Genomic DNA, 50294 nt, shown 5'->3' with positions numbered 1-50294 from the left:
AACACCTACAGAACCAGAAACACCTACAGAACCAGAAACACCTACAGAACCAGAAACACCTACAGAACCAGAACCAACTCCAGAGCCAGCGCCAGAAGCAGAAACAACTTCAGAAGCAACAGATAGTGCTGATACTGTCACAAATATTGCTACTGGTGATATTAATCAGAATGCCGGTAATGAAATTGTGACAACAGCAACAAATGATGCCATAATAACTGCTAGTCAAGTAACAGGAACAGGCCGAATTGCTGGTACTAAATTTAGTGATATCAATGCTAACAATGCAATAGATCCTGATGAACCTGGTCTTCCTGGATTCACTATTTATCTCGACCTTAATGACAACAGAGTTCTAGACACGGGTGAACCAACATCTATTACTGATGCAGATGGTCGCTATAGCTTTGACGATTTACCATCTGATACTTATCCAGTCAGAGAAGTTCAGCAAGCAGGTTTCACCCAAATTACTCCTGATCCAATAATTAACTTAGCTGAGGGTGACAATATTGATTTCGTCAATATTGGAAACCAACCTAGTGATCCAGGAATACCTCCTGTAATTCCCCCTATAGATACAGATGCCCGAGGTACAATTACTGGCGTTAAATTTGATGATCGCAATGCAGACGGTTTAGCAGGTCCTGACGAACCAAGACTCATAGATGTCGAAATTTTTGTAGACCTTAATCGTAATGGTTTCCCAGAAGCTAATGAACCTGTTACCAGAACAGATCCTAATGGGGAATATCGGTTTACATTACCTCCAGGAAACTTCAGAGTATTAGAAACACCACCTCCTGGTTTTATTAATACTACTCCTACTCCTTTAGTTCCCGTTGTTCCTGGTCAGACTGTTGTCTATAACTTTGGTGATACCAGTATCTTTGACCCGAACACAAGTATTAGTGGTTTCATCTTCACTGATGAGAATAACAATGGAATTCGGGACTTTATCAATAGCGCTGAAGACCTAAATGGTGATGGGATATTAGATCCAGGTGAAGACCTCAACGGTAATGGTATACTTGATGGTTTAGTCTTCACTGAAGCAGGTATTCCTACAGCTCAAGTTTTCCTAGATATAGATGGCGATGGAGAACTGGATCGCAGCGAAGACCTCAACGGTGACGGGGTACTAAATGAAGGCGAAGACTTAGATGGCGATGGTATACTCGATCTAGACGAGCCTGAAACCTTCACAGATCCTGATGGTCGTTATACATTTAATGGTGTAACCCCTGGTAATTACACAGTTGATGTTGTTCTCCAAGAAAACTTATTCCTAACTGCGACTCACCCAATTATTACTGTTTTTGTTGGTGAGGTGCCACCACCAGAAGATCCCAATATCTCACCAAATCCAATTAACCTTCCATTTGGTCAAAGTTTATTTGATATTGATGTAGGTGTTAACGTTACATCACCAGAGGAAGATACTGTTAGTGGTATTGTATTTGCTGACAACAACGGTAACGGACTATTTGAACCTCTATTAGGGGAAGTTGGTTTACCTGGTGTTGAAGTCTTCCTAGACACAAAAGCAGATGGTCAGATACAAGGCTTTGAACCAAATCAAATTAGTGGTCCTGGTGGTACTTTTGGTCTAGATGTGTCTGATGTAGATTCAGGTTCTTATCAGCTTCTACAAATTATTGATCGCATAGGTTTCATTCAAACAACTCCAACAGCTTTGATAACTGTTGGTGATGGTCTCAGTACCGTTTATAACTTTGGGAATCAACCGCAAACTCTAATTACTGGAAATGTCTTTGAAGACTTTAACAGTAATGGTATCCAAGACTTTAACGATGCTAATGGTAATGGAATCCTTGACCCTGATGAATTTGTAGAAAGAGGTGTTCCTGGTTTCCGTATCTATGTCGATCTGAACGAAAATGGTGTTCTTGATAACTCATTTATTGAGCCTAATGCCTTCACAGATACTAACGGAGACTATGCAATTGTTGGTCTTCTACCAGGTACTTACACATTACGACTGATTCCACGAGATGTTATTACAGATCCAAACGATCCAACTGCAACTTCACAAGGCTTTATTGCTACAACTCCAACGGATCTGACAATTACTGTTGACCAGTTTGAGAATTCTAACCTCGTAATTGATTTTGGTCAGTCTCCGGTACTTCCTCCTGCTGGCCGTGCTAATATTTCTGGTATTGCATTTGTAGATGATAACGGCGATGGTCAAGCAGATCCAGGTGAACTTCAATTGCCTAATGCTACTATCTACATAGATGCTAACGAAAATGGGGAGCGAGATGATGACGAACGATTTGCTTTCACTGACCAATTTGGTCGCTATGAAATCCCTAATATCGATCCAGGAACTTATATTGTTCGTCAGGAACCACTACCTGGTTTCACGGACTCTACAGCTCCACAACCTGTAATAATCAGTCTGGCAGCAGGTGATAACGCTGACTTTATTAACTTTGCCAACGATCCAACAAATCTCCCACCTGCGGTGCTTCCTGTTGTAGATCTCGGTGGTATTGTTTTCAACGATATTAATGGTGATGGTCTAATAGATCCAGGAGAGAATGGTATTCCTGGTGTTACCGTATTCCTTGACCGCAACGGTAATTTAATCCTTGACAATCAGGAACGTGAGACGGTTACAGATTCCTTGGGAGTATACGACTTTACAGATTTACCACCTGGTACTTATACAGTTCGACAGGTGCCACCACCAGGTCTATTCCAAACTACTCAAGACCCAACTGTCACACTATTTGCAGGAGATGATGCTAACTTTGTCAACTTTGGTAATAGCACTACTCCAGGTATAACACCACCACCATCTACAGGTATTGGTAGTATTAGTGGGGTAACTTTTGAAGACCTCAATGGCAACGGTTTCATAGATGCAGGTGAACCGGGTATTGGTGGTATTGTTGTTTATTTCGATCAGAATAACAACTCTGTTCGAGATGCTGATGAAATATTTGTTGCTAGTGATGCCAATGGTAACTATGGCTTCTCAAACTTAGCAGATGCTAGTTATACAATTCGGCAAGACCTAAACCCAGAGCAGGCAGCAATATTTAATCAAACTGTTCCTTCTGATAATCCTGGTGGACCAATCTTCATCAGCACATTTGGTGGTGTTGATGTTCCTGGTGTGAACATTGGTAATATTCGTATATAATATCCAGATTTATTTAGTATTTGGATAATACCAGAACTCAGGATAAAAACTGAGGTTTAACTTAAAAATTAAATTTTTAGCGTAGTCAATCATTATTTGAGATTTGACTACGCTTTTTTTCAACCTTTCAGCTTTCAGCACTCAGTCATATCATGTCCGGTTGAATAGTTATAAATAAATGAGGGAGGAGTCAGGAGTCAGGAGTCAGGAGGGAAGAGAGCAGAAAGAAAGTATAAAAATAAGAAAGTTTTTTTGATCACTAATTATCCGGACATGATATAATCAGCAATTGTTCAGGTTTTCTCCTACTCCCTACGACGTATTTCCTGTTCCGTAAAATTTTTATTGTAGTGGATTGTTTCACCTAAAATAGTGCAAAGCGCTTTTCTCATAATCACCCCATCACCCCATCACCCCATCCCCTCATTTTCTAATGCAACATTTATAGCGGTTTTCACAAAGGTAGACTACAAAATTTCTTCCTTCTTCCTTCTTCCTTCTTCCTTCTTCCTTTCAACCCAAATCTCTGTACTCTATATTAATGAAAACTGCTATAAGATGAAACAGTCCAGTAGGTATTTAAAGAGACATAATATTAGTATTAAATTTAACAAATTGCCCCATGAGAAAGCTTTAAAATATATATGGAGAAACTAGACTAAATTTTTTTACTAAAACAATTGTCTATAGCAACTTCTAGTCCTAAATGTCCAGCTCATATAGTAAAGCTAGATAATGGTCTAACAGTTATTCATCAGTATGTTCCAGCCACTCCAGTAGTGGTTGTAGATGTGTGGGTAAGGGCAGGCGCTAGGCAAGAACCCGATCGCTGGTCAGGTATGGCTCATTTCCTAGAACACATGATTTTTAAGGGAACAGAAAAATTAGGTCCCGGTATATTTGATCGAATAATTGAAAACCGTGGTGGAATAACAAATGCAGCTACTAGCCATGACTATGCTCACTTTTTTATTACCACTGCAGCTAAATATATAGAAGAAATAGTACCCGCACTGGCAGAATTGTTATTGCGAGCTTCCATACCAGAATCAGAATTTGCCAGAGAACGAGAAGTTGTACTTGAAGAAATTCGCCAATCACAAGACACTCCAGATGACGTAGGTTTTCAAGCATTAATGGAAAATGTTTACCAAGATCATCCTTACGGACGTTCAGTGATGGGGAAGGAAGCACTGTTGAGAGAGCGAGAAGTGCATGAAATGCGTTGTTTCCACCGTTATCACTATCAACCAGAAAATATGGCAGTGGTAGTTGTTGGGGGAGTAGAGCAAACACAAGTCATAGAATTAGTTAGTACAGCCTTTGAAAAATTTTCGCCAAAATGTTCTGATTGTCCGCAAGTAGAAATAGAAGGAGAAGCATTAATAACTGAAGTTCGTCGTCAGGAAATACATTTACCAAGATTAGAACAAAGTCGCCTGACAATGGCTTGGATCGGACCAGGAGTAGAACAATTAGATGACGCTTATGGCTTAGATTTGCTGTCAGTGCTGTTGGCAGAGGGAAGAACTTCTAGATTAGTCAGAGAATTACGAGAAGATTTAGGTTTAGTACAAGGAATTGGTAGTAATTTCTCCTTACAGCAAGACTCAAGTTTGTTTACAATTAGCACTATGCTAGAACCAAAAGATATTCCAGAAGTAGAAGGGAGGATTTGCGATCGCCTCAATGAGTTATTTACTTTGAATATTTCTGAGGTAGAACTAGCTCGGTGTAAACGTTTATTATGTAATGATTATGCGTTTTCCACTGAAAGTCCAGGACAGTTAGCAGGTCTTTATGGCTATTATTTTACTATAGCTAACCCAGAGCTAGCAGTAACTTATCCACAAAAAATAGCCGAATTTCAGCCAAAAGAATTACTAAATTTAGCAGAAAAATACCTATCTCCAAATCGCTATGCAGCAACAGTATTAATACCTAACTATAACTAGGTAACGGCTAATTTTGCTATAAGATTGTATGACTATCAAACTTTGTTAAAATAAGTTTAATTTCTGTTCAAATCAAAATTTTATGTAATTTCAGATTAATTTAATAGACATATATCAATTCAGGTTGCTACTATTTTGATAATAGTACAAAAGACTAATTGTTCCTGACTAAAATTCTAGGTAGAAAGTATATGTCTGATAACAATTCATTACTGAAAAATAGAGACTACACATTTATTTTTGCCAGAAGCCCTGAAAGCTGGTCTTCTTCCTATCAGTATTATGAACATTGGGTAGCAGCGCAAATAAAAATAATTAATTTAGCAAAACATTGTCAATTATTAGATCATGATGGAATTACAGTTTACTTTGCATCTAGTCCTTTTATCAAGCATAGCAATACAGAAGTCATAAAATTAGCCCAACTATTTCAACTCAAAAATCCTCCCGAAAAAATGGATTTAGTAAGTAGTTTACAAGATGCTCTTGATGACTATTTTCAGCGCAGAGATGCAAAGCAAACTAAAAATGGAGATACTATCTTAGTATTAGTAGACAAAATATCTAACGAGCAAGAATTTCTGATCGATCTAATTATGAATGCCACTGAAAAAATTGATTTGATTCCAGGTACAGAAAATAGTTATGAATTAGGAATTAGTTTTTTACAGATAGGAGAAGACCCAACTACAAAAGAATATCTAACTTACCTTGATGATAATCTTGTTGATGCTGGTGCAAAATGTGATATTGTAGATACAAAATTATGGTATGAAATTAAGCAACAATCTCTTACAGATATTCTGATTCATGCCTTGGTTGATTAGCAAAACACTGGAATCAGAAATAAGGCAATAGAGAATGGGAAGGAGCTTACAAGAGTATGTTTTTTATAATTAGGGCTTGCTGATTAATCATGAAAGTATTGACAGATAAAGACTTGAGCATTTTTTAGTTGAAAAAAGTAACAGCTTTTTGGTGGATAGAGCTGCAAAAAGTTAGTATGCATGAGATGATTATGGCAGAAAAATTGAGGAATAATTTTTCGAGTACCTCCCCTATAATTCCCATTTCTCCTGTCTCCTATCTCCTGTCTCCTACCCTTACCCATAAAACTTTTGAGCGCAAACCCTAATTATGCTGTTGTAGTGTAGGGAGTTTAGGAGAAATGACTTGGGTATGTTTTTTACCTTTGATGTAAAAGTGGATCAAAAAACCTTAAAAATATGAAAGCTGGGAGAAGTTTTGAGCCATTTCTTGTAGAAAAAAGTACACTTTTTTTTGAGATTTTATAATGACCGCTTTTTCCCCTTGAAAGGGGAGGCTAATAAAGCTGAATTATTTAATTAATAATTATTAATTATTCGGTAAGATAGGGATGAGGGAGTTTTTCTTCATATAAGAATGATACAAAAAGTGCATCCTTAACAAGAGCCGATCTAATTCATTTTAGACAGCTATATCTATCATTTTCCCCTTTTTTTTTTAATTAATTCCTTCTTCGTTCTTACTTCTTGCTTAAATATACCATTTATAACAAACATTGATCTCGCCTGGGATAACAACAGAAACTTAATTTAATAAATATTTTTTCTAACAGTAAACGTAAAACTTTTCAATTGCTTAATCGTCAGCGATAACTTCATTCAAATTCAACAATAACTTTTCTGCTGTGTAGGGTTTGGGCAAAAAAGATTTAGTCCCAATTAATTTTGCTGCGGAAATCTTCTCTTGTGTTGCTAGTCCACTGGTAACAATTAGCTTGACATTGGGATTAATTTTTTTCAAGGCACGCATGGCAGTCAAACCATCCATTTCGGGCATGATTATATCCATCAACACTACCTCAATCTCCTCAATATGTTGGGCATAAACAGCGATTGCATCAATACCATCATTAGCGGTAATAACTCGGTAGTTGTGAGTTTCTAAAGTAGCTTTGGTAATTTCTCTAATTGGAGTTTCATCATCAACAACTAAAATCAATTCTCTTTGCCCCCAAGGTACAGTCTCCACAGTTATAGTTTCAGTTGCTGCTATTTCTGTTGATGCAGGCAGATAAATCTTAAATTGAGTGCCAGAACGGCGATCGCTCTTAACCTGAATAGTACCACCATGATTTTTGACAATACCTATGACCGTAGACAAACCTAATCCTGTCCCTTGACCTGGTTTTTTAGTAGTAAAAAAAGGATCAAAAATGCGGTCGATTATCTCTGGAGGAATACCTATTCCCGTATCAGTTAGGGTAATTAAAATGTAATTGCCAACTTCTATATTTAAATTTGTGCAAGAATATTGCCGATCTAAACTCAGATTTTCAGCAGAGATGACTAACTTGCCACCATCTGGCATAGCATCTCGGGCATTAACACAGAGATTCATTAATACCTGATGTAGTTGAGTAGAATCTCCTTGAACTAGCCACAATTCAGGTGAAATATAACTTTCAATAACAATTAATTTGGGAAAAGTTCTTCTGATTAAGTTGACAACTTCCTCTAACACTTGAGCTAAGTTTACTAATTCCCATTGCGATTCAATTTCCCGTGAGAACAGCAACACTTGTTTAATGATATCAGCACCCCGCTGGGCATTGTTTCTAATTATTTTCAGAAGTTTCAAACTTGATTCATCTAAATTAGGAATCTTTAATGGCAAAAGTTGAGCAAAGCCCAAAATAGGAGTCAAAATATTATTGAGGTCGTGGGCAATTCCTCCCGCTAAAGTTCCTATGTTTTCTAAACGTTGAGCGTGTAGTAGTTGCTGGCTTAATTCTTTTTTCTCAGTAATATCGGTATTAACCATCAGAATTGATAGGGGATTACCCTGTTGGTCGCGCATTAATGTCCAGCGACTTTCCACGATGATTTCCTGACTCTTCTTCGTAAGTTGTCTGAGTTCTCCATTCCAATTACCTTGCTCAAGTGTAATCTTCAGAGCAGTCTCCAGTTGAGCTAAAGACTCTCCATGAAATAACTCCTGGACTACTTGATTTATAACCTCTTCTGCCTTCCAACCATACAAGCGTTCTGCTCCCTGACTCCAGAATAAAATTCTGTTCGACAAATCGCGAACAAAAATTGCATCGCTAGCAATATCGATTAAAGCTGCTTGTTCAGCATTTTTTTGATATAGTTCCGACTTTTGAATAGCAATCCCCAACTGGGTTGCTAATTGTTGCAGTAGTTCAACTTCTTCAGTTTGCCATTGTCGAGGAGCGGAACAATGATGAGCGATCGCTAAACCCCACAAATTTTCTCTTTCTAATATAGGCACCACTAAAGTCGCTCTTACCTGGAAGTTCGCCATTAGTTCTTTGTAGCATGACTCAACATCAGAACTAATAAAATCGCTATTCATATATACTCGACCCTGGCGATAGGGTTCAACATAATCTTCCGTAAAACAGGGATCGGTAATCCTTGACTTCAAAATAGAAGTCCAACCAGAAACAACCGATTCAGCAACTACTATACCTGACCAGTCTGGATCAAAGCGAAAGATAATTACCCGTTCAGTTTGTAGTAACTGTCGCAATCCTTCGACAGCAAATTGTAATATTTTCTCAATATCAAAGCTTTGGTACATTGCTTCAGTAATTTCAGCGATCAGATGCTGTCTTGCTATTTGCTGCTGAAGTCTTAATTCTGCTTCTTTGCGCTCAGTAATATCAACAGCAGTACCATATAATATTTGCTCTTTAGGGTATGGGGATGCTCTCCACAACAACCAGCGGTAGAAACCATTTTTGTGTCGATAGCGGTTTTCAAAGTTGAGAGTTATCTTGCCCGCAAACAAATCTGCGGCTTCTGTGATAGTTGCCTTGATATCTTCAGGGTGAATAAACTCAGTCCATGGACAGGAGATCATTTCCTCAGCTGTCCAGCCAAGTATTTGCTCACAAGTTTGGCTAACCCAATAGAAATATCCTTTATTACCTACTATCACTTGTAAATCCAAACCAATTGCGAGAAAGCGCTCCCGTTCTTGTTCTACTTGCTTGCGTTCTGTGATATCTTTGTAAATCAATACTACTCTTTTTTTGCGATCGTTGTCCGGTCTAAAGATGTAGAATTCGTAGCAGGTGTTAAGGTGGGCATCGGGTAATTCCATGCGAACCGCTTCACCAGTAAGAGCAACATGAGCAAAGACTTCAAACCAATCATGTTCAAAATCGGGAATGATATCACTCGTCCATCGACCAGGGAGTTGTTGGCCATTCATCTTCCTAGCAGTAGTATTTGCCTCTACATAAAGAATGTCAACAAGGTGGTCATTTTTGTCAAAAATCACGTCGGAGAAAATCACCCCTTGGTCAATTGAATTGAATAACTTACGATATTTTGCTTCTGACTCACTTAAGGTTAATTCTGCTTGTTTACGTTTATTAATATTAATAACTACTGACTGACTCATTAGGTAGTTCCCTACTTCGTCTTCAATAGCTGTTGCACTCAAACTTATGGGCAGAATAGAGCTATCTTTACAGCGCATTTGAAATTCAAGATCGTTAACCCAACCTCCCTGTTTCAAAATTGGGAAATTATTCTGAAATGTTGGTAAGCTTTCAGGAGTAATAAAGTCGGAAAATTTGTGCCCTAAAACTTCTTCTCGGCTGTATCCCAACATTTGGAGTTCAGTATCATTAATGCCAATAAAGATCCCATTTTTATCTAGGAAATGATATCCACAAGGTAAGTTATTATAGAGTTCTTCAGGAAAATAATTCATTTTTAATTCTTAGCTTATAACTCAGATAAAGAAGTACTTTGAGTTAAATATATATCTTTAAATAATTAAATCTTATATTATACATCAAAATTATAGATGTGTTGCACAGTTGAAGAATCTCAACTAATCTTTTTTCAAGAAAACCTAATAAATTAAGATTGTATAAACAATGATTAAAACTTTATTACAAAAGCTACCTATCCAAGTAGCTCTAGGAATATCTGTTGTCAGCTTCTTTTTTTCACCTGCAGCTAATGCTCAGTTAATCAGACAACAGTTTGAAGGGAATTTTAGCCTAATTGGAGTTAGCCCCCTACTCGAAGATACCACACCTGGCAATAGCGACTATTCAGGTTTTGTCCTTTTCTCAGAAGATGGAACTCTAGAAGATTGGCAAATTAGCGTTGATGGAGTGGGTTTAGATTTAGACCCTGATTCAACTTTGCCCACATCCCTACCTTTTGGTCTTGGTCCAAGCCCTTATATTAGTTTTGACCTTTCTTCGCCCTCAGATTGGAATTTATCAATTGATTTTGGTATTGCTGCTGATGCTCCCAGATATATTCTAGACAGAAATGCCTCAGAAATCACTTTTGCCGGTCAATTGGGATTAGCAGGAGGTTACACTTATGAAGATTCTGTAGCGACTATTACTGAGACTTTAACTTCAGTTCCTGAGCCTGGAACTATTTTTAGTATTCTAGCTGTTGGTGGGTTAGGATTAGTTGTTAAACGAAAAGAACAAGTTTAATAGCTGAGGTAATTTTAATAGCTGAGGTAATACTGTAGTTATTTTGTTGAAGAACTTTGTAGGTGCAAAAAGTTGACCTAAATATATAATCAGTTTGAAAACTCGTCGGTAGTGAGCAAAAGGGAGCAATCTCGGGGGTGGTGAGAGATTGCTTCCTTCCATTCTAGTTGTTGACGACTTGGGTATAGTAATTATATTATGTGCCCCCTTCGGGGGAGCTACGAATTGCGGTTAAATAGTTATTATAATTACAGTTCGTAGTAGGGCTTCAGCCCCAACTGTAGATAGGGCTGAAGCCCTACTACAAACCATATACTTTATTATAAGTGATTATGCGTTAGCGTAGCTCCCCCGGAGGGGGCACATGATATTATTCAGATTTGATACCAGTTTAGTAGTTGAGAGAAATATCAGGTTTGTCTCTTCGCTATATTTGCTCCTACACCTAACTAACCAATGCTTCCAAAGCATTTCTAAGTTCATCGACTGTTGTAGTTGCTGTTCCAAATTTACGCACCACCAGACTAGCAGCCAAATTTCCCAAAACTACAGCTTCCCAAGTAGAAGCACCAGCACCCAAAGCTAAAGTTAAAGCAGCTACAACTGTATCACCAGCACCAGTAACATCAAAAACATCAGTCCGGTTAAAAGCAGGAATATGCCAACAATATATTTTAGCATCACCAGTATCAGAAATAGTAAAAGAAGGTGAGGGTGCATTTAAACTAGCACTTGAACTATTTATGCGATCAAACAAACTCATTCCTTCCTCACCACGAGTAATTAAAATTTGCTCTGCATCTGTTAACTGTAACAAGTCACACCCTGCCTGATAAAGAGTATCAAAATTAGTAATTGCATATCCCACAGCTTTCTCCGCTTCAGGAAGATTAGGAGTAAATAGAGTTGCACCCTTGTAACGTTGTAAATCTTTCTGAGTATCTACAATAGTTCTTTGAGAATGAGATCTAACTGCTTCTAAAACTGGTGCTGTTAGAACACCATCTCCATAGTCGGAACAAACTACTGCATCTACTGTACCAACTTCTCGCTGAATACACTCCGCTAGTTGCAGTTGCAAATCAAATTCTGGCAAATCATCAGATTTCCGATCTATCCTAACAATTTGTTGAGTTACAGACTGACGAGCATGACCTGAGATTCTAGTTTTAGTCACGGTAGGGCGGTTAGAGTCAACTAAAATTCCAGTAGTATCAACTCCAGCAGTTTCAAAAATATGACGCAGTGCAATACCTTGATCGTCTTTTCCTAACAAACCAACAACCTTAACTTTAGCACCCAACTTAGCAAAATTATAAACCGCATTGGCTCCACCCCCAGGTACTCGCTCCGTAGTTTCGTGACGCAGAATTAATACTGGTGCTTCACGAGAAATGCGCTCAACTTGACCAGTCATAAATTCATCCAGGGTTAAATCTCCCACTACTAACACTTCAACTTGATAAAAACCTGCGAGTAAATTCAGTAGTCGAGGGGTAAAAGTTTTAAGTTGAGCGATAAATTCTGAATCTAGTACCATAATTTATTTTTCTTTGACTCAGGAGAAGGAGTAGGGTTAAACAATTACTGTAACATCAATCTGAGTTGACTTGAATCCTACCTATTTGAGTAAGAGTACTCATATCGTTTCAGCTTAAACAACCATAATAAATCTCTTATAGCATTTAATAGATCAATCTGGACTTAAGAAAATATATAGTACTACGCATTTAGGGCACGGACATTGGTAAATTTTTTTTGCAGAGCATTTGGGCAGCGAAAACTCATGGAGAGATTACTTTTAACTTTTAAGTTGGACGTACTGCTATACCTGAGGTAGAGAAGTCCGGTTAGGTCGGAGCAGACCATAAATATTTGATTGATTTATAAATAAACTCGACTTCTGAGTATGGAAACTGCACTTAATGAGGACTTAGAAGGTATTTTCTGTGATTGTGACCCACAGCGAAGCAGTCTCAAATTGTAGTTTTTTCATGCCTCATGCCTAATTCCTGTTAATAAAAAGATAGGGATCTGTGCGCGTAATTAGAAGACTTGATACGAAATTATAGCAACCCTAAATCATTTATAAAAAATTAAAAAATAGATAAAAAAGAAATAGATTAGAGACCTTCTATATAAGGTCTCTACTATGATAGTTAATTTGCCAGACATTACATCAGTAGAGTGTTTTGTCTCCCAATTGTGATGATTGGGAGTATGTCAAGATAAATAATGCCCAAAATAAATACAGCACATTTGGTGGTTTATGAAGTATACTGGCACTAGCTTTTTAAATAGTTTTTCAAGTATGGAATAGGCTGTAAATATTACTGAAAAAAAAAGATTAGAGTAATCAATAAGCAATACTTAATGTCTAATTCCACTACTTCAACTTTTGTTTTACAATAGTCACAAGTTGAGTCATTTGTTTTTTCAATGCCGCAATTTCAGCTTCCATTTTCTTAACTTGAGCTTGTAACTTTTGAATCTCGTTAGAACCACCACCCGAAGGAGCAACTTCTGCTTGCAGGTCAGCAGGACGTTTTTTGGCCAAATCAAAGGCAGATTTAATAGCCGCAGTTAATTCTTTTTTCTCAAAAGGTTTTTCTAGAAAAGCAAAATAATGTTTATCAAAAGGTTCAGGAATTTTATCCGTTACCTCTTCTTTTCGACCTGACATGAGAACTAAAGGAATCTTTTTTAACTTGGAATCGGATTGAATTTTTTGGAACACCTCCCAACCAGTAACTTTAGGCAGCAAAAAATCCAACATAATTAAGTTAGGACGTTCCTTAACAATAAATTTCAGTCCCTCTTGGCCGTCCTTTGCTTCTATAACAGTAAAGTTTCCTTGGGGAAGCATTTCTTGGACTCTTACTCTAATTACTTTACTATCATCAATAACTAAAATTTTGTGTCCTGCCACGACTAGCACCTCCAGTGATGAGTTGGTGTTTTCAAATTAATCTTATCTATATTCTTATAGTCAGCCATAAGTATAGCTAAATCTTGGCTTTAATATTCACCTGTTGTAAATATAGAAACCCAGAAAGTTATAGTTGAAGTCAGAAGTCATAATTGAGAAGTCAGAAGTTAAATTCCCAGCACGAACTAAATTTGAGATGAGTGATAATCTCTTAACCACTCTGGTCACTGTTATAGCAATCCGCGCATTGGTCGTGACAGTTTCAATAATAGTTAATTTGGGCTGAAAACCTTGAAAATTCTGACTCCTGTACGGGCAATTTCCGTTTGTCATGCTCCTAATTACGCGTTTGCGACAGCATTCGGAACGAAATCGCCCCTATGACTCCTAACTCCTAACTGCCACCAAAATATTACAACCTAAATAGAATTGCTATATATTATCGTTAATTTTTAATCATAAACTTGCTCAAAGACCTGCACTCTCTTTCAGTAGACATCTCCAGAAAAGAGCGAGTAGGGAGTAACGGGAAATAATTGATGATTTATCTACGATAATTGATTTGATTTTTTATTATTGGAGATGTCTAGTAGAGCGTCATTAGGGGATACAAATTAATGTTGTCCTTCTCAGAATTAGAATAATGTGTTATTATTCATCAGGCTCCTGGGCTAAGATTAACATTCTGTAGAGCTACCGCAAGAGCAGAAAGAGGAAATGGCCTTAGAGGCAGGTGCGCGAGAAGCAGGAAACCTAAGTGGTGAGGCTTGGTTATCTCTGATTATAGTCCAAGCGTAACGTCCGCAGAATTTCAAGGCTACAAAAAAATGGTCAATCAACTAAATATGAAAGCCCAAATCCAGAATATGCCAAAGTGGCTGCGGCCTTCTTTGGGAAAAGCTAGTGATATTTCTACTGTACAGAAAATTATCAAGCAGCGTCAGCTCCATACTATATGTGAGGAAGGTCGCTGTCCTAATAGAGGTGAATGTTATGCCCAAAAAACTGCTACTTTTTTGTTGATGGGTCCTACTTGCACCAGATCTTGTGCATTTTGTCAAGTAGATAAGGGTCACGCTCCAATGCCCTTAGACCCAGAGGAACCAGAAAAAGTAGCTGAAGCAGTGGAATTGTTGGGTTTAGAATATGTGGTACTGACTTCTGTGGCTAGGGATGATTTGCCAGATGGTGGTGCTAGTTGGTTTGTGGCAACAATGACGGCTATTAGAAAGCGTAACCCAGAGGCGAAAATTGAGGTCTTGACTGCTGATTTTTGGGGTGGTCAGGATGGAGTGGGTGTTGAGAAGTTATCTCTTTCTTTAGCTGAAAGACAAAGAAGACGGATCGAAGTAGTTGTCAATGCTGAACCTGCTTGTTATAACCACAATATTGAAACGGTAAGGCGTTTACAAGGCCCTGTCCGTCGTGGAGCAAAGTATGAGCGATCGCTTGATGTATTGCAGATTGTTAAGGAGTTAAATACGAATATTCCCACTAAATCCGGGTTAATGCTGGGACATGGAGAAACAGAAACTGAAGTAATAGAAGCAATGGCAGATTTGATAAGAGTAGGATGCGATCGCATAACTTTAGGCCAGTATATGCGACCTTCCCTAGCACATTTGCCTGTGCAAAAATATTGGACACCAGAAGAATTTGACCAGCTAGGGGCGATCGCTAAACAAATGGGATTTTCTCATGTTCGTTCTGGCCCTTTAGTTCGTAGTTCCTATCATGCTGGAGATAATATTTAAGATTATTCTGGGATAACTTCGACAATACTTTTAACGAAAAATAAAGTTTTAAAGCCTCTCCTTTAAAGGAGAAAAAAGCGGTTGTTTGCGGAGCAGTTCGTTAGGATGGGATGGCGAAGTCCCCTCGCCATATCCAATCGACCAAGAGAAGAAAAAATTTTCTTTTAACTAATCCTCTTCTTTTCAAGAAGATGTAATTATTAATTGCTAATTATTAATGATTGAATCTATCCACAAGATATATACTGCCATTCATCTTTTAATAAAGACAATAACTTTTCGTCTCCTTTAGCCTTAGCTATTAAACATCGGCGTTCCAAAATATCACATAAATTTATTTTGTGAACCTGAGCTACATTATTTTTTGCTTGAAGAAAAGTAACAGTTTGCTTCTCCTTACCTAAGGAATAGTTGACAGTACAAAACATCTTTTTAGGAGAATGCCCATGTATGGGAATATGTCTAGGGTAAGGATAATCCCATCCTTGATTCCTATGTTGTCCTGTATATTTCTCCACCTCTTCCCCAAAAATCGTATTAATAGTGGGAAGGTCTTGTCGATTATTTGGATAATTATTATTTAGTTTCATATCCTCAGACCCTGTTGTAAATTTATCTTTATCGACAAAAAGTATTTTTATTTATGTATCTATTTTTACATTTTCCTAAACAATATTCTGATTTTTGACAAAATTTTACATCTATAGTTAGACCTTGTAGGAAGTCTGCACCAATATCAGTTATGAGTTAGCCTTCTAGGTCTTAAATTTCTTAGGTAATGTCATGCTACGCAAACGTCATCTGTGACGTTTTACTTTTGCGTAGCAGTGTATCTCGGAAAATAAAATCTTTCACTTAGTTTCGATATTGTCCACACTCTATCCCCTTATAGGAACTTAACTATTCATTTTTTTCTATAAAAAAATTAGCCTACTTTTCTATGTTGACAAAATAGCCAAGTATTATTTAATATAAAACTATAAATAAATAAACCAACAACTTCGGCCACAATAATATATTTAACCTTAAGGTAGATTTTATGAAAAAGTCTATAAAAAATAAGTCTACTACTACTCATCCATTGAATAGATTTGTAACTAGAGATGCTTTAGCATTTCATTTAGGAATTAAATCAGACAATATCTACAAAATAAACTGTTGGCGATATGTAATTCATGTTGTAGGAAAAAGTAAAAGTAGATTTGTCAGTTATGCTGATATGCCACCAATTTTAGGAGTAGAGCAACCAAGAAAAGCTGATTTTGCTAAATGGCGCAAGCGTATAAAAACTAGAAAGCAAAAGTATGTACCTAAATTTTGGGCACAGTTTTATATAAAAAAGATTGAAGATTCAAATTCAATTCAAACCTTATTAAAATGGGAAAATTTAGTCAAACAATGTAAGCCATTAATATCATTAGAAGGAATCAAAAAAATTGAAAATACTTTAGCTCAAGAAAAGTCTCGATTAGAAAACATCAGTCACCAAAATTTTTGAAATAAAACGATAAAAATATTGATTGATATTTTACTAATTGGTAAGTTTAGTAAAATATCAATTGAGTAAAATAGTAAAATTAATTAACTTATATTTTTAAGAGATTTAAATAAAGTGATCCTATTTAAATTGTAATATTTTGGTAGTATGGGAGACTGGCCATTTCCCAGACAGGAGTCATAATTCTAAACATTTTCAGCTTAAATTGATTATTATAAAAATTTTTACAAGTAACGATTGGATAGCTATATTAAATCCGACAAAGTAAATCTGGCAAAAGAAAATTAGGCTCTAGAAGGAAAAAAACAGAATAAGTAAGATAACATCTACTCCCCATATTGACTAAATTGCCTCAAAATAAAGAGTATAGATATAGTCAAGGAATAAGGAGTAGACCATGCGACTATTACACACCATGCTACGAGTCGGTAACTTAGAAGAATCCCTCAAATTCTACTGCGATGTCCTCGGCATGAAATTACTACGCCAGAAAGACTATCCTGGTGGTGAATTTACTCTGGCCTTCGTTGGTTATGGCGATGAGTCAGACCATACAGTATTAGAACTGACCTATAACTGGGGTACCGATAAATACGATTTGGGCAACGCTTATGGCCATATTGCTTTGGGAGTTGATGATATTTATGGCACTTGCGAACAAATCAAAGCACAAGGAGGCAAAGTTACTAGGGAACCAGGGCCAATGAAACATGGTTCCACAGTTATTGCTTTTGTGGAAGACCCAAATGGATATAAAGTAGAGCTAATTGAGTTAAGCACTCGCAGTAGCACTTCAGAAAAAGAAGTTGCAGCTACTGCTAATTAATAAATTACAGAAGAGGGAGAAGAGAAGAAGTTAAGGAAGTCAGAAGTTGTTTTTGTAATGGGGATGCGTGAGTAACCCTCCAAAGACATTTCCCCCCAAAAGGTGGGAGAAATTAACCAATTATTTTGATAATAAATAATTATTAATCAACTCAACCCTAAATGATGTTTTTGGCTATCTTTATTTAATCTGAAAAACTAAGGGAGGATTAATTTGTGGTAAATATTTTGGCTGGAAAAATATAAAATTAACATCTATGAACTTTTGTCATAATTTTGCAAAATCATAGACTTATTGAAGAGATAAATGCAGTCTGAAGTTAGACCCACAATATATCTTCACTTCTTCCTTTTCTAAAAAAAGAAGGGTTAAACTAAGCTACAGCAAGGTTAAAACTACTATATAACTATAATTTTATTTAACTACCGATGGACAATTGATAATTAATCAACGAGGTCATTATCCATTATCCATTATCCATTATCCATTATCCATTATCCATTATCCATGCAGCCAACTGACCCAAGCAAATTTACAGAACAAGCCTGGGATGCTATAGTGAAATCCCAAGATGTTGCTAAACGCTACCAAAACCAACAACTAGAAGTAGAACACTTAATTATTGCCCTCCTAGAACAACAAGGCACAGCAAATAAAATTTTAAATCGTGCTGGTATAGAACCAGAACGCCTCCTGCAACAAATAGACGCCTTTGCTAAACGCCAACCTAAAGTTGGTAGTATAGAACATCTCTACCTAGGCCAAGGTCTGGAAATTTTTCTAGACTTGGCAGATGAAGCGAAAGAAAAATGGGAAGATAAATTTATTGCCGTTGAACATCTCCTAGTTGCCTTTCACCAAGATAAACGTCTCGGTAATAAACTTATTGGTGGTGGTACTCCCCAACTACCAACTCGCCCTGGTTTTGAACGCCCCCAAACTACTCCACAAATTGAATTTGAAGAACTAGAGGCAACTATTAAAGCAGTTCGAGGTAGTAGCAAAGTCGAAGACCAAAACCCAGAAGCTTCTTACGATGCTTTGGAAAAATATGGGCGTGACCTGACAGAATTAGCTAAGGCAGGCAAACTTGACCCGGTTATTGGCAGAGATGAAGAAATTCGGCGGGTGGTTAGTTGTCTATCTCGTCGGACAAAAAATAATCCTGTTCTGATTGGGGAACCAGGGGTGGGTAAGACGGCGATCGCCGAAGGTTTAGCTCAACGTATTGTTAATGGGGATGTGCCAGAGTCTCTCAAAGAACGGCAACTTATTAGTCTTGACATGGGTAGTCTCATTGCCGGGGCAAAGTTTAGAGGGGAATTTGAAGAACGTCTCAGATCGGTTTTGCGGGAAGTTACCCACTCGGACGGTCAAATTATTTTATTTATTGACGAATTACATACAGTTGTTGGTGCAGGTTCGGGTGGTGGTACTGGTTCGGGGGTAGATGCGGGAAATTTGCTCAAACCAATGCTTGCTCGTGGGGAACTCCGTTGTATTGGTGCAACAACTATTGATGAATATCGTAAACATATAGAGAAAGACGCTGCTCTGGAACGTCGGTTTCAAAAAGTAGAGGTTGGTCAACCTAGCGTTGAGGATACTATTTCTATTTTGCGGGGGTTGAAAGACCGTTACGAAACTCACCACGGTGTAAAAATTACTGATGCAGCTTTGGTTGCTGCTGCTACCTTATCTAACCGTTATATTTCTGACCGCTTTTTGCCAGATAAGGCGATCGACTTGGTAGATGAAGCTGCTGCTCAATTAAAAATGGAAATTACTTCTAAACCAGTGGAGTTAGAGGCTATTGATAGACGGATAATGCAGTTGGAAATGGAAAAACTTTCTATTGAAGGAGAGTTGCAAGGCAATAATAAAGATAAAAATGCTGAAGCTACCTCACCTGTAAAAGTATCTCCAGCTTTACAACGCATTACTAATGAAATTAATATTTTAAAGAAAAAACAGGAAAAATTTTCTTCTCAATGGTCTGGGGAAAAAGAGTTGTTAAATGCTATTAACTCTCTCAAAGCAGAAGAAGATAAATTAAAAGTACAAATAGAACAAGCAGAACGAGCTTATGATTTGAATAGAGCAGCTCAATTGAAATATGGGGAACTAGAAACTGTACATCGTGATCGTGAAGCTAAGGAAGCAGAGTTATTAAAAGTACAAGCTAAAGGTTCTTCCCTCCTCCGGGAACAAGTTACAGATGCGGATATTGCCACTATCGTTGCTAAGTGGACGGGTATTCCGGTAAATCGTTTATTGGAGTCGGAACGTCAGAAATTACTCCAACTAGAAAAACATCTACATCAAAGAGTAATTGGTCAGTCTGAAGCTGTGGAAGCTGTAGCAGCAGCTATTAGAAGGGCAAGAGCAGGAATGAAAGACCCTGGACGACCAATTGGTTCGTTTATGTTTTTAGGTCCGACTGGAGTTGGTAAAACTGAGTTAGCACGGGCATTAGCAGGATTTCTATTTGACCGGGATGATGCTTTAGTACGAATTGATATGTCGGAATATATGGAGAAACACGCCGTTTCTCGGTTAGTGGGTGCCCCTCCTGGATATGTAGGTTATGACCAAGGGGGTCAGTTATCGGAGGCAGTTAGGCGACATCCTTATTCTGTGGTTTTGTTTGATGAAGTGGAGAAGGCACACCCAGATGTATTTAATGTATTATTACAGGTATTAGATGATGGTAGGATTACTGATTCTCAAGGAAGGGTAGTTGACTTTAGTAATACTGTGATTGTTATGACCAGTAATATTGGTAGTGAGTATATTTTGGATGTAGCGGGAGATGATTCTAAGTATGAGGAAATGTATAAGCGGGTAATGGGAGGATTAAGAAAACATTTCCGCCCAGAATTTTTAAACAGGGTAGATGAGATTATATTGTTCCACACTTTAAGGAAGAGTGAATTACGTCAAATTGTGGAGATTCAAGTGAAGAGAATTGAACGATTATTAGGGGAGCAAAAAATTAGTTTGAAGTTGACTGCTACAACATTAGATCACATTGCTGAAGTTGGATATGACCCGGTTTATGGAGCACGACCTTTAAAGCGGGCAATTCAAAGAGAATTAGAAAATCCTTTGGCAAATTTGATTTTAGAGAATAAATTTATTGGTGGAGATATTGTAGTAATTGATTGTGTAGATGGTAGTTTGGTGTTTGGAAAAAAAGAGGAAGCGGAATTGGTGAAAAGGTAATAAATAACAGTGCGAGCTTCTAGCTCGCCAGTCAAAATTCTTAGGCAAAAGTGTTAATGAAAAAAAAGAGGTAAATCAACTTGCCAACTGCTGAACAAAGCATTAGATGTGTCGTACTCTGTCAATCTTTAACTAATACATTGACTCCTATTTTTATTGTTCATCTAGATGAACGAACAGGTAATTTATTTATCTTGGCAGGAGATAATATAGAGATAGAAATATATGCCGATGGTATTTGGAAATTTTTATAATTAAACTAGATTTTAATAGCATGAATAAAGATCAACTTAGAGCTTATGTTATTGCTAATCCTAATGATAAAGCATCATTTCATATATTTGTTGATCGATTTACATCTGAAGCTCCAAGAGAGACTTTTGATATTCCAAAATCAATTGCTGAAGTTGAAGAAGTTGATATTTTGATTAGAAAAAAATTAGAACAACTTAAAATAAATTAGATGCAAAAATTGTAAATTTTTTTCCCCTGTCTTTCCTAGATAATTAACAGTTTAATGGTTGATTATTTACACATAATAGAATATAGCATTTATCATATTCATAATATCCATTTTTTTATTGTTCTCTGTTCCCTGTTCCCTAAAAGTCTTCAATATCTCATAACTTAAATCATATTGCTATATTTCAAATTTAAAAACTTTCATCTTAGATTATTTTTTCTAACAATCTGCCAAGTATTTTTGATAACTATGTTACTCAGTCTAGATTTTCAATTAAGTATCTCATATAAGCAGCAAGTTCCAAATATAGAATACACAAATTAACTTCTTAATAATCTCACATTTTTCTAAGATATAGAATTAATTGATTTAGACCTCTATAAAAATATTTAACCCTTTAAAATCACTATGTATTGTATTACAGTTTCATAGGTAGTGAAATCCGAATCAGATATTTGGTGCAATCCCTGTTTAAAAAAAAGACTCCATAAATCACAATTATTAAATAGTATTGAAGACTTACCAACAGAATTGGCCATAAGTCTAAAAATTACAGTTTAGTATCTTTGAAGATATTTAAACACTAGAAAATTACCTGAATACTCTACTAAATATTCACCTAGATAAAATAGATAAACACTATGAGTACAACACTAGAAAAAGGTAAAATCAGTATCCATACTGAAAATATCTTCCCAATTATCAAAAAATCTCTCTATACTGACCATGAAATTTTCTTAAGGGAATTAGTATCTAATGGTGTAGATGCTATTGCGAAACTAAAAATGGTAGCTCGAACTGGTGAATATAGTGGAGATATTACCACTCCAGAAATAGAAATCAAAATAGACAAAGATAATCAAACTCTTTCTATTACCGATAATGGTATTGGGATGACTGGCGATGAGATTAAAAAATACATTAATCAAGTTGCTTTTTCCAGTGCTGAAGAGTTCATAGAAAAATATAAAGGCAGCGAAAACGACGCTATTATCGGTCACTTTGGTTTGGGTTTTTACTCCTCTTTCATGGTGGCAAAAAAGGTAGAAATTGATACCCTTTCCTATCAAGAAGGATCAGAAGCTATTCATTGGAGTTGTGACGGTTCTCCAGAATTTGAAATATCAGATTCTACTCGTACAGAACGAGGTACAACTATTACCTTAACTCTCCAAGATGAAGAAAAAGAATATCTCGAATCTACTCGCATTCAACAGTTAATTAAAACTTACTGTGATTTTATGCCAGTGCCCATAAAATTTGAGGGTGAAGAAGTTAATAAACATAAAGCAATCTGGCGAGAATCTACTCAAAATGTAACTCAAGAAGACTATCTAGAACTATATCGTCACCTTTATCCTTTTCAAGAAGAGCCTTTATTATGGGTTCATCTCAACACTGATTATCCTTTTATTGTTAATGGCATTCTTTATTTTCCCAAGTTAAAGCCAGATGTAGATGTTACTCAAGGCAATATTAAACTGTTCTGTAATCAGGTATTTGTTACCGACCATTGTGAAGAAATTATTCCTAAATTTTTAATGCCATTACGAGGAGTAATTGATAGTACAGATATTCCTCTCAATGTTTCTCGGAGTTCTCTATTAAGTAATAGAACTGTCAGAAGAATAGCTGATTATATAGCTAAAAAAGTAGGCGATCGCCTAAAAGAACTTTATCGCGATGAACGGGATAAATATATTAGTGGTTGGCAAGATGTTGGTACATTTGTTAAGTTTGGTGCTTTGAATGACGATAAGTTTAAAAAGCAAGTAGAAGATATCGTAATTTACCGCACTACAGCTCAACTAAACCAAAGCGAAACAACTGAAACTGAAGCTAAACCAGCAGTAGAAGTACAAGCAGAAGGAGAAGATGTTTGGCAAGAAGTAACTCCAGAAAATTATGAAGCTAAAAATACTGACGAAAAAGGTTTTTATTACACAACTCTTAAAGAATATTTAGAACGTAATAAAGAACGTCACGAAAATCGAGTTTATTATTGTACCGAACCTGCTTCCCAAGCAACTTATGTAGAACTACATAAAAACCAAGGATTAGAAGTTTTATTCCTCGATTCTTTCATCGATACTCACTTTATTAGTTTCCTAGAAAGAGAATATCAAGATGTTAAATTTTCTAGGGTAGATTCCGATCTAGATGAAACATTAATTGATAAAGAAAATCAATCAGAAATAGTTGACCCAACAACAAATAAAACTCGCAGTGAACAAATTAAAGAGTTATTTGAAAAAGCACTCGATAAACCAAAGGTAAATATTAAAGCTCAGGCATTAAAATCAGAAGATGCTAAAGCTACTCCACCAGCAATGGTATTATTACCAGAAGCAATGCGAAGGTTACGGGATATGACTGCTATGTTACAGCAGGAAAAAACAGAATTTCCCGAAGACCACGTTTTGTTAGTTAATACAGCTCATCCATTAATTCAAAATCTTGCTAATATTGGTCAAGGTGGTATTATTCAGGGTAGTGGGGAATCTCCATCAGCAGAATTAGCCAAAGAAATATGTCATCATGTTTACGATTTAGCCTTAATGGCACAAAAAGGTTTTGATGCTGAAGGTATGAAAGATTTTGTCGAACGGTCTAATGAAGTCTTAACTAAGTTAACAGAACGTGCAATGTAGATTTTACTAACTCTTTTAGGGTTGAAAAATTGTATAACTAAAAGTGACCAAAATAATTACTACAAAACTCCATAAAAGTTTTGTAGTAATAAATTTATGATAAGAAATTATTTTGAATTAATTTCTAGTCATAAGGTTCCATCAGAAGCCTGGATCTAACATATTAACTTTGATGTAGGATGGTAAAATTTTTGAGAAGAATTCCTACATATACTTTACTTATTTATTATATCTCTCTATCTCCTTGTTTCCCCTATATAATAGAAAAATTGTCAGCAAATAATTAGGATTACACAATGAGTCGTAAATGTCAATTGACTGGAAAGAAAGCTAATAATGGCTATGCAGTTTCCCACTCTCACATTCGTACCCACAAATTACAGCACGCAAATCTCCAGTGGAAAAGAGTGTGGTGGCCTCAAGGTAATCGTTGGGTCAAGCTAAAATTATCTACCAAAGCAATTAAAACTTTGGAACACAAAGGTATACAAGCTATGGCCAAGGAAGTTGGTATTAACTTGAATAAGTGTTGATATCACTATTCCTATGCTCCAATAATTTAGCCCTGTCCTCATCAACTATAGGATAGGGCTATTTATTTATTGATTTATTTATTTTTTCCTGATGATGCTTAATTAGTATGTATATATATTAAATTTATTGAAATTCAGGATCTTTAAAGGGGTTATAAGAATAATATTTTTAGCCAATAGGTAAGAAACTGTTTGTCAAATCAGTATTTCAAGACTGACGATCGCCAAGGATTTCAACTTCTTGTCTCATAGCAAATTTATCTCAAAAGGACTTTATATAAGTCTATCTTAAATAAGTATGATCAATGACTCCTAAAAATTCAGTTCTGGAAAATTTTGAAGGGTTTCTTTTTTGTTTAAACTTCATGTCGGCAAAAGACCCCTAGCATAGCAATAGTCTTGGGGTCGGGAGAATGTCAAATTTTCTCGCTCGACAATCCCAAAACCTTTATTTTTCCTTAGAAAACTATAGATTAAATTATGAATTTACGAAGATATACTGTTGTTATATTAGCATAATATAGGATATATTTCAAACATAGAATTACTAAATATAGGATATAAATTATTATGACTGATTTTACTGTGGTAATCCCTACATATAACGGTGCTGCAAGATTACCATTAGTTCTAGAGGAATTACGTACTCAAATTAATACAGAAAGAATATCTTGGGAAGTCATTGTTATAGATAACAACAGCAAAGATAAAACGGAAAAAATAGTTAGAGAATATCAAAAAAATTGGCCTCACCAAATCATCCTAAAATACTGTTTTGAAGAACAACAAGGTGCAGGATTTGCTAGAAAGAAAGCTGTTCAATCAGCAAATTCACCTTTAATTGGGTTCCTAGATGATGATAATATTCCGGCACAAGATTGGGTAGCATCAGCTTATGAATTTGCTCAAAAATATCCTAAAGCAGGAGCTTATGCTAGTCAAATTCATGGAGATTTTGCCGGAGAACTACCACCTAATTTCGATCGGATTAAACAATTTTTTGCAATTACTGAAAGGGGCGAAGAACCATTACTCTATCAACCAGCATTGAAGGTAATACCTCCTTCTGCTGGATTAGTAGTTCGCAGGGAAGCTTGGTTAGAAAGTGTTCCAAAAAGTTGTATATTAAGTGGTAGAAAACCAGGATCAATGTTAACGGCGGAAGATACAGAAACTATTAGTTATATTCAACAAGCAGGGTGGGAAATTTGGTATAATCCAGCAATGGAAGTAATTCACAAAATTTCCAAACATCGATTGGAAAAAGATTATTTAATTAGTTTTTTCCGTGGCATAGGTTTGAGTCGTTATGTAACCAGAATGTTGGGAGTTAAGCCATGGTTAAAACCATTGGCTTTTTTAGCTTATACAGTAAATGATACTAGGAAAATTATCCGCCATTTACTCAAATATAATCTCAAGTTACGAACAGATATAGTAGCAGGGTGTGAATTGGAATTATATATCAATAGTTTAATTAGTCCTTTTTATTTATGGAAAAATGGTTATTTAGCAAAGGTTGAAGAAAATCAGAATTCAGCCGTAGAATCTCAGGTGGTTTAGGTAGAATTGCTCAAATATAATGAAAAAGTTTCACCACTGTCTTAATGAAGGTCAAGTTATCAAATCAACCTATTAAAGTAGAAATTGAACAAGTATTCGAATGGATAAAACATAGTGAAAAACTGGAGAAATATGAACATGAGTTACTCAAAGAAATCCCCCATCTTAGTCTAACTTATGAAGAGCATCTACTCCATCAAGAGTTTCACCAAAAAAACTGTAGACAAAATTACAGAATTACTCGATCTTCCCTCATTACAAGTGAAAACTAATTTAGTGAAATTAATGCCATTATAATTATCAAAAATGGTATAAAATTATGAAGATTTGGTTCATGCAATTAAAGTAAGTAAGTATGCACATTTTCTGGATGAAAACTCAAAATATTAATTTATTTATTTGAAAAAAAACTATGATTGAAACACAAAGACCAATTTTTATTATTGGTTGCCCCCGTTCTGGTACAACACTACTTAGATTAATTCTGGATTCTCATCCTAATATTAGTTGCGGACCAGAAACACAATTTTTAGAAGATTTACAAACAATCGTAGGCAGGCATTGGATAAGGATAGAACGCTATGGATTTGAAAAAAATTACTGGTATCAAAAAATAGGAGATTTTTTTGATTCTTTTCAAATGGAATATGCTGCCAAAAGAGGCAAGAAACGTTGGGCTGAAAAATCACCAAATTATACAATGAAATTAGGTTTTATTAATGCTTTATTTCCTAAGAGTCAATTTATTCATATTATTAGAGATGGGAGAGATGTGGTAGCTTCCCATCGCGATCGCTGGGGATATAAAGCCGGAATTCGATCTATTAGGACCTGGCGTAATCATGTAAAAAGTGCTGTTAAGTTTGGGAAAAAGTCACCTAAAAATTGTTATTATGAACTGCGCTATGAGGAGTTAGTTAAAAATACAGAAAAAACTTTACTTCCCTTATTTGAGTTTTTGCAAGAACCCTGGGATGCAAATGTTCTTAAATATAATGAAATAGAACATAATAATGGTCCAGAATATGAAACTCTAGCAGAATATCGTCGTCAAAGTAATAATGATAATTCCCTAATTTACACTTCACAAGTGGGTGCGGGTCAAAAAAGTTTAGATCCATTTTTGAGAGTCTTATTTAACCTGCGTTGTGGCGAACTTATGGAAGAGCTAGGTTATCAGTAAAAGACATCTCCAAAAATCAAAAATAAAATCAATTTTGAGCGATAAAGTATCAATTACTTCTTCTTATTACCTTTTTTCTGGAGATATTTCAACATGACTGTTATTCACATAAATAGTAATTTGTCAAAAAAATTAAATCCCTTTTTGACAGGAGAGCTAATATCCTGACCGAAATTTAAAAATCAAGTTGAAAAAAAAGTCGCTCCCCGATCGAATTACTGTTAGATATGGGAATACTAACTATGTGTAACGATTATCTATCGAAATTCACATTTTGATAGGAGAATAAATCTCCATATTAAGTTAAGTGAAAATTGTAGTATAGGAATGAGCGCTCAGGTATTTACAATGTCCAGCTCAAAGCCCAGTAAGCAAAAAGGTTTACAAAAAATAATGTGTAAATATACAAGCGCACATTGCTATAACTGTATTTACGACAGTGGCAACCCACCAATAATGTTGGGAGTTAAGCCATGGTTAAAACTATTGGCTTTTTTAGCTTATACGGTAAATGATACTCGGAAAATTATCCGCCATTTACTTAAATATAATCTCAAGTTACGAACAGATATAGTAGCAGCTTGTGAATTAGAATTATATATTAATAGTTTAATTAGTCCTTTTTATTTGTGGAAAAATGGTTATTTGAGTCAAGTCGATTCAGATTTTACTACTGAAGTAGAATCTCAAATAGGTTTGAGTGTGAAATAAACAGTTTGTCATGCCCACCATAATCTATCTCTTTAAATATTGTTTGAATTTAGTTCTCAATTCAGAATAATTTTTAAGTAAAATTTGAGGAAAGAGGTTATAGTATTTTTCCCATCTATCATTCAGATTAGTAGACTGTTTATGCAAAGAAACTTGAATTTGATTTGGCTTTGGTAAAGGCTCAATTTTAAGAAACTTGATAATGTCTATTGTGGTAATTTCTATAGATTGACAAAAATTTTCATAAATAACCTCATAAATATCTATATCGTTTTGTTGAAAAAATCTTTGCCATGCTCCCTCATGTCTTTTGATACCTTCTTGAATACGATAGATAGCTAAAGGATTAAAATTAGGTCTATTTAACTGCTTTTTCTGGGTATTGGTAATCTTTTGAGACCATATTCCTGTTTGTTGGGCAATTTCAGTAGAAATAGCTTGCTTGAGTATATTCTCACGTCTAATATAAATAAAATGAGTGTTAGGGAAAAAATCATTGAGAATTTCTAAATCTGTTTTATCTTTATATCCTAAATTTTTTCGGGTAAATCTCAGAAAATATCTCATGTGTTCCCAGTGCATTTTTACACCCAAAATACCATTAGTTGTAACTCCTTTCTTCAATATTTCTTCAACATATTTGATAAAAGCAGAACTATCATTATTGTCCATTAAATTTGCAACTTGATTAGGATGAAAATACTCTCTAGGATTACCACAGTAACCAAGATTATTTAGAACGCTTGCCAATAAACTACTACCACTCCTCCCAATTGAACAAATAATATAACTTTTTTTGATTGCCATAATTTACAATTAGTGAATTTCTAAAATTAAATGACATTAACGCATCAAAAGAGGTTGAAAAATTAGAAATGATGAAATCTGAAACCAGATATTTTTGGAGAACTTTCTCCTCCTCCTCAATTGATGTATAGTTGAAAATATATTATCATTTTTTAACGTGCAACTGCAAATAAATAGCTTGTTAATAGAATATGAGGTAATAAATAACTATGTTAGACTTTACTGTTGCTATACCAACATATAATGGGGCTAGCAAATTACCCTTGGTTTTAGAGAAGTTGCGATCGCAAATCAATACACAAAATATTTCCTGGGAAATAATTGTAGTTGATAATAATAGTAGTGACAATACTGCTAAAATAATTCAAGATTATCAATCTCGCTTTTATGAATTTGTCTCTATAAAATATTTCTTTGAGCCTAAACAAGGAGCAGCATTTGCTCGGTTGAAAGCTATTAAAGAAGCAAAAAGTACCTATATTGGTTTTCTAGATGATGATGTTTTACCAGACCAAAACTGGGTATCTGCCGCATATTCTTTTTGCCAAGCTCATCCTCAAGCTGGAGCTGTAGGTGGTCAAATTCATGGTGATTTTGAAGTCGAACCCCCCCCAGAATATAGAAGAGTATACCCTTTTTTGTCTATTAGAGAACATGGTTCTAAACCCATTCTTTTTGAACCAAATAGGCTAAATTTACCAACCACAGCTTCATTAGTAATTAGTAAAAAAGCTTGGGATGAATCTGTCCCTGATCGCTTTACTCTAAGTGGTAGAGTTGGTAGCTCAATGGTGGCTTCAGAAGATTATGAATTATTATTATACATCTATAAGAATGGTTGGGAGATTTGGTATAATCCTGAGATGGAAAGTTATCATAAAATACCTGCTGATAGATTAGAGAGAAATTATTTATTATCCTTAAGTCGTGCCTGTGGTTTACCAACTTATTTCCTTCTGACAATTAACGCTAAGAGTTGGGAAAAACCAATACTATTTGCAAGAACATTATTAGGAAATTCACGCCGGATAATTCTGCATTTGATTAAGTATCGTGGTCAAGTTAGAACAGATTTAATACCAGCTTTTGATTTAGAATTCTTTTGGGGTAGTCTGCTCAGTCCTTTTTATAGTTTTTACAAGTTGCGTAAAAATAAATAGTTTCCCCTCTTTACTTAATTAAATTTTGTCTAACTCCAGTTACCTAAAAACCTCAACAAAAGTATATTTATGCTTGGATAAATTCAAAAAATATGCCCCTAATATCCGTAATTATTCCCGCTTATAACGCTGAGAAAACAATCCAAGAGACGATAGAATCAGTTATCAATCAAAGCTTTTCTGATTGGGAATTAATTGTAGTTAATGATGGTTCTCAAGATAGAACTGTAGAGGTAGTAGATCAAATAAAAGACCCAAGAATTAAGGTTTTTTCTTATCCAAATACTGGTGTATCTGCCAGTCGCAACCGAGGTTTCGATAAATCAGTAGGAGAGTTTATCTCTTTCCTTGATGCTGACGATCTTTGGACTCCTGATAAATTAGAGTCTCAATTAAATGCTTTGTGCTCCCATCCAGAGGTGGCAGTTGCTTATAGTTGGACTGATTATATTGATGAATCGGGTCACTTTTTGTTTCCAGGCCAACACGCTACTCTTAATGGTAAAATTTATAGCCAAATATTAGTTAAGTTTTTTTTGGAAAATGGTTCTAATATGTTAGTTCGTAGGGAAGCTTTCCTTAAAGTTGGTGGCTTTAAAGAAGCACTTTTTATGGGCGAAGATTGGGAATGCTGTATTAGTTTGGCTAAAGAGTATGAGTTTGTAGCAGTGCCTCGCCCTCAGATTTTATATCGTCAATCTACTGGTACTGCTTCTGATAATGTTTATAAATATGAACAGGAATGCTTGAAGGTTATTGAGAGTATTTTTAGTGATGCTCCTGCATCTCTTCAGCACTTAAAAAAACATAGCTTGGCACATAATTATAAATATCTTGCTTGCAAAACGATTAACTCTCAACCAACACCAAAAAAAGGCTTGGCAGTGATGAAATTTATTTTGCTTTATGCTCTCAACGATCCTTATCTTAAATCGAACTTTAAGTTGATGTTTACAATCTTTGTTAAAAGCTTAGGATTTATTTTTTTACCACCTGCTATTTATCAAAACTTGTTAGGTTCTGTTAAGAGTATAAAACTTAAAGATTAACAAGAGAAAAGAGTGACAATGGTCTGAATTAAACCAGCATAATCTTGAATTTTATCAAAAGATTTTCAACTCTTATTCTTAAATTATTCTTGTGAAGCAAGGGGAGAAATATGAATTTATCTATAGTAAAGCGCCACTTAAAAGAAATAAGAAATTATGGATTATATTTTTTGCAAAAACGTTCTTTACCATCAAATAAATTTGTGATTTTTGGTAGGGGACGTTCTGGTAGTACGCTGTTAGTAAACTTATTAAGTAATCAAAATCAAGTTCATTGTGATAATGAAATATTACACGATCGCCTTCTATTTCCTCGTACTTATATAGACTTATGTTCTTCACATTATGAATCTTCAGTCTATGGTTTTAAGCTTTTAAGTTATCAGGTTAGAGATGTGCAGCCTATTTCCAAACCAGAGAATTTTTTACTTAGCTTATACGAAAGTGGTTATAAATTTATTTATTTAACTCGTAGTAATTTAGTAGATCATGCCCTATCTAATATTAATGCCAAGCACAAACAAAAATATCACCATCGTTCCCATGAAGGTGAACTTGAGTATAAACCGATTAAGGTAGAAATTGAAGAAGTATTTCAAAGGATTCAGTTTAGCGAAGAACTGGGAAAGTATGAAAAAAAATTACTCCAGAAAATACCTCATCTTAGTCTTACATATGAGGATAATCTGCTTGATAGCGAATGTCATCAAAAAACTGTAGACCAAGTTCTAGAATTATTCAACCTACCCTCAAAACCTGTCAAAACTAATCTCGTCAAGTTAATGCCATTGGAGCTTTCAAAAATGGTAGAAAATTATGAAGAGTTAATTGAAGCAATTCAAAAAAGTAAATATGCAGATTTTATTAGGGATAATACCTCAAAAAGCAAACAGCAAGTTTAGCTTAACTTGATTGGTAGATATTCATTAATGGATAATAGATAATTACCTCAAGGAAAACCTTCAAGAATTGAGAATTGAGAATTGAGAATTACCTCTTATTATAAAAAAGAGGATTGGCTAAAAGGATTTTTTTTCTTTTTTCTCCATGAATGGAGAGGCTTTATACCTTGATTTTTGGGTAACTTTTAACAATTAACATCTATTTATTTTATCTGTTTTCTACTGCCCTAAAACTTCATACTTCTGGAAAAAAAGTTTCATAAAATGATTTATGTCTTTATCTGAAAATCAAGAAAATGTTCAACCACTAATTTCTGTGGCTATATGTACTCATAACAGAGCCGATAGACTAATTTTGGCTTTAGAAGGACTGTTAAAACAATCTCTTCCTAGTCAAAATTTTGAAGTTTTAATTATAGATAATGCTTCTCAGGATAATACTAAAGAAATAGGCGATCGCTATGAAAAAAAGTATTCTAATTGTCGCTATATATATGAACCAGTCCTTGGACTATCAAAGGCTCGTAATACAGCTTTAAATCAGGCCAAAGGTAAGTATATTGCCTATTTAGATGATGATGCTATTCCTTGCGAGGAATGGTTAGAAGCAATCTTAGATACTTTTACTACGGTTGAGCCATGTCCAGTATGTATCGGAGGGCCAATTTATGGGTTATGGGAAATTCCTAAACCAGACTGGCTAGATAGAACTATAGAGGATTATTTTACTGTACTGGATTATGGTTCTAAACCTAGATGGTTTCCTCGAAATAAATATCCTTATGGAGCAAATATAACTTATAAAAAAGAATCTCTGGAAAATTTAGGAGGTTTCAATGAGGAATTAGGTCGCCAAGGTAATAAATTATTATCTCAAGAGGAATTATTAGTAAACTGGATTTTAGAAAAACAAGGTGAAAAATTTTACTACAATCCTAAAGCATCTGTAAAACATTGGATTCCCAAAAAAAGAATTAATCCTAATTGGTTGCTGCGTCGTAGTTATTGGCAAGGGCGATCAGATGCAATTGCAGATAAAATAATGGGTAAACCCATAACTCAGCAGTATCAGGAAAGTATATCTAATTTGCTCCACTTAAAACGAGTTATAGCTCAACTTTGGCCTCAAAAGAAAGTACGATTAACAACTAGAACACGCATTTGGCGTAGTTGGGGGTATTTTTTAGAAGTTTGGTTTAATAGATAACAAAAAAGGGAATAGGGAACAAAGTAATTATGAAACAAAAACTTCAAGCACCAGTTTTTCTTTTCGGATGTCCTCGTTCTGGGACAACATTATTACAAAGTTTATTGGCAGCTCATCCTGAAATAGCTTCTTTTCCTGAAACAAAATTTTTCCTCTATGGAATAGCTACTAAATATGAACCTAAACGACAAAGGTTTGGATTAATTTCACGACGTTTAAAACCACATCTAAATCAATACTTTAAAGATGAAATTAATTGCCCAGAAATGTTAAAATATTTTCCAAAAATTCCGCTTATAGATTTATACACTCGTAGCTTTATTAAAGTATTAAATATTTTAACTATAGAAGAAGGTAAGAGTTTGTGGTTAGAAAAAACACCAGACCATATACTTTATTTAGATTACATAGAAAAGATGTTGCCTAAAGCTAGAATGATTCATCTTTTAAGAAACGGTTCTGATGTAGTAGCTTCCTTGTATGAAGTGACTCATAAATATCCTAAAGAATGGTATAAAGCATGGGATATAGACTACTGTTTAGAACGGTGGAAAGAGTCAATAGAAATTAGTATGAAGCATTCTCATAAAGAGAATCATATTTTAGTGAATTATGACCAACTTGTTACAGATACTCCTGCTGTTATCAAAAAAATCTGTGATTTTCTAAGTCTAGAATTTGATGAAGGAATGATAGCAGATTATGGAAGAGTAGCTAAATATTTGATTTTTGAAAAAGGAGGCAGAACAGTAAGGGATAAAATTAAAAAATCTGCCTCTGATAAATTCAATAAAATATTTGATGAATCTCAAAAGCAATATATCTTGGATAGTATTTCTGGATTTAATCTGGAAATATTACAATAACAGAACGTAAGCATTTAGCTCTTAGCAGTAAACTTATCAGCAATAAAACTATCAATAGGGTTTGCTGAAAAAGTTTTATTGGTAAGGGTAAGAGTCAGGAGACAGGAGACAGGAGAAATGGGAATTATAGGGGAGGTACTCGAAAAATTATTCGTCAATTTTTCTGCCATAATCATCTCATGCATACTAACATGCATCAGCTTTTTTCACCAAAAAGCTGGTACTTTTTAAGGGCTAAAAAATGCTTTAGTTTTTATCTGTCAATACTTTCATAATTAATCAGCAAGCCCTAAATTAATTATTGCTATGGTTAAGGAAATATACTTTAGGATAAATGATGTGAAAATTTTAGTTGTCTTGCGGGTATCTTGGCTGCTAAATGTGTACTTCATCGCAAGTGGAAAGTTTTGTGAAAATTAAATAAATGTCTATAGAGAAACTTCCCAACTATTGAAATATTCTACATTTTACTAGAATTAGTTAAGCAAAAATATAGGGTTGTAAATATTCTCTGACGACAAAGAATTAGCTCTTGCTTTCAAACAGAGATGTGGGGATAGGTCTTGATTGATTCAAGTTTATCGAGATTTTCAAGCTATAGTCATTTCAAATAAGGATAAAATACTTTTTTGACTAGAAACCCTTTCAAGGAAAGAAACTCGTCGCAGTCTTGTTCAGAATGACTATAGAAGCGCGTCTACCTTGAAAATATGGGTAAGTTTTAGTATCTCGCAAGACCTCTCCCCAACCTTTCTTCTGCAAGGAGAGGATTGAGTTTTTTCCCCCTTCCCTACTAGGGAAGGGGGTTAGGGGGTTAGGTTTTTTCCCACAATTTTAGTCTAGATGCGCTATTGAATAAACAATTTTGTTTAGGTGCTTAGTGATAGGCGACAGTAGAATACTGTGATTATAGTCACCCAATTTATCCTTATGGCAATATGCTAAAATATTAAACATATAAACTAAAGTACAGGCATTATTGGCGTTGCAGCGTGCGGGAATGAATTATAGGCTGGGAGAAAGAAAAACTAATAAGACAGGATTTACCTGTTCCTAAAACATTCATCCCCTGATTTAGCCAAGCGAAAAATCTCTTGATTCAGCCAAGCTAAAATATCAACTCCAATAAACATATTGTAGCAGTGTGATTTTTTTAGTCAATATGGGCAGAATAATAAAGTAATAGCTTAACCCCTAATAACAAATCTTATTAGAGAATACCAATAATATTAAAGGCCAGGGAATAGTCTATGTATTACCATCGTATATTAAAAAATATCAATAGTATAGTCAAAAAGATAGAAAAACAATTAAGACTACTAACTAAGGGATTAGTAAGAGCGATCGCTCAGAGCAAAAAAACTTTAGGTAATGCTTCTAATGCTGGGTTTGTGCTCCCGACAGTCACAATGGTTATGTTAGTAGTAGTATTACTGACTGTAGCTATATTACTTCGGTCTTTTGATCGGGCGGAACAAGCTCGTAATGTTAGAGTAAGTGAGCAAGCTCTAAGTGCAGCTACTCCTGCTCTAGATAGAGCTAGAGCTAAACTTCAGTATTTATTGAGGGAAGATCCTAGTTTGCCGAGAGGGCAAACACCGGATGAAGACGAAGTTGACAATTATTTAAGTAATGCTGTTGATGAGAGGTATAGATTTGCAGATGAAGAACGCTTGAGGGTAACTAATGATGGTGAGGAAATTACAACTGCTTGGAGATTTCCTGTTGATACAGACAATGATGGAAATAATGATAGTTACACAATATATGGTATTTTCTTAGCTACTCCCCCTAGTGGTGAACAGAGAACACCTCTACAGGCAAGAACTCCACCAGTAACTGTAGGAGACTTGCAAAATGAAAACTGTCCTGCAGGTTTAAGTTTAGCAGGAAATGGTTGGTATAAAAATAATGCAACCAGTAAATTAGTCAAAAGTTTTTTTGTTTATACAGTAACCGTTCCAGATGAAAATAATGCAAATGCACTAAGTCCAGGTATTGCTGCTCTCGAATATCAAGAAGACTGGGAAAGAGTTTCTCTGAGTAATAATGCCGTTGTCTATGGAGATGACTTAGAAATATCTCCAGGTCCTGATTTTCGCATGAATGGGAGAATTTTAACCAATAGTAATTTGATAGTTTCCCCTTTTAGAAATGATTTACACTTATTTCAAGTCAGTAGTGATGAGTCTTGTTTCTATGAAGCAGAAAATAGCAAGATAATTGTTGGGGGAAACGTTGTTAATGGAATGTCTAGTACCAATCAGACAAATGATGTAGATGTAGATTTATTTCGAGGTAGGGCGAATGGTGTAGTAGAAACTGTAATTGGCAGTGGAAATGAGTCTGTGGATAATGAAACTGCTTTTGATACAATCTATAACAATAATGCATACGAAAAGCGTATTACTGTTATGGTTAATGCTCAAATGGATCAAGGTGAAACAAATGATCCTTCAACAGTAACAATAGTAGTAGACAGAAGGATGGATGAGGAAGATACAACAGATGCAGACAGGAGAGCAGAAATACGGCGCGAGGAGTTAGAGATTTACTTCCGGGACAGAACTAGAAAAGTACCTTTTGCAGAACAACCTGCTGATAACCCTGCTCTAGGTGTAGAGTACGATCCTACATACACTGTTATCGGTAGTGGTGATGGACTTAAACCACCAGATGAATGGATACTGCCAGATGGTAACACCAATCTCGACTTAGATGAAGATCAACTACTATCTAGAGAACCAGATGATGATGATGATAATCGCCCAGAACTATTTTTGGGAGAACGGATACTTGTAGGAAATAACCTGCCAGCTAACTGGTGGAATGGTTCTCAGTTTGTTACTGAACAACAAGAAGATATAGGTGGCAGTTGGGTTGATGATGCTGGCAACCTAGTTAATCCACCAGAACGTACTCGTCAACCTCGTGTCACAGAATTACCTTCTGTGGGTTCTTTAGGTCGGAATCGTTTCTGGGAAAGGGCGGCAGCACAAGTGCCAGAAGCTCCTTTAGATGGTATTGGTGGGTTGCGTGTAATTACAGGAGCAGGAGTTTATGAACGGACTAATTCTTTTCTGCCACCTCCAGTAATAAATGCTTGGACACAAGCACCAGTAGACGACCCGGCAACTCCTGCCCCTGTAATTGAAGAATATACAGTTGTCTGGCCAGATACAATGCCAATGTCACCTAGTCCTGGAGCTACAGTCTATGATAATGCTCCTACTGCAGGAGGATGGAATTCACTCCCAAATCCTGCCCCTACAGCACAAAATCCTGCTGGTGGCACGACGATTGACCCAAATACTCCCCAATATGCTAAGGGCGATCTGAGAATGCGGGCAACGGTGGTATATCACTATGCACAAGACCCCATTGACCCGAATACCGAACCCGCAGACAACGAACAAGCTCCTATTGCTTGTATTAGTAGTTACTATGACCCAACCAATAGTATAACTGCTTTTAATGAGGGTACATTACCTTGGAATCAAGACCCTGGTGGTAGATCAAACAATGGTATTGTTTACCCACCCCCAACAACAGCAAGACCAGGAGGTGCTATTTTTACTGAAGCTACAGGTTTGTTTTCTAGTACGAATCCACCTGAACTAGCACAACAAGCAAATATGGTTTTCCCAGATGGCAGATTTGCTAATGAACCTCTGCGCAGAGCTTTAGAAAGGTTATTTAATAATGGTGACCTGACTCTAGAAGAACAGGCAGCAATAGACTCGACTTTGTGTTCTTTAGAGATATTAGACGGTACATTGACTCCAGCTACCACTCCTCTCGATCATGGTGTTATCAGAGAAGTCACCCTATTGGACGCAAGACAAATAAAAGCTATAGATGCTGATAATCCTGCAACTGCTGTTGATGAAACTTTTACTCTCAATAGCACTCTAGCAAATCCGGCAAGCTTGACAACAAACTATGATTTAGCTTTAGAGGAACGACAACCACTAGAAATTCGTTTGACTCAATTAGATTTGAATCAAATGAGGAATCAAGAGATAACTTTTGATGGTTCAGTAACAACAGGACCATCGCCAGAGTATTTACTGCCAAATAGCGGTATTATTTATGCTAGCCGTGATGATGCTTTACCAGATAGGAGCGATCGCACACCTAATGATTCTAATGATGGTATAGATGAAGATGCTAGTAAAGCCATTAGTCCTACGGATTATAAACTAGACCCCACTCGACGACCTAATGGCATTATGTTGATAAATGGTCAAAGTCTAGCGAGAAATGATGGTAATAATCCTGTTAACAGTATAGATGATGTTGTTAAAGAAAAGGGCTTAACTTTAGTCACTAATCTACCAGTATATATTCATGGGAACTTTAATCCTCATACTCAGGAGGAATTCACTCAGACATTAGCAGATGACTGGGGTAACTTCTATGATCGGACTGAAGATCAAATAAATCCGAATTTTGCCTGTCGTCCTGGAGACCCAAGACTTCCTAATTGTAACCAAGGCGATAATTGGCGTCCGGCAACGGTGCTAGCAGATGCGATTACATTATTATCTGATGATGATGATGATAATGATGATGATGGGTTTCCTAATAATGACAGTTACGATAATATTACTGTAGGTTTTCGTCCTGGTTTTCGTGATGAGGGAGATTTTGACCTGAGAAATAATGCTGGTAATCTTCCGGTTGTTGCCAACGATTTTGATGGAGACAACATAGCGGATGCAGGATATGATTTTGATGGAGTAGATGCTGATGGAAATGGAAATTTCTTAGATTCTAGCCTTGGTTTAGATGAAAGAGCGACAGGACTTAATCGAGATTTGAACGGTGACGGAGACCAGAGAGATATTGGTGAGGAAGTATTAGGTTTTGACCTGGATGGGCGCGATCTTGATGGAGATGGTGATTTTGTAGATAATGCACTTTTGCCAGAAGTTGATATTACTGTTGCTGGTGCTCGAATGTTAAATGGTTTCTATGGTAATAATTTTGTTACTAACGGTTTAAGTAGTGGTTCTCACTTTACAACAACAGGTACACCTCTTACAGTCAATGAAGTATTTTATAACGTGAATACGGGCAACCCAACCGACAGTCTTGGTGCTACGACTACAGTGACACCAATAATAGATACTAACTACTCAACTACTAGCAATGCTAATGCTGTTAATAGTTCTTACTTCAATAACTATGTGACACCAGTACAGCGACGGGGACAATTTCCAGAGTATGTAATGGAGATCTGTCGTAAACTTCCTGTCTCCTCTTGTCAGCCTGGAGATTGGGTAGTAGGCTATGATTTTGATACAGATGGGTTGTTGAATACGGCAGAAGATGCTATTCCTGCGCCACAAGATATTAACGGGGATGGGAATATTGATGCAAATGGCACAGAAAAGGATTTGAGAGTAAGCAATTTAATAGTAACTGGAACACCCTCAACAGTTAACTTTTTAGGTGCTGGTACAACTGCTCGCCCTGCACTAGACCCTGCAGATCGTCATTATCCACGTCGTATAGCATTCTTACGTTATCCTAATGACGATCCTTTTGGAGCAACAGCAGCATTTAACGAACAAAATACGTTGGTCTTAGATGCAAATAATGTACCTATTCCACTAGGAATAGATAATGCTGGAAATGTTAATTACTATCCATATAGTGCTGTAGATATTCCATTAACTGGTGGTCAGTTTAGTCCCGGTGGAACTAACACAGGATTTCCTGTTGCTGTACCAAGCAATAATGCTAATGCTCTTTGGTTTAGAACAACAACTACACCTAATGCTCCTACTGGTGGAGATAATTATGGTAATGATACTGATAAACATTTGTTTTATTTGAACCCATTAGTAGTTACGACTCCACTTACACCAACAACTCTAGGTGTAGGAACAGTGCAACAACCCCTGCTAGTACCTGTTCTCCAAAATTATGTACCAACAAATACACCTCAAGCCAATGAAGCTAACTTGCGAAATGAGAATAATGAGAGGCTAAGGGGGAGATCGAGATGGCTAACCAGGGCTTCTAACAATACTACATTTAACCTCGTAGTAGGCTCCGGTGACGTACCACCTCGTCCTCCAGAAACTAATGGTGGTTTACAAAACTTACCTCGCTTCCTAGAAAACTGGGCACGGAACAACAACAATAATTTTGCTACTAACATCACTGGTAGTTTTATGCAATTAAACCGTAGCGCTTATGCTACCGCACCTTATCCACACCTGCCGCCCAATGGTATAAACAATCAACAAGGCGCGAATAGTCTTTTTGGATATCGAGGTTCCTATAAAACCAACAACTATGCTGTTGACAACAACGGTGCTAGGGTTGGATACTTCTTACCACCCGATCGTCAATGGGGGTATGATGTTGGTTTACTCTCTCAGTCCCCTGACTACTTCTCTCAACAACTGAGTGGTGAAGACTCAAGTGGTGAACCATCTAAGTATTATCGGGAAGTAAGTTTAGATGACGAGTGGGTACAAACTTTGTTGTGTTCTCAAGTAATTGATACAGGTGAAAATGCAGCTAATGATAATTATCGTCAAAATTGCAACTAAGATTGATACCTAAAAATCAATAGACATCTTGCAGAAGTGAATATTTAATATTTAATATTTTTCATTTATTTATTCCCACTTTCTGCAAGATTTGACAAAAAATAATTAAACAAGGAGAGTTATGAATAAAAAACAAATTCAACAAAAAATCAAAAAATGGCAACAAATTAATCCTAATGCAGGCTACACCATTATGGAAGGTTTAGTCGCAATGATTATGGTTGCTTTTCTGATGAGTGCAATTGCACCTGTTATTGCTTTGTCCGTAGGGACTCGCGTACAGGCAAGACGGATAGAATTAGCATCACAAGCGGCTACGAGTTATATAGATTGGGTGAGAATAGACCCAACTCAAAACAGCCCTAATCTGACACTAAATAACCTTGATGATGCTCCTAGTCCAACTTCTGGAAATCTAGAATGCAATGATGGAGAAATTTGTACTACTCCAACCTCTGCTGTGTTCAACGATCTCTATTGTATTGATGGAGATGGAGATGGTGAATGTACAACCAACAGTGTGACAGATATGGTAGTTCAAGGAGTGCGTAGTGCATTCACACAAAACGAAAACCAGGGTTATGCCTTAGGTGTCAGAGTTTATAGAGCAGATGCTTTCCAGGAAACTTCTCTTTGTCCTGATGGAACAAATTGCCCTGATGAAGCAACACAGCAATCTACTGTGACAAATGCTATTGGTAATCGTAGGTTACCAGTGGTAGAAATGGTAACAGATATAGCACCAGCAGACCTTAATGGTTCATTTCAAAATCTTTGCGATCGGTTTGCTAGACAAGAGGGTGAAGATCCAAATTCAATTTGTCCATAAAAGGGTGTTGATATGGACGATAATTTTTAAAAAATTGAGAATATATTTATGATGCAAAACTTACTGAAATTACTAATAAAAACCCAGTCGAATCACAAATTAAAAAAGTTAAGCAACTCGACAAGTGGTTTTACCATGATAGAACTACTTGTAGGAACGATCATTTCATTTTTAATAATTGTTCCTATGTTGACTTTTGTTGTAGATATCCTCAACCGAGATGTGCGGGAAGAGGCAAAGACAAACAGCGAACAGGAGTTACAGGCAGCAATTGACTATATTGCTCAGGATATGAGTCAAGCCCTTTATATATACACTCCAAATGAAGTTAGCTGTATTCAAAACCGGAGTGCAGACTCTTGTGGTACGGCTCCAGAAACATCAGGGGATACAGCTATACCAACTGATGTAGGTACGCCGATACTTGTTTTTTGGAAACGTAAATATGAAAGCAACGTTTTACCTGTCGATGGCTGTACTCCTAATAATAGAAATGATTGCTTTGATGATACGTTTGTATATTCATTAGTTGCTTATTACACAATAGATGAAACAAGTACTGCTTCTGTTTGGTGTGACGAAACACCTTGCCCATCTAGGATAGCTAGAGTTGAAATTAGCGACAACCCTACTAATAGTGACGGTAACTACATTAACGGGGAAGCACCTGAGAATGGTTATAATACAAACAATATTGGGAATATAGAAACACCAGGAGAGCTTGTCAAAGGTGATGGAAATTTTGATCCAGTAGCAGTGCTGGTTAATTATATAGAAGCTTTTGAGCTGAATTCGGTGACCAATAATAAACTAGCTAAAATCACAATTCAAGGCAATGCTTTACGTCGTATCCAAACAAACAATACTGACTGTACTGCTAGTGATTCTTCCTATTGTCCTCAAGCAACTGCTCAAGTAGGCGGACGTAGTGGCTTTGGAGAATAGTAGACCGCAAATTTCAAAACTAATAAGTATTAAATTTTCCTATACAGAAAACCGATATGAAACCCTCAAATTTTTTAGTAAAATTCTTACTCCGGCTTTCCCCAAAGCGATCTACTTATCCTCTTAATTTGAATGCAGGTTTTTCTCTTGTAGAGTTAGCAATAGTAGTTTTAATCATAGGAATATTGAGTGCGATCGCTGCCCCTAGTTGGAATGCTTTTATCAGCAGGCAGCGCATCCGTACAGTTAACGATGGAGTATTTCGAGCATTGAGGTCAGCTCAAAGTGATGCCAAGTTGAAAAAGGCAGATAGAATAGTTGAATTCCGGGACATTAACATTGATTCTGCAACAAATCCCAGTACAGGTAAACCTTATAACGATCCACCAAGATTCCATATTTATTCTACCTCTAAAACAACTCCAATACCAAATACAGATTTATTGTGGGAATCTTTAGGAGCAAATAGTGAAATTAAACCAGGAATGGTTAAATTAGCTATAAAAGAATGTCAAACTAAAGATGCTAATGATAACTGTACAGCTTATCAAGACGATCCAAACGATCAAATTAAATTTAACCATTTAGGTGCAGTGGAAATAAATGATCCAACCCAAGAACTACCTTTTGCGGTTACTGCTTCTACAACAGATGATGGATTTAAAAGATGTGTAATTGTTGAAACTATCTTAGGTAGTATGAGAATAGCAGAAGGAGAATTTGATTCAGCAACAGGAGCAGGATGCCCATAATTTAATTTCTCCTTATAGTTACCACAAAATAACTGCTCTGTCAAACCTATTTCAGGTTAATGACAGGGCAGTTCTTTTATTTTCAAAGATATCACTTTATTTGACATTAAATTTTTAATTAGTAGAATAGTAAACAGAGATAAAAATATTAAATAACAGAATATCGGGGTGAAAATGAAGGCTAAAATTTTTACTTCAGTAAAATCAACTATTATAAAAAATTCTCCTAAAAATAGATCGGAGAAATTACTGAAACAACAAGAAGCAGGATATAGTCTCACAGAATTAACACTTGTGGTTTTAATTATTGGTATTCTGGCAGCGATCGTCGCCCCAGGATGGTTGGGCTTCATTAACAAATACCGCCTCCGCACCTCTAACGACAGAATATATCAAGCTATGTTTACAGCTAGACGCTACGCCATGCGAGATAAAACATCTTGGCAAGCAAGTTTCCAAGAAACCAGCAATGCTATTGGCCAACCTATTATTAAGTGGGCAGTACATAAAGCAGCGATCGCTCCCAACGACTTAGCAACTTCAAGCTGGAAATATTTAGAGCCTGGTATTGAGATAGATGATAACGAGAAAAATGACAAAGGCAAATATGAAACTACGCTACTAATAGTTAAACCTGACACTAACAAAGTTACTACAACAAGAACAAGTCCTATGTACCGCGCTCTTTTTAACTACAAAGGCTGTCCAGTTTACAACCCTACCGAGCAATGTACACAAACTAGCCTCCGAGCAAAAGGGCGTATTGCCATCAAACCCCAAAACCAAGACAAACCTAAAAGATGCGCGATCATTTCTACTTTGCTAGGAGTAGTCAGAACTGGAGAAGATAACCCCAAAGCAGATAATACAGGAAAATATTGTCATTAAAATTTTGGGAAATATTGTGTAGGTTGGGTTTAGAGAAACGAAACCCAACATTCCCCATTGTAGGGGCGAATGGCCATTCGCCCCTACAGGGTTTTGGTTATAATGAGGTTTCCTCCATTTCCAACACCTGCCAAACTTCCTGCATCAACTCCTCCAAACCAATACCCGCAACAGCAGAAATAAGGAAAACTTTTCCCCCACTCATCTCTCTAAACTGACTTACCAACTCCTGTATTTCTGCACTCTCTAAATCAACCGCATCAACCTTATTTAAAGCCAAAATTTGCTGCTTATCTTCTAAATTTCGCCCATAAGCTGTTAACTCATTTTGAATAGTCTCAAAATTTTCCACCGGATTAATATCTGTAATATCAACTAAATGCAACAATAACTTAGTCCGTTCAATATGCCTCAAAAATTCATGTCCCAAACCCAAACCAGCAGAAGCACCTTCAATTAATCCTGGAATATCAGCAAAAACAGTACCATCTCCCGTCGGTTTTCTTACAACTCCCAAATTTGGAACTAAAGTAGTAAAAGGATAATCAGCAATTTTCGGACGAGCAGCAGAGAGAGCAGCAATCAAAGTAGACTTTCCCGCATTCGGCAACCCAATAATTCCTACTTCAGCTAACAGTTTCAACTCCAACCGCAACATTCGCACTTCACCCTCCAAACCAGGCAAAGCATATTCAGGAGCGCGGTTACTATTACTGAGAAAATGTTTATTTCCTAACCCACCTTTACCACCTTGAGCAACACAAAAAGTTTGCCCCGCTTCAACTAAATCTCCTAATAATTCCTCAGTTTCCGCATCATAAATCATCGTACCAGGAGGTACTTCAATTAAGCGATCGCTTCCAGCGGCCCCAGTCATATTTTTTGGACCGCCCCGCTTACCATTTTCTCCTTTAAAAACACGTTGAAATTTAAAATCCAACAAAGTTTGCAGATGAGCAACGGCCACTAAAATCACAGAACCCCCACGGCCACCATTACCACCCGCAGGCCCTCCCGCAGGCACAAACTTTTCACGACGAAAGGCAACCATGCCATCGCCACCTTTACCACCTTCTACTTGAATTTCTGCTTGATCAATGAATTGCATAATTGAAGTTCTCTCCCGTTAAATCAAAGATTATAACGGGAGCTTATCAAACAAAGATAATTGAATCCTTGTTTGCTGAAGTTTCTTGCCTCACAGGCCGATCAATATCGAAGCCTCCACAAGCAGACAAGATGATACGCACCTCGTGTAATGCTTTATTTAATATGTTAACTGCAGCATTCTCGTCTCTATCTAAAACCGTTTTACATTTAGGACAAGAGTGAGTTCTAATTGATAAAGTTTTAGGCACTTTATGACCACAATTACTACAATTTTGTGATGTATTGTGAGGATTAACTTTAACTACATGAACACCGCGTTTGACCGCTACTGCATTCAACTTTTCAAGAAAAGCACCCCATCCTACATCATAAATTGATTTTGATAGTTTAGTATTTCTAGCTAAACCTTTAATATTAAGGTCTTCTACAGCAATTAAATCATACTCTTCAACTAACTTGTGAGCAGTAATGCAAGTGAAAATCTTCTCTTTTTCTAGCAATATGTTGATGCAATCTAGCTCTTTTATTTTGCGCCTTTTTCCAGTTATTAGAACTAATTTCCTTTCTGTCTGCTTGACCTTGTTTTCTAGCTAAATTAGAAGCAGCTTTTCTATACTGCTATATTTGAACATCAATCGACACCTATTTAATTTGCTGTCGGCAATTCCCCTCCCGTTATAATCTCTGATTTAACGGGAGGGGAATTGCCGAATCTAGTTGGGAAAAAGTTTAGTCAGAAAATAGCATTTTTCAGCAATATCTATTCCTTTTTGCCAAATTTTTAAATCTTTAAAGTTATGAATGTCAGACATTTTCAACTTATCTTTTAAGTTTTACATAGGATTTCATCTGAGTGAGGTAGAGCTATTTATAGACAAAATATCAACCTACAAATATTTTATCATTATTCCTTACTCCCTACTCCCTAACAATATTTAGACACATCTTCCTGACATTCATCTGCCAAATAAGATAAGGCACGGAAGCGTAAACCAACCAACTGATCGTAAACTGGATTAAGTTTGCACATAGCTGGAATGTGGGCTACTTTCTTACCAAAAATTACAACATCCCGCTCAAATGGACATTGAGGAGGAATCATTTTACAAACCATGTGAGCCACTTTTGGGTCATTGACATCCCACCCATCCAACCAATCTTTGATCGGAGCAAGTACAGTTTGCTCGTGTTCCGGATCGTGGGGAATAATAAAAGTACCAGTATGTTCTGTTTCTTCCAGCCAACTTTCTAAATTATCTTCTTCTGCTTGTTCCTTAGCTTTTTCTAGATTTTTTCTCAGTGCATCTAAGGCTTTAACTTTTAGTCCTAGAGCATCACAATATTGATGAAGTATATCATCTTCAGTCATAGAATAAATTCCATCTGCCAAGGCTACCATTACAGCAGTTCTCATAAAATTTTCTGCTATATTAGGACTCTCCCCAAAGACCTTAGCTAAATCATCTGGACTAATAGGTTGTAGTTCTGAGATTTCAATTGTCGAAGCAAATTCTTCATGACTAAAGTGGTCAAATAAATCTTTTTCTGTAGCATCAAGTTCTCCATCTGCATAAGCAACGCTCATTAGTCCTCGTAACCAAGTAGTAGTTTGTTCTTTGTTTAGGGAAGATTTGACAATGTTAGTCATGCCTTAACCTCTGATTAAATATAAGTTTTGTGATTTGCTCCCAGACCTAAATCAAAAATTATTAGCAGGGAAGCTACTATTTATATTTTACCTCACTACCTCAATCTTCAAATCCTAATTTTTTTAATTTATTAGAGGTTTATTAATTAGAGTTTCTGTGATGATAGATACATTCTTTTAGCTGAATTAAACCATTTGGAAAAAAGATTGTTACAAGTAAGTTTTGGGTAGTAGGTAAATCAAAGTTAGCGAGTTTCAGGAATCAAGTTTATCACTATTCACAATTATATTAGTTATTGGTAAAATTATTTTATCTAATACCAATTCCCATACATTAATGCTATTTTGACTCAAAACTTCAGTTATTAAGTAATAAGTAAGATCCAATATTTTTTTTAACGATTATAGGTACAACCGCAAATATATATTATTCTTATAAACCATACTCCCTAGTGCAGGATGACGGAAATAACTGACCAGTGACAAAATACTCAAAGCCTTACCAATCAAAACTTCTGACTTCCCCTCCTGGCTCCCCTCCTCGGAGGGGCGGGGGTGGGTGGGGTTAGGGGTGGGTTGAATTCTGAATTCTGACTTCCGCGTAGCGGTACTAGCCTCAAGAAGATGTAGCAATAATAGGTGAGATTTGGTATAATTTATCTTAAACTTATAATTTTCAACTATCTTGCAAGAGTAAAAATTCAACCTTATTTTGTGTTTCCCATTATCTAGGTAATTTGGTGCAAACTAACTAATCCCTGCCATAATTCGGAATTATTGAAAGAACCAGAGTCAATTATTTCTTGAATATCTTCTGTCATTGTGGTCGTAATATTATCCAAGGGCAGGTCATTATGATCGTAACCGAAAGGATTTTCTATTTCTAAACCGATAGCTTCAATTCCTAAAAGAGCAAAACTAATAACACCTGCTACGGGAACTGTCCACCAACTTAATTCAGCAACAAATTGAAAAGGAATAGCAAAGCAATATATTAATAATAAATGTTTTAAGTGAATAGAATAAGCTTTAGGAATAGGGGTAGTAGCAATCCGTTGACAACCTCCAAAAGCGATAAAAATTTCTTCAATTTTTTGATTCCAAGTCATAAAAGTCAATTCATTAATAGTATTATTTTTGGCAAGTTCATTAAAATATATGGCTAACCATTTAGTCATTTGCAGAGGCATATTCTTAGTCCTAGTTAATTCTAGATACTGAATTTCAGAAATATAGTTTTTGATTTCTTCATTAACTTTCTCTTGACGAAGCTGAAGTTTAATAGCAATAAACATAGCAATCAATAGTTTGATATGAGATATTTTTTTTTGATAATCTTCGCTGTTACTCTCAGAAACAAAAACCATGATATTTTTTGCCATAATGCAGCAATTTTTAGAAATCAAACCGATTAATTTTCGACCTTCCCAATAGCGATCGTAAGCTGTATTTGTTCTAAAAACTAGCAATAAACCTAGTACAATTCCAGGGATAATACTACCTAAAATTGGCTGACTCATTGGTAAATTATTACCATGAGCTATAGTAACTCCTAGAGCAAATATCATAATGACTAATACTCTCTTCCAAATACTAGGAATGACTGAACTGTTAAAGTCGAAAACCAGATAAAACCAGCTTCTTTCTCGATGATTCATTGGTTTAACCTCGAAATTAATAAAAAAAAAGAGAATAGGGAATTAAGGGATAAATTCAAATACATCCGGTCTCTTTATCCTTAGTAGGAGAAATTTAATATTACTTATAAATAAAATACAAAATGCGTTAGTTTTGGTAAAATTCACAAGCCCTAGTGGTTTAGTGAATCAACCCTAGCAAACTAGAAGTTTTTGCCTCTTTTAGAACCTTATTTTTCAAGGGAAGCAGATTGGATATAATTATCCGAACTTGATATTAGTTCTAATAATATTTCTGTTGAAAATATTTGACAGCTTTAAGCATAAATATTTCAATAATTGCAAAATCTAAATAGGTGATTTAATAATTAATAATTAACAATTAATAATTACCTTTCCTTAAAACGGATAGGATTGACCAAAATTATTTTTTTTCTTCTCTTAGTCGATTGGATATGGCGCACTTCGGAGCGGCTCTGCAAGAGCAGGAAACCTCGCCATCCCAGCATCCTAACGGAATACTCTCTCTTGCCTCCTCCGGAGGAGCTGCGCTTTTTCCTGACGGAATGCTACGCATTCATGTCGGCTTTTAGCCGAAACGCTTTTCATGTCGCGCAGCGTTTTTCATGTCGGCTCTTAGCCGAAACGCGCGTTTTGCCGAACGCTAAACGCAAATGACCGCTTTTTCTCCATCAATGGAAAGGCTTTAGACCTTAATTATTCGGTAAGGGTAATTGATTAATTCCCCCTACAAGAATATTTGGTAGTAGTGTATCAAGTAGTGATATTCTAAAAAAAATTAAGTAGGCAAGCAAATACGATTCCTTTAAAAGAAACAAATTAATTTATTTTCTGTTCCTTGTTGCCTATTGCCTGCTCCCTACCTTCATAATAAATCACTACATCTATAGGATTACCGAATATTTTACTTGTAACTGATAATCCGAACCTGATATAAATCATCTTATAATTATTGTATTCTGCATTACTCCATCACAAAAGTATCCTTGTTTACCAATAAACAATCAAATAAATATACTCACCTTACTGCTAAAGAGCGTAGATTTATCTCATTTCCAGCTCAAGTAATGCTAGAGCAAAATTTGTTAGTAGGTAAAATTCTTGATTTTGGCTGTGGGTTAGGTAACGATGTTAAACTACTAAAACAAAAAGGCTTTGATGTTACTGGTTATGACCCTTATTATTTTCCTGAATATCCCGAGGGAAAATTTGATACTATTCTTTGTTTTTATGTCTTAAATGTTTTGTTTGAACAACCACAAGTCGAAGTTTTGATGAAAGTTTCCCAGTTATTAAATGCTGGAGGAAAAGCTTATTATGCTGTGAGAAGAGGTTTGAAGAGAGAAGGTTTTCGAGAACATTACATACACAAGAAACCAACTTATCAGTGTTTAGTTAATTTACCTTTTAAATCTATTCACATTGATAAATTGTGTGAAATTTATGAGTATATTCATTATAATCAGCAAAAAAATTCTGAAAACAAATGTTTATTTTGTAACCCCCGTAAAAATCTACAGTTAATTACAGAGTCAGCAAAAGCTTATGCAATACTTGACGGCTATCCAGTGACAAAAGGGCATACATTAATTATACCCAAACTTCACCAGGCAAATTATTTTGAGTTACCTGTAGATGAACAATTAGAATGTTGGTTAATGGTAAATCAGGTAAAGAAAATTTTACAGGAAAAGTATAATCCGGATGGATTTAATGTAGGAATAAACGTTAATCATGCCGGAGGACAAAAAATGATGCACTGTAATATTCATGTTATTCCTAGATATCAAAAAAATGAGTTAGGAGTTAAAGGTGGGATGAGATTTGTGGTGCCGAAGAAGAAAGACTAAGTTTGATTATTTCCCAGACTAAACTCACAAGGCTTCATAATTTTAGGGGTTTGTTCATTAATTGATAATTGATAATGGATAATTGATAATTACCTCTGGTTAA

Annotated in this window: 35 protein-coding genes; 26 read left to right on the top strand and 9 right to left on the bottom strand. The window is 35.9% G+C overall.

Annotation, left to right across the window (positions count from 1 at the left end; translation table 11 throughout):
• The 3 genes from ACP6PL_RS11040 to ACP6PL_RS11030 form a co-directional block, all read left to right on the top strand.
• Positions 1 to 3175, top strand: a 3175-nt coding sequence (locus ACP6PL_RS11040; RefSeq protein WP_426545308.1) for an SdrD B-like domain-containing protein, incomplete at its 5' end; no start/stop codon positions are given.
• Between the two features lie 680 nt (positions 3176 to 3855).
• Positions 3856 to 5130: a M16 family metallopeptidase gene (locus tag ACP6PL_RS11035; RefSeq protein WP_426545307.1), complete on the top strand. Its 1275-nt coding sequence runs from the start codon at positions 3856 to 3858 to the stop codon at positions 5128 to 5130.
• A gap of 191 nt (positions 5131 to 5321) precedes the next feature.
• Positions 5322 to 5957 (top strand): vWA domain-containing protein, encoded by a 636-nt coding sequence (locus tag ACP6PL_RS11030; protein WP_426545306.1) that lies wholly within the window; start codon positions 5322 to 5324, stop codon positions 5955 to 5957.
• Positions 5958 to 6753: 796 nt separating this feature from the next.
• Here ACP6PL_RS11030 and ACP6PL_RS11025 read toward each other — a convergent pair.
• A complete protein-coding gene (locus ACP6PL_RS11025; protein WP_426545305.1) occupies positions 6754 to 9864 on the bottom strand; it encodes a hybrid sensor histidine kinase/response regulator in 3111 nt (1036 codons plus the stop codon).
• A 169-nt stretch (positions 9865 to 10033) separates the two neighbouring features.
• Between ACP6PL_RS11025 and ACP6PL_RS11020 the strand changes: the two genes are divergently transcribed.
• Complete coding sequence (locus ACP6PL_RS11020; RefSeq protein ID WP_426545304.1) at positions 10034 to 10615, top strand: PEP-CTERM sorting domain-containing protein; 582 nt, start codon at positions 10034 to 10036, stop codon at positions 10613 to 10615.
• Between the two features lie 445 nt (positions 10616 to 11060).
• On the opposite strand, the gene ACP6PL_RS11015 is transcribed toward ACP6PL_RS11020, so the two are convergent.
• Together ACP6PL_RS11015 and ACP6PL_RS11010 are read right to left on the bottom strand one after the other, a co-directional pair.
• Entirely contained in the window at positions 11061 to 12155 is a 1095-nt protein-coding gene (locus ACP6PL_RS11015) for a bifunctional heptose 7-phosphate kinase/heptose 1-phosphate adenyltransferase (protein WP_426545303.1), read from the bottom strand.
• An 846-nt stretch (positions 12156 to 13001) separates the two neighbouring features.
• Complete coding sequence (locus ACP6PL_RS11010; protein WP_426545302.1) at positions 13002 to 13544, bottom strand: response regulator; 543 nt, start codon at positions 13542 to 13544, stop codon at positions 13002 to 13004.
• A gap of 827 nt (positions 13545 to 14371) precedes the next feature.
• On the opposite strand from ACP6PL_RS11010, the gene lipA reads away from it, so the two are divergent.
• The gene (gene lipA / locus ACP6PL_RS11005) at positions 14372 to 15298 is read left to right on the top strand and encodes a lipoyl synthase (RefSeq protein ID WP_426545301.1); all 927 of its coding nucleotides are present in this window, start codon (positions 14372 to 14374) and stop codon (positions 15296 to 15298) included.
• 227 nt (positions 15299 to 15525) lie between these two features.
• Here the strand turns inward: lipA and ACP6PL_RS11000 are convergent, their stop codons facing one another.
• Complete coding sequence (locus ACP6PL_RS11000) at positions 15526 to 15888, bottom strand: DUF4278 domain-containing protein (RefSeq protein WP_426545300.1); 363 nt, start codon at positions 15886 to 15888, stop codon at positions 15526 to 15528.
• Positions 15889 to 16337: 449 nt separating this feature from the next.
• On the opposite strand from ACP6PL_RS11000, the gene ACP6PL_RS10995 reads away from it, so the two are divergent.
• From ACP6PL_RS10995 to ACP6PL_RS10950, 10 genes are all read left to right on the top strand, one after another.
• Positions 16338 to 16796 (top strand): hypothetical protein, encoded by a 459-nt coding sequence (locus tag ACP6PL_RS10995; RefSeq protein WP_426545299.1) that lies wholly within the window; start codon positions 16338 to 16340, stop codon positions 16794 to 16796.
• A gap of 397 nt (positions 16797 to 17193) precedes the next feature.
• Positions 17194 to 17622 carry a lactoylglutathione lyase gene (gene gloA, locus ACP6PL_RS10990; protein WP_426545298.1) on the top strand — a complete coding sequence of 143 codons (429 nt, stop codon included), beginning with the start codon at positions 17194 to 17196 and terminating at the stop codon, positions 17620 to 17622.
• A 507-nt stretch (positions 17623 to 18129) separates the two neighbouring features.
• The gene (gene clpB / locus ACP6PL_RS10985; protein ID WP_426545297.1) at positions 18130 to 20847 is read left to right on the top strand and encodes an ATP-dependent chaperone ClpB; all 2718 of its coding nucleotides are present in this window, start codon (positions 18130 to 18132) and stop codon (positions 20845 to 20847) included.
• 80 nt (positions 20848 to 20927) lie between these two features.
• Complete coding sequence (locus ACP6PL_RS10980; RefSeq protein WP_426545296.1) at positions 20928 to 21101, top strand: DUF6888 family protein; 174 nt, start codon at positions 20928 to 20930, stop codon at positions 21099 to 21101.
• Positions 21086 to 21310: a DUF6887 family protein gene (locus ACP6PL_RS10975; RefSeq protein ID WP_426545295.1), complete on the top strand. Its 225-nt coding sequence runs from the start codon at positions 21086 to 21088 to the stop codon at positions 21308 to 21310. Before ACP6PL_RS10980 ends, ACP6PL_RS10975 begins: the two co-directional genes overlap by 16 nt.
• Positions 21311 to 21951: 641 nt before the next feature.
• Complete coding sequence (gene htpG, locus ACP6PL_RS10970; protein WP_426545294.1) at positions 21952 to 23961, top strand: molecular chaperone HtpG; 2010 nt, start codon at positions 21952 to 21954, stop codon at positions 23959 to 23961.
• Positions 23962 to 24257: 296 nt separating this feature from the next.
• Complete coding sequence (gene rpmB, locus ACP6PL_RS10965; RefSeq protein ID WP_293143128.1) at positions 24258 to 24494, top strand: 50S ribosomal protein L28; 237 nt, start codon at positions 24258 to 24260, stop codon at positions 24492 to 24494.
• 570 nt (positions 24495 to 25064) lie between these two features.
• A complete protein-coding gene (gene hpsE, locus ACP6PL_RS10960; RefSeq protein WP_426545293.1) occupies positions 25065 to 26057 on the top strand; it encodes a hormogonium polysaccharide biosynthesis glycosyltransferase HpsE in 993 nt (330 codons plus the stop codon).
• Between the two features lie 412 nt (positions 26058 to 26469).
• Complete coding sequence (locus tag ACP6PL_RS10955) at positions 26470 to 27240, top strand: sulfotransferase family protein (protein ID WP_426545292.1); 771 nt, start codon at positions 26470 to 26472, stop codon at positions 27238 to 27240.
• 348 nt (positions 27241 to 27588) lie between these two features.
• On the top strand, positions 27589 to 27951 hold the full coding sequence (locus tag ACP6PL_RS10950; protein WP_426545291.1) for a hypothetical protein: 363 nt from the start codon (positions 27589 to 27591) through the stop codon (positions 27949 to 27951).
• A 24-nt stretch (positions 27952 to 27975) separates the two neighbouring features.
• Here the strand turns inward: ACP6PL_RS10950 and ACP6PL_RS10945 are convergent, their stop codons facing one another.
• Positions 27976 to 28758, bottom strand: a complete 783-nt coding sequence (locus tag ACP6PL_RS10945) for a Stf0 family sulfotransferase (RefSeq protein ID WP_426545290.1) — start codon at positions 28756 to 28758, stop codon at positions 27976 to 27978.
• A 209-nt stretch (positions 28759 to 28967) separates the two neighbouring features.
• Here ACP6PL_RS10945 and hpsE (ACP6PL_RS10940) point away from each other — a divergent pair, with 209 nt between their 5' ends.
• From hpsE (ACP6PL_RS10940) to ACP6PL_RS10895, 10 genes are all read left to right on the top strand, one after another.
• Complete coding sequence (hpsE, locus tag ACP6PL_RS10940; RefSeq protein WP_426545289.1) at positions 28968 to 29918, top strand: hormogonium polysaccharide biosynthesis glycosyltransferase HpsE; 951 nt, start codon at positions 28968 to 28970, stop codon at positions 29916 to 29918.
• Between the two features lie 92 nt (positions 29919 to 30010).
• Complete coding sequence (locus tag ACP6PL_RS10935) at positions 30011 to 30967, top strand: glycosyltransferase (protein WP_426545288.1); 957 nt, start codon at positions 30011 to 30013, stop codon at positions 30965 to 30967.
• A 110-nt stretch (positions 30968 to 31077) separates the two neighbouring features.
• The gene (locus tag ACP6PL_RS10930) at positions 31078 to 31869 is read left to right on the top strand and encodes a hypothetical protein (RefSeq protein WP_426545287.1); all 792 of its coding nucleotides are present in this window, start codon (positions 31078 to 31080) and stop codon (positions 31867 to 31869) included.
• Positions 31870 to 32140: 271 nt separating this feature from the next.
• Positions 32141 to 33076, top strand: coding sequence for a glycosyltransferase (locus ACP6PL_RS10925; RefSeq protein ID WP_426545286.1), 936 nt, complete (start codon positions 32141 to 32143; stop codon positions 33074 to 33076).
• A 29-nt stretch (positions 33077 to 33105) separates the two neighbouring features.
• Positions 33106 to 33942: a sulfotransferase family protein gene (locus tag ACP6PL_RS10920; protein ID WP_426545285.1), complete on the top strand. Its 837-nt coding sequence runs from the start codon at positions 33106 to 33108 to the stop codon at positions 33940 to 33942.
• 1250 nt (positions 33943 to 35192) lie between these two features.
• Positions 35193 to 40511: a hormogonium polysaccharide biosynthesis protein HpsA gene (gene hpsA / locus ACP6PL_RS10915; protein ID WP_426545284.1), complete on the top strand. Its 5319-nt coding sequence runs from the start codon at positions 35193 to 35195 to the stop codon at positions 40509 to 40511.
• Positions 40512 to 40632: 121 nt separating this feature from the next.
• A complete protein-coding gene (gene hpsB / locus ACP6PL_RS10910) occupies positions 40633 to 41340 on the top strand; it encodes a hormogonium polysaccharide secretion pseudopilin HpsB (protein ID WP_426545283.1) in 708 nt (235 codons plus the stop codon).
• Positions 41341 to 41388: 48 nt separating this feature from the next.
• Entirely contained in the window at positions 41389 to 42285 is an 897-nt protein-coding gene (hpsC, locus tag ACP6PL_RS10905) for a hormogonium polysaccharide secretion pseudopilin HpsC (protein ID WP_426545282.1), read from the top strand.
• Between the two features lie 56 nt (positions 42286 to 42341).
• A complete protein-coding gene (locus ACP6PL_RS10900; protein WP_426545281.1) occupies positions 42342 to 43037 on the top strand; it encodes a pilus assembly FimT family protein in 696 nt (231 codons plus the stop codon).
• 174 nt (positions 43038 to 43211) lie between these two features.
• Positions 43212 to 43925, top strand: a complete 714-nt coding sequence (locus ACP6PL_RS10895) for a pilus assembly FimT family protein (protein ID WP_426545280.1) — start codon at positions 43212 to 43214, stop codon at positions 43923 to 43925.
• A 97-nt stretch (positions 43926 to 44022) separates the two neighbouring features.
• On the opposite strand, the gene obgE is transcribed toward ACP6PL_RS10895, so the two are convergent.
• The 4 genes from obgE to ACP6PL_RS10875 all read right to left on the bottom strand — a co-directional run bounded on the left by obgE (position 44023) and on the right by ACP6PL_RS10875 (position 48341).
• Entirely contained in the window at positions 44023 to 45033 is a 1011-nt protein-coding gene (gene obgE / locus ACP6PL_RS10890) for a GTPase ObgE (protein WP_426545279.1), read from the bottom strand.
• Between the two features lie 46 nt (positions 45034 to 45079).
• Entirely contained in the window at positions 45080 to 45535 is a 456-nt protein-coding gene (locus ACP6PL_RS10885; RefSeq protein ID WP_426545278.1) for an RNA-guided endonuclease InsQ/TnpB family protein, read from the bottom strand.
• A 425-nt stretch (positions 45536 to 45960) separates the two neighbouring features.
• Positions 45961 to 46683: a Mo-dependent nitrogenase C-terminal domain-containing protein gene (locus ACP6PL_RS10880; protein WP_426545277.1), complete on the bottom strand. Its 723-nt coding sequence runs from the start codon at positions 46681 to 46683 to the stop codon at positions 45961 to 45963.
• A gap of 728 nt (positions 46684 to 47411) precedes the next feature.
• On the bottom strand, positions 47412 to 48341 hold the full coding sequence (locus tag ACP6PL_RS10875) for a bestrophin family protein (protein ID WP_426545276.1): 930 nt from the start codon (positions 48339 to 48341) through the stop codon (positions 47412 to 47414).
• Between the two features lie 986 nt (positions 48342 to 49327).
• Between ACP6PL_RS10875 and ACP6PL_RS10870 the strand changes: the two genes are divergently transcribed.
• Positions 49328 to 50191 carry an HIT family protein gene (locus tag ACP6PL_RS10870; protein WP_426545275.1) on the top strand — a complete coding sequence of 288 codons (864 nt, stop codon included), beginning with the start codon at positions 49328 to 49330 and terminating at the stop codon, positions 50189 to 50191.
• The last annotated feature ends 103 nt before the right edge of the window (positions 50192 to 50294 follow it).

Origin of the sequence: Dapis purpurea BLCC-M126 (genome assembly GCF_050015975.1) — a bacterium.
GTDB lineage: Bacteria > Cyanobacteriota > Cyanobacteriia > Cyanobacteriales > Microcoleaceae > Trichodesmium.
Note: the sequence above shows the minus strand (reverse complement) of the source record. Positions and strands in the feature narration are given on the sequence as shown.

Excerpts from the sequence above, each read along its gene's own strand:
- ACP6PL_RS11030 (WP_426545306.1), top strand. The coding sequence starts at position 5,322 with ATGTCTGATAACAATTCATTACTGAAAAATAGAGACTACACATTTATT.
- ACP6PL_RS11025 (WP_426545305.1), bottom strand. The coding sequence starts at position 9,864 with ATGAATTATTTTCCTGAAGAACTCTATAATAACTTACCTTGTGGATAT.
- ACP6PL_RS11020 (WP_426545304.1), top strand. The coding sequence starts at position 10,034 with ATGATTAAAACTTTATTACAAAAGCTACCTATCCAAGTAGCTCTAGGA.
- ACP6PL_RS11015 (WP_426545303.1), bottom strand. The coding sequence starts at position 12,155 with ATGGTACTAGATTCAGAATTTATCGCTCAACTTAAAACTTTTACCCCT.
- lipA (WP_426545301.1), top strand. The coding sequence starts at position 14,372 with ATGGTCAATCAACTAAATATGAAAGCCCAAATCCAGAATATGCCAAAG.
- ACP6PL_RS11000 (WP_426545300.1), bottom strand. The coding sequence starts at position 15,888 with ATGAAACTAAATAATAATTATCCAAATAATCGACAAGACCTTCCCACT.
- ACP6PL_RS10995 (WP_426545299.1), top strand. The coding sequence starts at position 16,338 with ATGAAAAAGTCTATAAAAAATAAGTCTACTACTACTCATCCATTGAAT.
- gloA (WP_426545298.1), top strand. The coding sequence starts at position 17,194 with ATGCGACTATTACACACCATGCTACGAGTCGGTAACTTAGAAGAATCC.
- clpB (WP_426545297.1), top strand. The coding sequence starts at position 18,130 with ATGCAGCCAACTGACCCAAGCAAATTTACAGAACAAGCCTGGGATGCT.
- htpG (WP_426545294.1), top strand. The coding sequence starts at position 21,952 with ATGAGTACAACACTAGAAAAAGGTAAAATCAGTATCCATACTGAAAAT.
- rpmB (WP_293143128.1), top strand. The coding sequence starts at position 24,258 with ATGAGTCGTAAATGTCAATTGACTGGAAAGAAAGCTAATAATGGCTAT.
- hpsE (WP_426545293.1), top strand. The coding sequence starts at position 25,065 with ATGACTGATTTTACTGTGGTAATCCCTACATATAACGGTGCTGCAAGA.
- ACP6PL_RS10955 (WP_426545292.1), top strand. The coding sequence starts at position 26,470 with ATGATTGAAACACAAAGACCAATTTTTATTATTGGTTGCCCCCGTTCT.
- ACP6PL_RS10950 (WP_426545291.1), top strand. The coding sequence starts at position 27,589 with ATGTCCAGCTCAAAGCCCAGTAAGCAAAAAGGTTTACAAAAAATAATG.
- ACP6PL_RS10945 (WP_426545290.1), bottom strand. The coding sequence starts at position 28,758 with ATGGCAATCAAAAAAAGTTATATTATTTGTTCAATTGGGAGGAGTGGT.
- hpsE (WP_426545289.1), top strand. The coding sequence starts at position 28,968 with ATGTTAGACTTTACTGTTGCTATACCAACATATAATGGGGCTAGCAAA.
- ACP6PL_RS10935 (WP_426545288.1), top strand. The coding sequence starts at position 30,011 with ATGCCCCTAATATCCGTAATTATTCCCGCTTATAACGCTGAGAAAACA.
- ACP6PL_RS10930 (WP_426545287.1), top strand. The coding sequence starts at position 31,078 with ATGAATTTATCTATAGTAAAGCGCCACTTAAAAGAAATAAGAAATTAT.
- ACP6PL_RS10925 (WP_426545286.1), top strand. The coding sequence starts at position 32,141 with ATGTCTTTATCTGAAAATCAAGAAAATGTTCAACCACTAATTTCTGTG.
- ACP6PL_RS10920 (WP_426545285.1), top strand. The coding sequence starts at position 33,106 with ATGAAACAAAAACTTCAAGCACCAGTTTTTCTTTTCGGATGTCCTCGT.
- hpsA (WP_426545284.1), top strand. The coding sequence starts at position 35,193 with ATGTATTACCATCGTATATTAAAAAATATCAATAGTATAGTCAAAAAG.
- hpsB (WP_426545283.1), top strand. The coding sequence starts at position 40,633 with ATGAATAAAAAACAAATTCAACAAAAAATCAAAAAATGGCAACAAATT.
- hpsC (WP_426545282.1), top strand. The coding sequence starts at position 41,389 with ATGATGCAAAACTTACTGAAATTACTAATAAAAACCCAGTCGAATCAC.
- ACP6PL_RS10900 (WP_426545281.1), top strand. The coding sequence starts at position 42,342 with ATGAAACCCTCAAATTTTTTAGTAAAATTCTTACTCCGGCTTTCCCCA.
- ACP6PL_RS10895 (WP_426545280.1), top strand. The coding sequence starts at position 43,212 with ATGAAGGCTAAAATTTTTACTTCAGTAAAATCAACTATTATAAAAAAT.
- obgE (WP_426545279.1), bottom strand. The coding sequence starts at position 45,033 with ATGCAATTCATTGATCAAGCAGAAATTCAAGTAGAAGGTGGTAAAGGT.
- ACP6PL_RS10880 (WP_426545277.1), bottom strand. The coding sequence starts at position 46,683 with ATGACTAACATTGTCAAATCTTCCCTAAACAAAGAACAAACTACTACT.
- ACP6PL_RS10875 (WP_426545276.1), bottom strand. The coding sequence starts at position 48,341 with ATGAATCATCGAGAAAGAAGCTGGTTTTATCTGGTTTTCGACTTTAAC.